This is a genomic window from Citrobacter youngae (genome assembly GCF_003818115.1).
Classification (GTDB): domain Bacteria; phylum Pseudomonadota; class Gammaproteobacteria; order Enterobacterales; family Enterobacteriaceae; genus Citrobacter; species Citrobacter youngae.
The window spans coordinates 1-57,421 of sequence record NZ_RPOI01000031.1; the positions used below are offsets into that span (position 1 = coordinate 1).

The window sequence follows — 57,421 nt, forward strand, 5'->3', positions numbered from 1 at the left end:
ATATTATCGTCATTTTTGCGACTTAACTCATGGGTGTTCGGTTCCATTAAATATAAAACAAGGGAAATAGAATAAAATCTATCGCATTGATTACCATGATTATTTTAATTTCAAGTTAATTTATTATCATGCGAAGTAATCTTTGTTTTCTTTCCTTAATATTAATTACTATTAAAAAATTTACATAAGTTTTCCTTTTGGGCGCTAAAATGCCCATGTCTAAATGTTCATACAGGAAAGGAAACCGTGATGATCAGAAGAACGCAGGAAATAGATGTAATTTTAATCGAACTTAACAAATCAATTGATGCTCATTATAAGTGGCTAGTGAAAATGTTCCGCTGTGTGGTGTCATCAGACGTTACTCAGCCTGATATTTCGGGCGATGACTCTCACGCTGTTTGTCAATTTGGGCAGTGGCTCAAAGACCATCCACAGCACGATGATGATGAATGCAGTTATGTCAGCAATATTCACGCGACACATGAGAAAATGCATTTGTTAGGCAAGGAATTGCTATTGGCAATCGTGGAAGAGCGTAGCCATTCATGGCATTTCGACAGTTTCCAGGATGCGTTACTGGGATTTACGTCTGCGGTCATGGACTACAAAATATATTTACTGACTATCCGCAGTAATATTGATGTGTTAACAGGTTTGCCTGGCAGAAGAATGCTTGATGAGTCGTTTGACCAGCAGTTACTCGATGCTGAGCCGCTTAACCTGTACATATTGTTGCTGGATATCGACCGTTTTAAACATGTTAATGATACCTACGGACATCTGGTTGGTGACATGGTGTTGCGCAGTCTGGCGTCAAATTTATTAGCATGGACTCGATACGATGAGGTTGCTTATCGCTATGGTGGTGAGGAGTTTATTGTCATCATCCGAACCAAAACGGACGAGCAGGCATGCCAGGCAGGGTTGCGTCTTTGTCATCTGATTGGCCAGAAAAAAATCCCTTATCCAGAAGGCGAAATCGGCATAACGGTAACGGCTGGCATTACCAGAGTTCAACAGGGTGAAACACTGGACAACGGTCTTGGACGTGCTGACAGAGCCATGTATGAAGGGAAACAGACCGGCAGGAATCGCTGCATGTTTATGGATGAAAAAGAGAAAATCACGCTAGTTGGCACTAATGATCAACTGACACCGCGCGTCAGAGCGTGAATTTTATCAGTGTAGACCGGCTGTAGTTACGTTTCGTTTAACTTCCATTGCGGTTGTCGATGATATGTTAGCCGACTATTCGTTATCTTCGCAGGGAATTGCCAGATAACGTATAAAGCAAAACACAAATCTATCCATGCAAGCATTTACCGCTGGTTTTTCCGGCGGTTTTTTTTATCTGTAATTCTGAGAAATGATTCAGGGAAGGGAAGCAGGTAAAAAATGGCCCCTTGTGCAGTTATGCGACAAGGGGCCGGTTCGGTGCAGGATTATCTCCGTTCATCAATCATCCCATCTGTGGCTAAAATACGCGGCCAGGAAACCGGAAAATAAAATAATTCCCAGAACAGCCATAAAAATATTCATATTACCCAGCATAGTAAATGCTCCTTTATCTATTGAGTTTCCTCTCTTACCTTAATTTCACCTCGTTAATGACTATAGTAGCAATTCGAACTTAAACAAAGAGTGAACTGTGTGAATATTTCGTCTGAAATGTAAGGTTTTGGCTTTTTCTCGTCGAAGAAAATAAATAATCGTGACGAAACAGGAGCACCCATCTGCAAATAATCATAATTTTATCTTGTAATCCGCTGCAGCTACCGGGTTGTCCGGACACAAGATGTTGCACGTTTATAATGCAACACTGTGTCATGGTGGTTCAATTCTTCTCTCTTGCCGTCATGGCGACGCATTCTTTTTATCTGCATTTCATTGATGGTATTTATAATTTATTGAATTATATGCCTTTTTCATATCTGGCACTGTTTTTGCCTTATTCCTTCTGAACACCCTTAATTTGCACCGTTTTGCCTTTCCGGCTGCACCGGAGCTTTCAGCAAGTCTACTTTCAGGAGTGAAACTATGCAGCGTCGTACATTATTAAAAGCCTTTGCTCTTTCGGCCTCTGTTGTGGTTATGGGGATGAGTTTTAGCGTTCAGGCTGCCGACACCATTAAAGTTGGCATCATGCATTCGTTGTCCGGGACAATGGCTATTTCTGAAACACCGCTGAAGGATGTGGCGTTGATGACCATTGATGAGATCAACGCCAAAGGCGGTGTACTGGGAAAAAAACTGGAGCCGGTAGTGGTTGATCCGGCGTCAAACTGGCCGCTGTTTGCCGAAAAAGCCCGTCAGTTGCTAAGCCAGGACAAAGTGGCGGTGGTTTTTGGTTGCTGGACATCGGTTTCGCGCAAATCTGTACTGCCGGTATTTGAAGAGTTAAACGGCCTGTTGTTTTATCCCGTGCAATATGAAGGTGAAGAGATGTCACCTAACGTTTTCTATACCGGCGCTGCGCCCAATCAGCAGGCCATTCCGGCGGTTGAGTATCTGATGAGTGAAGACGGTGGCAGTGCAAAACGTTTCTTCCTGCTGGGCACCGATTACGTCTATCCGCGAACAACTAACAAAATTCTCCGTGCCTGGCTGCATTCAAAAGGCATTGCGGATAAAGACATTGAAGAGGTTTATACCCCGTTTGGTCACAGCGATTACCAGACCATCGTCGCCAGCATCAAAAAATTCTCCGCCGGGGGAAAAACGGCGGTGGTATCAACCATTAATGGCGACTCTAACGTTCCGTTCTATAAAGAGCTGGCAAACCAGGGTCTGAAAGCGACCGATGTTCCGGTTGTTGCGTTCTCTGTTGGAGAAGAGGAGTTGCGCGGTATTGATACCAAACCCCTGGTAGGCAATCTTGCGGCCTGGAACTATTTTGAATCCGTTGATAATGCCACCAATAAGCAATTTATCGCTGATTACCGCGCCTATGCGAAAGCGCACAAACTGCCGAATGCTGATTCTGTGGTCACGAACGATCCGATGGAAGCCACGTATGTTGGCCTGCACATGTGGGCGCAGGCGGTTGAAAAAGCCGGAACGACGGATGTCGATAAAGTCCGTGCGGCCATGGCGGGGCAATCATTCTCTGCACCTTCTGGCTTTACGCTGACAATGGATGCAACGAACCATCACCTGCATAAACCCGTCATGATTGGCGAAATTGAAAGTAACGGTCAGTTTAACGTGGTATGGCAAACGGATGCCCCGGTCCGTGCCCAACCGTGGAGTCCGTATATCGCCGGGAATGATAAAAAATCTGAGCAGCCCGTCAAAACCGCCAGCAACTGATCTTACGCCCTCCTGTGGGAGGGCCCAATTTTGGAGAACGCTATCATGAAAGCCATGCGCTTTATTCGTGGCGTGTTGTTGCTGACGTGGCTTTTGCCGTGGATAGCGCAGGCAACAGATGCCGATACCTTCGCCGCGGCCAGTCGGACACAGCAGGCGACATTACTGGAACAATGGGCGATTAACCCCGATGTTCAGCGTTTACCTTTGCTTAATGCCCTGAGTGGCGAAAACCTGCTGACCGATGACGTTAAAAATGCATTCACGATGAACGGTTCGCGTGTGCAATCTCTGGGGGCGGCCAGCACACCCAGTGGTGAATTAAAAAAAATCCGCCTGACTAACCGCCTGCGTAACCTGGTGGCTGGCACATTGTCTGTTCATCAGTTATTAAGTGACAATGTCACTTTTAGAATGGCTGCTGCCCGAACATTACAACGTGAAGCACTGCCAGTGATGCTGCCATTTTTGCAGCAAAGGCTGCTGCAGGAGACGGATGCTGGCGTGAAATCCACCCTGGCGGCTGCTCTGGCAAACCTGCAACTGAACAGTAGTTCGCCCGATGTCAGGCGCCGGGCCATCGAATTGCTGGGCGCATCCAATGATCCTGAAACACAAGCGCGATTACAGCCTTTCACCCAACTGGAACATGAACCCGATGCGCGTGTACGCGCTGCCGCCAGCGAAAGCCTGAATACCATTGAACATCGAATGAAGGTTGGAGAGTTGCTTGGCCAGGCGTTTATGGGATTATCGCTCGGGTCTATTTTATTGTTGGCGGCGCTGGGGCTGGCCATCACCTACGGGTTACTCGGCGTCATTAATATGGCGCACGGTGAAATGCTGATGCTTGGTGCTTATTGTACCTGGATAGTGCAACAGCTGATGAGCCAGTTTTTCCCGCAGTGGTTAGCCTTTTATCCGCTGATTGCGCTGCCGGTTGCCTTCCTGCTGACCGCCGCTATGGGAATGCTGCTGGAACGCACAGTGATCCGCCATTTGTACGGACGCCCACTTGAAACGCTACTGGCAACCTGGGGGATTAGCCTGATGCTGATCCAGTTGGTGCGCATGACCTTTGGTGCGCAAAACCTTGAGGTAGCTAACCCGGCATGGCTGTCGGGCGGTATTCAGGTCTATGCCAATCTGATTTTGCCGTGGAACCGGATTGTGGTGCTGGGATTTGCCATTCTGGTGCTGTCCTTCACCTGGTTGTTGCTGAATAAAACCCGTCTGGGTATGCGCGTGCGTGCAGTGACACAAAACCGCAGCATGGCAGATTGCTGCGGCGTTCCCACGGGGCGCGTGGATATGTTGGCATTTGGTCTCGGCTCCGGCATTGCCGGACTTGGGGGCGTGGCGCTATCGCAGTTGGGCAACGTTGGGCCAGAACTGGGGCAAAGCTACATCATTGATTCATTTTTGGTGGTGGTGCTGGGAGGCGTTGGACAGCTTGCCGGGAGCGTCGCGGCGGCGTTTGGTTTGGGGATTTTCAACAAGATTCTCGAACCGCAGGTTGGGGCCGTCCTCGGCAAAATTATGATTCTGGTGCTGATTATTCTGTTTATTCAAAAACGTCCGCAGGGGCTGTTTGCGCTAAAAGGGAGGGTCATTGACTGATGACGATGCCAATGACATTAACGCTGGCGCGCAAAGCGCCGCGTATTACCTGTGTGCTGGGGCTGGCTTTACTGCTGGCACTGATTATTCTGCCATTTCTCGCGCTGCTGCCTACGGATCATCCGCTGGCGATATCTGTCTGGACACTGACACTGGTTGGGAAAATTCTCTGTTATGCCATTGTGGCAGTTGCCCTGGATCTGGTGTGGGGATATGCCGGAATGCTGTCGCTGGGCCACGGTATTTTCTTTGCGCTGGGCGGTTATGCGATGGGGATGTACCTGATGCGCCAGGCATCTGGTGAAGGGGTGCCAGCTTTTATGTCGTTCCTGTCGTGGACTGAACTTCCGTGGTTCTGGTGGGGAACGCAGCATTTTCTTTGGGCGATGATATTGGTTGTTATGGTGCCTGGCTTGCTGGCGTTGGTGTTTGGCTGGTTTGCCTTCCGTTCAAAAATCAAAGGGGTCTATTTCTCCATCATGACGCAGGCGCTGACCTTTGCCGGCATGCTGTTGTTCTTCCGTAACGAAACCGGGTTTGGCGGCAATAACGGATTTACCGGTTTTACCACCATTCTGGGATTTTCGGTGACGGCGACCACGACACGTATCGCGTTGTTCCTGGCGACCGTTGTGCTGCTGATTCTGGCGCTGTGGCTCGGATGGGCGCTGGCTCGCAGTAAATTTGGCCGTATTTTGACAGCCGTTCGCGACGCTGAAAATCGGTTGATGTTCTGCGGGTATGACCCAAAGGGTTTCAAACTACTGGTATGGACACTCTCTGCCGTCCTGTGCGGGCTGGCGGGGGCGCTGTATGTTCCGCAGGTGGGGATCATTAACCCCAGTGAAATGTCACCCACCAACTCAATTGAAGCCGCGATTTGGGTCGCACTGGGTGGGCGCGGTACGTTGATTGGCCCGGTGTTTGGCGCGGTGCTCGTGAACGGCGCTAAAAGTTGGTTTACCGTCATCATGCCTGAATACTGGCAACTGTTTCTCGGCCTGATTTTTATTGGCGTTACGCTGTTTTTGCCTCGAGGCGTAATTGGTCTGTTTCGCAAGGGAGACAAATAATGCAGCCAGATGAAGGGCTTTTTACCCGCCAGATGCCGGGCGATCGTTTTCGCAATCAAACAGATCCGGTGCTCCAACTGGAAAAAATAAACGTTAACTTTGATGGTTTCCAGGCGCTAACGGATTTGACGCTCAATATTGGGGTTGGCGAGTTACGCTGCGTTATTGGACCCAATGGCGCGGGAAAAACCACGTTGATGGATGTCATCACCGGTAAAACGAAGCCGCAAAGTGGGCGGGCGATTTACGATCAATCCATTGATTTAACATCACTCGACGCCATCGCCATTGCTCGCCAGGGCATTGGTCGCAAATTTCAGAAACCGACCGTTTTTGAAGCGTTGACGGTGGAAGAGAACCTCGAGTTGGCGATGAAAAATGATAAATCCGTTTGGGGGTCATTACGGGCGTGTTTATCGGGAGAACAGCGGGATCGCATCGATGACATGTTGACGCTGTTGCGACTGAGTAACGAACGCGCCCGTCGTGCCGGACGCCTTTCCCATGGGCAGAAACAATTTCTGGAGATTGGTATGTTGCTGGTGCAGGAGCCGCATTTGTTGCTACTGGATGAGCCAGCTGCCGGGATGACGGATGCTGAGACGGAATACACCGCTGAACTGTTTCGCCAGCTTGCCGGAAAACATTCTCTGATGGTGGTTGAGCACGATATGGGGTTTGTTGAGAGCATTGCTGATCACGTCACGGTATTGCACCAGGGGCGGGTACTGGCCGAGGGGAGCCTGCGCGATGTTCAGGCCAATGAGCAGGTGATTGAAGTGTATCTCGGACGCTAAGGAGTGCTGATGCTACAGGTAAATGAACTAAATCAATACTATGGCGGCAGCCATATCCTGCGTGGCGTGAGTTTTGAGGCGCGTATAGGTGAAGTAACATGTCTGCTGGGGCGTAATGGGGTTGGCAAAACGACACTGCTGAAGTGCCTGATGGGTCTGATTCCAACCCGCAGCGGCAGTGTTATCTGGCAGGGTAAAAACATTACTCTCCGTAAGCCACATCAGCGGGTGCTGGCGGGGGTAGCGTATGTGCCGCAGGGACGCGATATTTTTCCTCGCCTGACGGTTGAAGAGAATCTGTTGCTGGGACTCTCCCGGTTTTCAGCGCAAGAGGCAAAACGTGTACCGGATGAAATTTATGCGTTGTTTCCGGTATTACAGGAGATGAAATACCGGCGGGGCGGTGATTTGTCGGGCGGGCAACAGCAACAGTTAGCTATTGGCCGGGCGCTGGCCAGTCGCCCGCAGTTGTTGATCCTCGATGAACCAACAGAGGGGATCCAGCCTTCGGTGATTAAGGAGATTGGCCTGGTTATTAGCCAACTGGCCCATCGTGGTGATATGGCTATATTGCTGGTGGAGCAGTTTTATGACTTTGCCGAACAGCTTGCAGACAAATACCTGTTAATGTCGCGAGGCAGCATTATTCAACGTGGATCAGGTGAAAATATGGCAGCAGAAGGTGTGCGTGGGTTGGTTGCCATCTAAATCAGGCGACAGTGCCGTTTTGGCACTGTCGCAGTAATTTTCAGCAGACTGCCGGCTGGCTCCAGGGTTTGGCGCGTATGCCTTTTATCATTAACGCCCAGGCCAGGACAATCGCCACCATTAGTGCGACAAACAGCGACCATGGGGGCAGTGTGGTCAGGATGACCCCGCTGACTAATGGGTTTACCGCCGCGCCAAGCCAGCCCAGTGACTGGGCGGAAAAGTAACTGGCTTTCATACCTGCCGGTGCGATGTTGTCGATCAGCATGTATTCACCCGGCGCGTAGATGATCTCGCCAATGGTGAAAAAGGCGGCTGAAATCCCCCAGAACAGCAGGCTGTTGCCAGAGAAGGTAAAACCGACCAGACCGATAACAAAAAAAAGTGTACCCGCAGCCATCAGCGGGCGGATGTTTGCAGACGTCAGTCTGCGTCCGACAGCATATTGCAGCGATACCACAATTGCTGCGTTGACGGGCAGGACGACCGCCACCACTTTCTCAGCAAAATCACCATCGGCAACCACCATCACGTACTGAGAAATACAGGATGCAAATGCACCACCGACAAACGAGGCCAGAAACGCAGACAACGTAAACCAGCATAATGCTTTATCGCGCAGCAAAACTGAGGGTGACCATACTGTCGCGTTCAAACCTTCAGAGGGGATTGCGGAGCGTTTTACCCATGTCTGGATAAACACCAGCGGGAAGGCTGAACATATGGCCGCCAACCAGAACGGCAGGTTAATGCTTTGCATGACCAGTAGCGTGCCTAACGGCGGGCCAACGGTCCAGCCGATGTTCAGCACGGTGTAGTTAAGTGAGAAAATCTTTGTTTTAGTGGTGGCTGAGAGGTTATCGGCAAACCAGGCTTTCAGCACGGTGGCAAACACGGAGTAGGCACAGTTGATCAGCGCGAAGAGCAGAACCACCACCACCACGTTATGCACCAGAGGAATCGCTATAAAGCCGCAAGCAAAGCCCGCGATCGCCAGTAGCATAAAGCGTTTTTTTTCAAATTTATCGGCCAGGATGCCGAATCCAAGACTGAAAACGACGCCAATAGTCAGTGCTACTGTCATTGCATAACCGATCAGATCGACACCCAGGCCATACTGACGACTGAGGTAAATCGTCATGAATGGTAGCGTGGCTCCGCGTCCAATGGTTAATAACAAAGATGACGCGAGTAACGCGAGAGTGGACCTTCTCAGTGAGATATTCATTTTTCTGCCCGACAATGCATGTTGTTATGTTTTTTTTAGATATCAGAAACAAATAGCATGCTAAAAGTGTGATGTACACTCAATAAGTTGTCTGAAAATGCCCTGTGTGGCCTACCTGAATTAATGATCTGTTACGGTACAACGATTTCCGTTACCTTAACTTGTTTACAAAAATTTAATATTTGCAGGGGCGGTGGTATGTCGCGTAAAGATGGGTTGCTGGCGTTACTGGTTGTCGTAGTTTGGGGGCTGAACTTTGTTGTCATTAAGGTGGGACTACACAATATGCCGCCGTTGATGCTGGCAGGCTTGCGCTTTTTACTGGTGGTGTTTCCCGCAATCTTTTTTGTTGCCCGCCCGAAGATCCCGCTCTCGCTGTTACTTGGCTATGGCCTGACCATCAGCTTCGGTCAGTTCGCTTTTCTGTTTAGCGCCATCAAGTTTGGGATGCCTGCCGGTCTGGCATCGCTGGTTTTACAGGCGCAAGCGTTTTTCACTATCGTGCTGGGCGCGTTCGCCTTTGGCGAGCGTTTGCAGGGGAAGCAACTGGTCGGTATCGCGCTGGCGGTGTTCGGTGTGCTGGTATTGATTGAGGCGAGTCTCAATGGACAACATGTTGGTATGCTTGGCTTTATGCTGACGCTGGCGGCGGCACTGAGCTGGGCCTGCGGTAATATCTTTAACAAGAAAATTATGCAGCATACTTCGCGTCCAGCGGTCATGTCGCTGGTGGTGTGGAGCGCATTAATTCCTGTCGTACCGTTTTTTCTGGCATCGGCATTGCTTGATGGCCCAGCGCAAATCGTGCAGAGCCTTGTGGCGATCGATATGACCACCATCCTGTCCCTGGTGTATCTGGCCTTTGTGGCGACCATTGTGGGCTATGGCATTTGGGGTTCTCTGCTGGGGCGCTATGAAACCTGGCGTGTTGCGCCATTGTCGTTGCTGGTACCCGTGGTAGGGTTGGCCAGTGCCGCAGTGCTGCTGGATGAAACGTTAACCGGGCTGCAACTGCTTGGTGCGTTGTTGATCATGGCGGGGTTGTATATCAACGTGTTCGGTTTTCGCTTGCGCAAGATTGTGCAGGTGAAGGGTTAAAAAAAAAGCCCCGCAGTGACGGGGCTAAATAATTACAGGCTGTGCATATTGTAATAAGGCACGCCTAACTCATCGGATTTATCGCTGCCGGCACCCATATGATTAAAATCGAACGGGGACTGATCGTGCGCAGGGGGCATAATCATCGCGTCGCGATTATTTTGCGTTGTCGGTTGCGGGGTCTGTTCCGCCATGCTCTGGCCCGACGCAACAAGCAGCAGGGCCAGCATCGCATAAGACAGAAGTTTCATGATTTCCTCGGTTACGTCGTTAACTGGCGATTAGCAATTGCATTGATTGAGCGGGAGCAAATACCGGGATTCGCCATGCATATTCGTCACCCGATATTTATGCGGCGGTACATCAAAATAGTTCTTGAAGGTCCGGGTCAGCGTTTGCTGAGACTCAAAACCGTAACGCTCTGCAAGATAGAGGATCGGTTCGTTACTCTCTTTCAATTTTTGCGCTATTTCAGTCATTTTGCGGCTACGGATGTATTGACCTAATGAATGACCGGTTTCTTTTTTGAACATCCGCTGCAGGTGCCATTTGGAGTAACCTGAACGCTCAGACACTTTTTCCAGCGAGAGTGGCGATTCAAGGTTATTTTCGATCCAGTCCAAAATGCTATGAATAGTGATTGTGTCAGTATTGCGTCTGGACATCGTCATACCTCTTTCTGTTTACGGCAGGATCCTCTTAAGCAAATGCTCAAGTGTTGCTACTTCTTCCGCCGTTAAGTTTTTTGTTAGTTCCTGGTGCAGGTCTTGCCCTACTAATTGATGACACTGCTCGCAAATTGCTGCGCCGTGCTCGGTGAGTTTCACCAGTACACCGCGCTTGTCATGTGGATTCGGAAGCCTTTCTATCCAGCCTTTACAGGCCAGTCTGTCCAGCATCCGCGTCAGGGCGCCAAGATCGACAGACAGCACTTTTTTCAATTCGACAGGGGTAATGCACACCGCACAACGGATGGAGCAGAGCACCTTAAACTGCGATGCCGTGATATCCAGCGGTGACAAATAGTCGTTTAATAAACGATCTTTTTTCTGATTAACCATGTAGATCAAACGACCCAGTGGGATGATTTCATTGAACAGATCACTGGTGCTTTTCACAATGGTTGCCCTGGCAAGTAGTTAGTCACGGCTGATATTATTGCTTAGGCAAATATAAGTCAAATGAATGAGTGGCCGCATGCCACGTTTTGCTAAAACATCAGGAACGCGCTACGCATAGCGCGTTTTTAACGTTCTGATCCGTAGGGTTTATGCGTAAAGAGAACTAATGAATCCTTACATCGACAACATGGCTTAACCCTGGAGTTTGCCCTTATACTTGCCGTTGACGAAAAACGCACAGGAAAGATGACATTATGATGGACTTGTTTAAAGCAATAGGACTGGGGCTGGTAGTCCTGTTACCGCTGGCAAACCCGTTAACCACCGTGGCGCTGTTTCTCGGCCTTGCTGGCAACATGAACAGCGCAGAGCGTAACCGTCAGTCATTAATGGCGTCTGTCTATGTATTTGCCATTATGATGGTCGCGTACTACGCCGGGCAGGTGGTAATGAATACGTTTGGGATTTCGATTCCCGGGTTGCGTATTGCGGGCGGGTTAATCGTTGCGTTTATCGGCTTTCGTATGCTGTTCCCTCAGCAGAAAGCGCATGATTCTCCGGAAGCGAGAAGCAAATCCGAAGAACTGGAGGACGAACCGACGGCCAATATTGCCTTTGTTCCGCTGGCCATGCCGAGTACTGCCGGCCCGGGGACGATTGCAATGATCATCAGTTCGGCCTCTACCGTGCGGCACGGTTCCGAATTCCCGGACTGGGTGATCATGGTTGCGCCGCCCATTATTTTTGCCGTCGTCGGGATTATCTTGTGGGGATGTCTGCGCAGTTCTGGCGGAATTATGCGGCTGGTGGGGAAAGGCGGGATCGAAGCTATTTCCCGTCTGATGGGCTTCCTGCTGGTGTGTATGGGTGTGCAGTTTATTATTAACGGCGTGCTGGAAATCATCCAAACCTACCATTAAACAACGGGCCCGGTATATCTACCGGGCCTTTTTCTTATTGCTGCTGTGGTTGCTCTTCCAGCGTTACCGGCCATTTGCGGAAGATAATCACTGACCAGATCAGCGCGGCAACGGCAGGAAGTGCACCGACGTAACCAATCGTCGACATCGACCAGTGCAGACTTACCTGATTTCCCACCAGCGCTCCCGCGCCAATACCAATATTAAAAATACCGGAGAACAGCGCCATTGCGACGTCAGTGGCATCCGGAGCCAGTGCCAGTACTTTCACCTGCATTCCCAGGCCGATCACCATAATGGCAATACCCCAGAAAATACTCAGGACAGCCAGGTGCATTTCGCTATCAGCAGCAGGCAATAGCAGCACCAGGCACAGGGTCAACAGGGCAATAGCCGCGCTTATCAACACCGAGGCATACTGATTACCAAGCTTGCCAAAAATTACGCTGCCAATAATACCCGCGCCACCGAGAACCAGAAGCAGCACAGTGGCAAAGTTAGCGCTCAGCCCGGCGACGGTCTGCACAAAGGGTTCGATATAGCTATAAGCCGTATAATGCGCGGTGACCACAATCACCGTCAGCAGATACAGGCTCATTAACGCCGGACGGCGGAATAACACCGGCAGGCTTTTTAATGAACCGGAATGCTCACTGGGTAATTTGGGCAGAAGCTTAATCAGGCAAAGCAGGGTAATTAGCGCGCCCATACCGATGGCGAAGAAGGTAGTGCGCCAGCCAAAATACTGGCCGACGATGCGTCCGATAGGCAGGCCTAATACCATCGCCAGCGCGGTGCCGGTCGCAATCAGGCTGAGTGCCTGCGCGCGTTTCCCGGCCGGAGCAAGGCGTATCGCCAGCGATGCAGTGATCGACCAGAAAATGGCGTGTGCGAAAGCAATACCAATACGGCTAATCACCAGCACGGTAAAATTCCATGCCAGGAAAGAGAGTACGTGGCTGGCGATAAATACGACAAACAGGCAGATCAGCAGCTTGCGGCGTTCTACCTGGCTGGTGAGCAGCATGAAGGGCAGCGACATCAGGGCCACCACCCAGGCGTAGATCGTCAACATGATCCCAACCTGCGCGGTCTGCATATTAAAACTTTGCGCAATGTCGGACAGCAACCCGACCGGGACAAACTCAGTGGTATTGAAAATAAAACCGGCAATAGCAAGCGTAACTACCCGTAGCCACGCGACCTTGCGGGAAACAGTGTTTGTTGTCATATGTATAAATCGGGTTAGCTGCAAAAAGGAGAGGTGGCGATCTTAAAACGTTTACTGGTGAAAATACAATCATTTCGTGATTAAGATCACGCTGTTTTGCGGATGATAATGCGGTGCATTACGAGAGAAAATAAAGCCGGTCAGTACTACTGACTGACCGGAGAATACCGTTACCTGAGCGAGTTTAGTGCAGCTGCGCTTCTTTCATGCACAACGCTTCATGCTCACTGTCGATGATTGGCTCAACTTTACCCATCAAAAACAGATAGTTCAAAATTCCCAGAACCACCAGTGCGGCAGAGAACACCAGCGCCCAGGTAAAGGAGCCAGTGGCTGCAACAATGGCTCCGGTAATAATTGGTCCTACCGCGCCTCCCATATTGGAGACAGTATTCTGTAACCCTGCAACAATCGATACGCTGTTTTTAGGCGCAACGTCACCCGGTAGTGCCCAGACCTGCGAGGCGGCAACCGTGGTGCCTGATTTCGCCACACACAGTAAAAACACGGTCATAAACACGGAATCAGTAAAAGGAGCAAAACCAATACATAAAGCCATTAACAGACCGATTGTCAGGAATAATTTTCTTGTAGCAGTCAGCGACAGGATCCGCTTATGTACCATACGGTCAGAGGCCCAGCCGGCAAAGACTTCGATCACCATCCCACATAATAATGGCAGGGCGGCAACCATCCCCATTTTGATAAAATCCATTCCTTTGTCTTTTACCAGATAAGTGGGTAGCCAGGTAATAAAGAAATAGGATGTATAGTTGATGGTAAAGAAACCGATACACATTGCCCAAATGTTACGGTAGCGCAACAGTTTATACCAACGCATCGGTAATACGGATTTGTCGCCGTGTTTTTGCTTTTGCCCTTCGCGAATATGTTTAATTTCGCTTGTACTGATCCTTTTGTGGTCCTCCGGGTTTTCTGTATAAATAAAATACCAGGCAATGACCCAAAAAATGCCTACACCACCAATAATCAGAAATGTCATCCGCCAGTCAAACTGGTAGATCATCCAGACAATAAGCGGCATCGCGACGGCACCACCAAATTTAGAGGCACTGTCAAACAATCCTGAGACGGTGGCCCGCTCCCGATCCGGGAACCAGCGCGCAGCGATCCCTGCATTGCTTGGATAGGCGGCGGCTTCACCGACGCCCAGAGCGAGTCTCAATGCGAGTAGAGATTTAAATCCAGTGGCTAAACCCATCATTGAGGTGGCGATTGACCACCACGCGACGGCAAAACCCAGACCTTTTTTCTGACCAAAACGGTCTGCAAACCAACCTGCCGGTATTTGCAGTAAAGAATATGACCAGAAGAACGCCGCCATGATAAACCCCATCATTTCAGGATCGAGTTTTAGCTCATCAATGAGGTGAGGTGCAGCAGCAGATAATACCGTCCGGTCAATATAGTTAATTGCAATAGCAAGCCACATTAATCCCGCAATCCACCAACGAATTCGGGATTTTTCTGCAAAATTATTCATATATCTGGCCCATGGTAGATGTTCATTTTTATTATTGTGGAAAGGGTAGGGTTATCTCCACAATGTTATAATCCGTTCATTATATTTTTAGGCTTACGCTGATGAATGACATGTTCAATGATGTTATAAACACATTGCTCGCCTATATTGCTGATCGCACCCTCGGTATATCCTGCAATATGTGCCGTAGGGATGAAATTATCGAGCGCAAATAAGGGGTGTGAATTGCACGGCTCTTGTAAAAAGACATCGGCGGCAGCGCCCTTAATGACACCCTGCGTGAGAGCCAGAAAGAGATCCTCTTCATTAACGACACCACCGCGTGAAACGTTTATGAGATAACTAGTGCTCTTCATTTTTTTCATCTGCGCTAAATCAAAGAGATTTTTGGTTTCAGGCGTCAGCGGAGTGTGTAACGTGATGAAATCACTTTGTTCTGTTAGTTCATCGAGCGAAACGTATTCAATGTGATTATCTGCGGCGAACTGTGCATCCTGCCATGCGTCGTGAGCCAGCACGCGCATATTAAAGCCGCGGGCTCGCAGTGCAACCTGTTTACCGATGTTACCTAACCCAATAATGCCAATCGTTTTTCCATATACATCGGAGGCGAAGATCCGTGGCCAGTTTCCCGCGCGGGTTTGTTCAATCGCGTAGGGGAGTTGACGCGCACAGTTAAGGATCAGGGAAAACGCAAAGTCTGCGACGGCATGCTTATTGGCATCCGGCACATTGGTAACAAAAATACCTTTTTCACGCGTGGCATTGAGGTCGATATTATCGACGCCCACGCCGTGTTTGCAGACGATTTTCAGATTCGGTGCCGCAGCTATTAGTCCGGCATTAACATCGGTAAAAGCGACGATCATTGCCACTGTCTGTTCCAGATGAGGTGCAAGCGCTTCTAAACCGGCATCTGCAGGTAGCATGATTAACTCAAGTCCGGCGTCGTTAAGCAGTTTGATCGGTTGCTGATCGTATTTGGCAAATGAAGGTGATGTACAGATGACTTTCATAATACAATCCTGTTAGTTAAGCGGCGTTGCCGCCGCTGTAAAAGTGTCTATCGTAAATAGTTATTGATAATTTGCTGGATCTGGCGTTCCTGATGAGCATCAAACGTGACAGCGTAACGGCTTGCGCCTACCTCGTGCCCCATGATTTGCAATGCTTTTTTGACTGCGGCGGGCGAGAACGCAACTTTATAGAGCTCGGTTCGCAAACCTGTGACGCTTTCCTGTGCTTCATGCGATCCGACAACATCACCGGCCTTGAATCGCGCCCAGATAGCGTTAATTTCTTTTGGCGCTACGTTCGCCAAACCGGAAATACAGGCTGAACAGCCATCAACAAATCCCTGATGAATGAGTGAATCTGGACCATTCAGCACATCAAATCCCTCGATATCTTTAACTGCATCCAGGAAGCTGCTAAGACTTTCATAACTGCCGGCACTGTCTTTGATCCCGATAATGTTCGGGTGTGCCGCCAGCACTCTGGCTGTTTCCGGTTCAATGGTATTTCCCGTACGTGCCGGAATGTTGTAGAGAAATACCGGTACCGATAGCGCGTCGGCAATCGCGGTATAGTGAGCTATCAGTTCCTGCTGTTTGAGCGGAACAAAATACGGGGTAATCACCGATACGGCATCGACGCCCAGTTTTTCTATCTGCTTGCCCAGACGAATGGTTTCACGGGTAGAGATTTCACCAATATGCGCCACTACGTTCGCCCGCCCAGCAACTTCCTCAACGCAGGTGCGGGTCACTGCTATTTTTTCTTCCTCGTTGAGCACAAAAAACTCACCGTTTGTGCCGCCGCAGAAAATACCGTTTCCGGCATTTAACTGGCGGTTTACCTGGTTTCTCAGTTCTTTAAGGTTAAGCCCGCCGTCGTGGTCGAACGGGGTAACGATTGCCGTCAGTACACCACAGATTTTCTTACTCATGATTCACTCCTTTGGTATTCAGTTCTGGAAACAGAGTTTGATAAATGGCCTGAATATCCTTATGACTCACCTCGCAGGGAGCATTATTCATCAGGCGTTTTACGTTCAGTGCGGCATCGGCCAGTGCGGGAATATCAGTAGACGGTACACCAAGCGTTGCCAGGTTATCGGGCAGGTTCAGTCGTTTCACGAGTGTGGCGAAGTACTCCACCAGGGCGCGGGATTTTTCTTCGGCACTGAGTGTTGAGTCAGCGTCAGGCAGCAGATCCCACACCAGGGCAAACTTGTCGACCACAAATGGGCGAATCACTTTCATGCAGGGTGCTAACAGAATGGCGTTAGCGACGCCATGTGGGAGATGGTATCGACCGCCGAGCGGGTAAGAGAGCGCGTGGACCAGGTGAGTACCAGCATGATTAATCGCCACACCGCCGTAATACGATGCCCACAGCATCTCCAGTTTGGCCAGCAGATTTTCCGGCTCATTGACGGAGATTTCGATATGGTTGAGTAGCTTACGCAGGCCAATGAGCGAAGCGTTATCACTTACCGGATTGGCGACGGTAGCGGTAAAGCATTCGATCAGATGACATAGCGCGTCGATGCCAGTGGACGAGGCAATATGCGCCGGCATGCTGGTGGTGAGTTCTGGCAACAGGGCCACGTAATCCGGTAATAGCACCGGAGAAATGATGCCGACTTTGGTGTTTTGTTCCGGGATCGCCAGAATCGCATTGGGAGTCGCTTCAGAACCCGTACCTGCTGTGGCGGGGATCAGCACAGAAGCAACGCGTTGCAGCGGTTTTTCTCCCGCCAGCATGGCGTCAAGCGTCGGAGATTCAGGATGGCATAAGACGGAGAGCAGTTTCGCCACATCCAGTACGCTACCACCGCCGATACCGATCACCATTTCTACGTTGAGACCTTGTACGTTTTTTAATAGTGCGCTGACATCGTGATGCCCGGGTTCTGCAGGCACATTGTCAATCAGAGCCACATGACGTCCATCGTTGGTCAGTAAGTTGCGGATCTGTGTTACCGCGCCCAGTCCGACAATATTGCTATCCGTCACCAGTAACAGCTGGCGTTTACCTGCCAGTAACGGCTCCAGTGCGGGGATAGCATTCGAACCGCTAATGACGGTGCTATTGATTGTTGCCACAGCATTCTCCTGTTGTTCGAGTGATTGAATTCGCTCACTGAGATTCAGGAACGATTGCATCATGGGCTAAATTTATAATTTATCTCGGAGATGAATAACTTGAGCTTGCTCACATTTAATCAAATGTGATTGAATATAATCATTATCAACATACAACAACCCGGAGCATGGATGAGTAGACATGTTGTAAGACCCCAGATCCTTGTCATTGCTGATGACTTTACGGGGGGAAATGATGCGGGGGTGAGTCTGGCGCTGACGGGAATGACGGTAAATGTCGCTTTCACATTGCCCTGTGCCGATGATGCAGATGTGCTGGTCATCAACACGGATAGTCGTGCGCTGGAGGCAGAGCAGGCCGCCGCCAGAGTAAGTGAGCTGGCTCTGACGAGTCAGGCTGGTCCTCAGACGCAGTGGCTGAAGAAAATAGATTCAACATTGCGCGGAAACCCGGGGGCCGAACTGGACGCGTTAATGCGGATTACAGGTAAAAAGCGGGCCATCGTGGCACTGGCTTGTCCCTCAGTCGGGCGAACCACCGAGCAGGGGCAGTGCCTCGTTAACGGTATTCCGGTAACGCAGACCGAATTTGCCAGCGATCCGAAAACACCGGTGATGAGTGCTGATATCTGTGAGGTGATACAGGCACAAACCACCATTGCGTGTCGGGCGATGTCACTGAATGACTACATGCAGCACCTGCGCGAGCCTGCTGTTGAGACGCCGCAGATTTGGGTTGTGGATGCCCGGACTGACGCTGACCTTGATGTGATTGTTACTGATGCGCTGATGCAGGATGAGCTGCCGCTGCTGGTGGGGTCTGCCGGGATCTGTGACGCGCTGGCCCGCCATGTCCGGACACCGTCCTCACAGTGTTTACTGGCGGTAGTGGGTTCAATGAGTGAAATCGCTCAACAGCAGATTGCCGCTGTGTACCAGGACCCGCAGGTGGGGACTGTATTCATTGATATCGAAAATATCTTCAGCGGTAGCTCGACAGAGTACGCGCAGCACATCGTTAGGATCCTCTCCTCTGGTAGGCACTGCATTGTTCACACAAGTCCCGACAGTGAAGCACGCCATCATATTCCGCAGCTGTGCGTGCGTATGGGGATGAATCGCGCTCAGCTCGGTGAAAAAATCTGCCAGTTTCTTGGACAGCTTATCCGGCAGGTTTTGCAGGAGGTATCGCCAGGCGCGCTGTATCTCTCTGGTGGTGATGTGGCGATGGCGGTTGCAGACGCCCTTAAGGCAACAGGATTTCGTATTACTGACCGTGTGGCCCAGTGTGTGCCGTACGGTCATTTTGTCGGTGGCGACTGGCAACGCCCGGTTATGACAAAAGCAGGGGGATTCGGTGACGAAACGACGTTGCGTCAGGTTTTAAATTTTATCGAGGAGAACATGAGTGAATAACATTATTGCAGTAACTATGGGCGACCCTGCAGGTATTGGACCTGAGATTATTATTAAATCGCTGGTGGAGGGAGAGCTGTCTGGCGCGCCGGTTGTGGTTGTGGGATGTGCCCAAACGCTGCGTCGTATCCAGTCATTAAATGTCACGCCGCCAGCGGAACTCCGGGTGATCGACAGCGTAACCCAGGCGCAATTCGCCCCCGGTGTTATCAACGTGATTGACGAACCCCTTGCCGATCCTGCGGCGCTTGAACCGGGGGTGGTGCAAGCGCAGGCGGGTGATTTGGCCTATCGCTGTATTAAACGCGCTACAGCACTGGCGCTAAGTGGTGAAGTTAAGGCCATTGCCACTGCGCCGCTGAATAAAGAAGCACTGCACATGGCGGGACATCATTATCCCGGCCATACCGAACTGCTGGCGCAACTGACCAACAGCAAAGACTATGCGATGGTGCTGTATACCGAACAGCTTAAAGTGATTCATGTCACCACGCATATTGCACTACGTAAATTCCTTGATACGCTCAGTGAACAGCGTGTAAAAACAGTCATTCAGGTCGCAGATGATTTCCTGCGTCGTGTCGGGTTTGATAATCCACGTATTGCGGTCGCAGGCGTCAACCCCCATGCCGGCGAAAATGGCCTGTTTGGCGAGGAAGAGATAACGATTGTCGGACCCGCGGTGCAGGCAATGCAAGCGAAAGGGTTAAATGTTACGGGACCATGTCCACCAGATACTGTCTTTATGCAGTGCCACGAAGGTATGTATGACATGGTGGTGGCAATGTATCACGATCAGGGCCATATTCCGCTAAAATTGCTGGGATTCTATGATGGGGTGAATATCACCGCCGGATTGCCATTTATTCGCACTTCTGCAGACCATGGCACGGCGTTTGATATTGCCTGGACAGGTAAAGCCAAGTCTGAGAGCATGGCCGTGTCCATCCAGTTAGCAATGCAAATTACGCGGGATTAAAATGAAGGGATATAATCGGTTAGAACAGATTATGGATTATCTGAAAGGGCATAATCTGGCGACAGTTGAACAGCTTGTCGCTGTGACTCAGGCCTCTCCGGCGACCATTCGCCGCGACCTGATTAAACTCGATCAGGAAGGTGTTATCAGCCGTACTCACGGCGGCGTGACGCTTAACCGGTTTATCCCTTCACAACCAACCACACATGAAAAAATGCAGCGCAGCCTGATGGAAAAACAGGCTATTGCCTGCGCGGCGGCAAGCCTGGTGAAAGCCGGGGACGCCATTATCCTGGATGCGGGAACGACGATGATTGAACTGGCGCGCCAGCTTACCCATCTGCCGTTGCGCGTCATCACCAGCGATCTGCACATTGCGCTATTTCTTTCTGAGTTCAAGCAAATTGAAGTGACGATCATTGGCGGGCGTATTGATGACTCCAGCCAGTCCTGTATCGGCGAGCACGGGCGTAAACTGCTGCAAAACGTGTGGCCGGATATCGCGTTTCTAAGCTGTAACGGCTGGGATCTGACCCGCGGGATCACCGCACCGACGGAAGAAAAGGCCGGTCTGAAGCGCGACCTGATTGCAAACGCCAAACGTCGCGTACTGCTGGCAGACAGTTCAAAATACGGTGCATGGTCACTTTTCAACGTCACACATCTGGATGCGTTGACGGATATCGTGACCGATGCGCGACTCAATGAAGAGGTGCGGCAGCAGCTTGAGCAACTGCCTTGCCATCTGACGTTCGCCAGTTAATCTGCATTTTGCGACAGCTGAGGTTCCAGTACCTCAATAAATGCTTCCAGCTGTCGCGTCATCGCCCCCCGACGCCAGACCAGCCACGTATTTAACCAACGCCAGTTTTCACTCAGCGGCCAGGCATTGACCTGATGGTGGCCTGGCATGCTTTCCAGCATAGAACGTGGAATCAGCGCGATTCCCGCGCCGGCAATCACACAGGCCAGCATGCCGTGGTAGGACTCCATTTCATGGATCGTGCCTGGCATGGCACGATCGGCGTGAAACCAGCTTTCAAAGTGGCGACGATAGGAACAGTTGGCGCGAAAGGCATAGATATTGTAACCATTCACATCGCTGGCCCGTTTGATGGGGGGGTGGCCATGTGGGGTGACAATCATCATCTCTTCACGGTACACCGGCATTCCTTCAAGACCTGGATGGGTAATAGGGCCATCAGCAAAAGCGGCGTTCAGCGTACCGTCGAGCACACCGTCCAGCATGGTACCGGACGGTCCTGTTGCCAGTGCAAACTGGATTTTAGGGTAGCGCTGATTATATTCGGCAAGTGTGGCCGGAATACGCACGGCGGCTGTACTTTCCAGCGATCCCAGAGAGAACAATCCCTGTGGTTCATCACCTGCGACCACCATCCTCGCTTCTTCTACCAGCGCCAGGATCCGCTGGCTGTAACGCAAAAAATTGTGCCCGGAGGGAGAAAGCCGCAGACGTTGATTTTCACGAATAAACAGATCGACGCCAAGGTCCGCTTCAAGCTGGCGAATACGCGTGGTGAGATTGGACGGCACGCGATGCACCTTCGCCGCAGCCTGCGTGATGCTGCCGGTCTCTGCGACGGCATTGAACATTTCAAGTTGCGTCAGGTCCATAATTTTCTCTGTTCGTGAATGGTATGGTTAATATTATTCATTTTTCAGAAAGAGTAAACCTGCGCATGATATAACCATACCTTGCGAGAAAGAGAGGCACTTATGACCATCACAGCAGCAACACATGCTATTTCCGTTGACCCGACCTGTGGCGAAATGCTGACGGCAATGCCGTGGGCCAGCGCCGATGAGATTACCCACGCGCTGAATCTGGCGGCGACGGGATTCAACGCATGGAAACACACGACCGTCACCCATCGCGCACAGATGTTGCGCCGGGTCGGACAAGCGCTGCGTGAACGCGCCGAAGAGATGGCGCAGTGTATCTCGCGTGAAATGGGTAAGCCCGTCAGGCAGGCACGTGCGGAAGTGGCAAAGTCTGCGGCATTATGTGACTGGTACGCCGAACATGGGCCAGCGATGCTCAGTACTGAGGCCACGCAGGTTGAGAATCACCAGGCCGTGATTGAGTACCGTCCCCTGGGGACTATTCTGGCGATCATGCCGTGGAACTTTCCGCTCTGGCAGGTTATGCGCGGCGCCGTGCCGATTTTGCTGGCCGGAAATGGCTATCTGTTAAAGCATGCACCGAATGTCACTGGTTGTGCCGCGATTATCGCCCAGGTCTTTACCGATGCGGAAATACCCGCTGGGGTATATGGCTGGGTGAATGCCGATAACGCCGGGGTGAGTCAGATGATCAATGACCCGCGTATCGCGGCGGTAACGGTGACGGGCAGCGTTCGTGCTGGTGCTGCGATTGGCGCTCAGGCTGGTGCAGCGCTGAAGAAATGCGTGCTTGAGTTAGGCGGTTCCGATCCGTTTATCGTGCTTAATGATGCAGACCTTGATTTAGCGGTTAAAGCCGCAGTGGCAGGGCGTTATCAGAATACCGGGCAGGTTTGTGCCGCAGCGAAACGCTTTATTATTGAAGAAGGGATTGCGGCAGAATTCACCCACCGTTTTGTTGCGGCAGCCAGTGCACTGAAAATGGGCGATCCGCTAAATGAAGAGAACGATCTCGGCCCAATGGCACGTTTTGATCTGCGGGATGAACTGCATCAGCAGGTTGAAGATTCACTGGCTCAAGGGGCGCGCTTACTCCTCGGTGGGGAAAAAATAGCTGGTCAGGGTAATTACTATGCCGTGACGGTACTGGGTGATGTTACGCCGGAAATGACTGCGTTTCGTCAGGAGCTGTTTGGCCCGGTTGCGGCGATTACCGTCGCGAAGGATGCTGAGCACGCATTAGCACTGGCTAATGACAGTGAGTTCGGCTTGTCGGCGACGTTGTTTACCGCGGATGAGGCACTGGCGCAAACTATGGCGGCCCGCCTGGAGTGTGGTGGCGTGTTTATTAATGGTTACAGTGCCAGTGATGCTCGCGTTGCTTTTGGCGGCGTGAAGAAAAGCGGTTTTGGTCGTGAGCTTTCTCACTTTGGTCTGCATGAGTTTTGCAATGTGCAAACCGTCTGGAAAAACCGTCTCTGATAGCCCGGGTGCCTCTGCAGGGGCACCCGTCTTATTTCTGCAATAAATTTGTCATTTACTCTGCGTACACTCGCGCCTAACGCTTTGATACAGAAGAGTAATATGAACATAACGCAAATTTTTCGTCGCCTGACTCCCCGTCAGTTTGGTCTGTTAACCGGTATCATTTGTATTATTGCACTGTTCTCTGTTTTGCAGATTGCATCCTCGCTTATGCTCTCAGCCTCTGTCAGGGACGCGCAGATTAATGAACAGCATAATCAGCAGGTGCTTTTGCAACAGTCGAAGATCGATGAAGCAAGGGTGGCGTTGTTATCTGCCAGCGACTTACTTAATCGTGCTGGCGTTTACTTTATGCAGGATGCGGCTACCGGCTCGGAAGGGAGCTGGCGCCCGTTAATGGAAGAGGCCCAGCATGCGTTAACGCAGTCAAAAACGGCATGGGATGCCTGGCTTGCAATGGATCCGCATCAGCCTCCCGACTTGATGGAGAGCTATCAGCGTTTTTATAGCGGTATTCAGGAGCAGGCCGATGGATTAATGCAATCCAATAGCATTGATGCGTTTTTTGCCGTGCCTGTTCAGGCGTTTCAGACAGACTTTAATGAAAATTATGCACGTTTTCAGCAAGACAGTTTCCAGCAGACGGAAAAAGGGCGAGAGCAGCTGTTGACCAGTCTTGAACGTTTACAGCACCTCTTTTTATTTATTCCTCTTGTGCTGGTGGTGATTGCGGTACTGGTCTGGCGCAGTATGTCCCGCTGGGTAATCGCGCCACTGAGACGACTGATCGATCATATTGATGTGTTAGCGGCTGGCGATCTTTCCCGTCCAGCCCCCCAGGTGAGCCAGTTTAATCGTGAAGTGACACAACTGAGCTCACGTATCGACGCGATGCAGCAGGGGCTACGGATGCTGGTGCAACAGGTGAATGACGCTACGACCTCAATGGTGGGAAATATCACTCAGCTTACGCAAAGCAATAAACAGTTATATCAGCAATCCGCGAAACAGAGCGATGAGCTAAATACGGTGACATCACATATTTCGTTTCTGGAAACACATGTTGAGGATAACAGTGGGTTTGCTCAACTGGCGAATCAACGCGCCGTGCAGGCGCGGGATATTGCTGCGGGTGGCAACCGGATGATGGCAACGGTAAATGCGTCGATGCAGGCAATTGTTGCCCGTTCATCAGAGATGCGCGGGATCATCTCACTGATTGACAGCATCGCGTTTCAGACCAATATTCTGGCGTTAAATGCGGCGATTGAAGCTGCGCATGCTGGTGAACAAGGGCGTGGATTTGCGGTTGTTGCAAAAGAAGTTGGGTTGTTGGCGAGAAAAAGCAGTCAGTCCACGCAGAATATTCAGGCGCTGATTCATCATTCCTTAGCGGGTATTGACGAAGGATTTCATGCGGTGAACGGACTGGATGACAACTTACAGCAGATTATATCGCTGGTGGAAAATCTTGGCGCCTTACTGAATGATATTTCTGCTGCGACGATGAATCAAGGAACCCGTATTCACGAGTTGACCAGTCAGCTTCAGGCTCTGAATAACGAAGCCCGACAGACCAGCGATCTGGTGAATGCTGCGTCTGATTCCTCCTTACAGTTACATCATGAATCTCATCAGCTTATGCAGGCCGTTGCCAGATTCCGTCTTCCGGCCTGACGCTGTGTATTCAGCTCTGTTATACTCGCAGGCCTTTCATACCTGCGAGCAAGGAGCATGTTGTGGCCAGGGCCATGGACAATTCAATTTTAGAGACCATTGTGCAGCAGGTTCGTCCGCTGATTGGTCAGGGAAAAGTTGCCGATTATATTCCTGCATTAGCCTCCGTCGATGGCTCAAAACTGGGTATTGCCATTTGCACCGTTGATGGTCAGCACTATCAGGCGGGGGATGCGCAAGAACGTTTTTCTATTCAGTCGATTTCAAAGGTGCTTAGCCTGGTTGTCGCAATGCGTCATTACCAGGAAGACGAGATCTGGCAACGTGTTGGCAAAGATCCTTCCGGTCACCCGTTTAACTCGCTGGTGCAGCTGGAAATGGAGCAGGGTATACCGCGTAATCCCTTTATCAATGCCGGGGCATTGGTGGTTTGCGATATGCTGCAAGGTCGCCTGAGTGCGCCACGGCAACGAATGCTGGAAGTGGTACGTGCATTAAGTGGCGTTTCAGATATTGCTTATGATACGACGGTGGCACGCTCTGAGTTTGAGCACTCAGCCCGCAACGCGGCAATTGCCTGGCTGATGAAGTCCTTTGGTAATTTTCATCACGATGTGACGACCGTTCTGCAAAATTATTTTCACTACTGCGCGCTGAAAATGAGCTGTGTGGAGCTGGCGCGCACGTTCGTCTTTCTGGCGAATCAGGGGCATGCCTTTCATCTTGCGGAGCCCGTGGTCACGCCGATGCAGGCGCGGCAGATTAACGCGCTAATGGCGACCAGCGGTATGTATCAAAATGCCGGGGAGTTTGCCTGGCGGGTAGGTTTGCCGGCGAAATCGGGTGTCGGTGGTGGTATTGTGGCGATCGTGCCGCATGAGATGGCGATTGCGGTCTGGAGTCCGGAACTGGATCCCGCAGGGAACTCGCTGGCGGGTATTGCGGTACTGGAACAATTAACTCAACAGTTAGGGCGCTCGGTTTACTGATGAACACGCTCGACTCGCTTTTTGCCCGACTGGCGAAATCGACTTTTCGATCGCGGTTTCGTCTCGGTCAGAAAGAAAGACAATATTGTCTGGAAAAAGGTGCGCCGGTCATTGAACAACATGCGGCCGATTTTATTGCTAAGCGCCTGGCTCCCGCGCTCCCGACCAATGACGGAAAGCAAACGCCGATGCGTGGACATCCGGTGTTTATCGCTCAACATGCCACGGCGACCTGCTGTAGGGGATGTCTGGCCAAATGGCATGATATACCTCAGGGGCAACCGTTGAGCGAGCAACAGCAACGTTACGTTGTCACTGTTATCTACCACTGGTTAGTGCTGCAAATGAATAAGCCATAGATAACATAATCCTATGATTCGACTCCTTGTGTTATGTAATTGTTAATTGCAGTATGAAGGGGTCAATCTAAGGAGACTAAATGGCTACCCACACCCCCTGCTTTATACTGAGCGCGGAACAGATCCTGTCGAGAATCGACGAGCTTAGTGATGTCCTTGAACAGTGCGTGAACGATGGCGCATCTGTCAGTTTTATGCTCCCTTTTAACCGCGATAAGTCGCGGCCTTTTTGGACGCGTGTTGCACAAAGTGTCTCTTGTGGAGAACGCATTGTTCTGGGGGCTGAAAATGCGCAAGGGACCCTTGTTGGGACCGTTCAGCTCATTATTGATCAACCCGAAAACCAGCCTCATCGTGCAGACGTTGCCAAACTCCTGGTTCATACCTCTGCACGGCGGTGCGGGATAGCCCGGGAATTGATGAATACACTGGAAATTTGCGCCCATCATGAAGGGAAAACCCTCCTGGTTCTTGATACGTCTACAGGCAGCGCCGCCGAGTTGTTCTACCACAATTGTGGATGGCAAAAAGCAGGGGTAATCCCTGACTATGCAAAAATGCCTGATGGAACAGTGGCCGGAACCACACTTTTTTATAAAACGCTCTAATTTGTCATCGGGGATTGATCAAAACAGGGTTTCATTGTATTAAAGTTTGCTAACCTATTAGACCAATTCAATCAGGTTGTATGACTAATCAAAAAGGGAACCCATTGTGCAAACACTAAATCGTCGCGATTTTCCCGGTGCTCACTATCCTGAACGCATTATTCAGTTTGGTGAAGGAAACTTCCTGCGCGCCTTTGTTGACTGGCAAGTTGATCTGCTGAATGAACATACCGATCTGAACGCTGGTGTGGTCATTGTTCGTCCTATCGAAAGTACTTTTCCGCCGTCACTGAGTACCCAGGATGGTCTCTATACCACCATCATTCGTGGTTTGAATGAAAAGGGCGAGGCCGTCAGCGATGCCCGTTTAATTCGTTCGGTTAACCGCGAAATCAGCGTCTATAGCGAATACGATGAGTTCCTGAAGCTGGCGCATAATCCTGAAATGCGTTTTGTTTTCTCTAACACCACGGAAGCGGGTATTAGCTACCACGCGGGTGATAAGTTTGATGATGCGCCGGCTGTGAGTTATCCGGCGAAACTGACCCGACTGCTGTTCGAACGCTATAGCCATTTCAACGGTGCGCTTGATAAAGGCTGGATTATCATTCCTTGCGAGCTGATTGATTACAATGGTGAAGCGCTGCATGAACTGGTTTTGCGTTATGCTCAGGAATGGGCGTTGCCGGAAGCATTCGTACAGTGGCTGGACCAGGCAAACGCATTTTGTTCTACGCTGGTGGACCGTATTGTTACCGGTTACCCACGTGACGAAGTTGCGAAGCTTGAAGCTGAACTGGGTTATCATGATGCGTTTCTTGATACCGCAGAACACTTTTATCTGTTTGTTATTCAGGGGCCAAAATCATTAGCCACTGAACTTCGCCTCGATAAATACCCGCTGAATGTTCTGATTGTTGATGACATCAAGCCGTATAAAGAGCGTAAAGTCGCCATTCTCAACGGTGCGCACACAGCCCTGGTACCGGTCGCCTGGCAGGCAGGGCTTGATACCGTGGGTGAGGCAATGAATGATGCTGAGATTCGCGCCTTCGTTGAGAAAGCTATCTATGAAGAGATTATTCCGGTGCTGGATCTGCCGCGTGATGAATTGGCTTCATTTGCCAGCGCGGTGACCGGCCGATTCTGCAACCCGTACATTAAGCATCAACTATTGTCGATTGCGCTTAATGGCATGACCAAATTCCGCACCCGTATTCTGCCGCAGTTGTTGGCAGGGCAGAAGGCCAGCGGCCAACTGCCGCTGCGCCTGACATTTGCCCTGGCAGCCTTGATTGCTTTCTACCGTGGTGAGCGTAACGGTGAATCTTATCCGGTTCAGGATGATGCGCATTGGATGGAGCGTTTCCAGGTGTTGTGGGCTCAGCATCGTGACCGCCAGATTACTACCGAAGCGCTGGTCAACGCGGTATTGGCCGTAAAAGATCACTGGGAACAGGATCTGACACAGGTTCCCGGGCTGGTCGAACAGGTTTCTGCCGACCTGGATTCTATCCTGGCGAAAGGCATGCGCGAAGCGGTTAAGCCACTGTGCTAATACGTTAACCCGGTTCAGACCGGGTTTTTTTATCGTCCTTATTTAGTTACAACATACAATATAACTTCTAAAAATGGAGCACAGCTGAAGCTTCAATGCCCACTATGGTCAGCAGGAAAAGATGTTTAGATAATGTTGCTATAAGCTTGCAACATTGATCGCGATCACGTTTAATGTCCCGGCTTTCACATTTTCCGAAGATAACCATGATCGTTCGCCCCCAACAACACTGGCTACGCCTGATATTCGTCTGGCATGGCTCAGTATTATCCAAAATCTTTTCACGCTTGCTGCTGAATTTCCTGCTCTCCATTGCCGTTATCATCATGCTGCCATGGTATACGATGCTGGGTATCAAATTTACTTTGGCACCGTTCAGCATTCTTGGTGTCGCAATTGCAATCTTCTTAGGCTTTCGTAACAACGCCTGTTATTCGCGCTATGTTGAAGCCCGACATTTATGGGGGCAGTTGATGATTGCTTCCCGTTCGCTTCTGCGTGAGGTGAAAACGACCTTACCAGACGATGCTGAACTGGGACAGTTCGTTCGTTTGCAAATCGCATTTGCCCATTGCCTGCGTATGACTTTACGTCGACAACCGCAGGCGGAACCCCTGGCGAAATATCTCAGCGAGAGCGATTTACAGACCGTTTTTGCGGCTCAATCACCGGCCAACCGCATTCTGCTGATGATGGGGGAGTGGCTGGCCGTTCGCAGACGAAATGGGCAGCTATCTGATATATTATTTCACAGTTTAAACAACAGGTTAAATGATATGTCAGCAGTGCTGGCAGGTTGTGAGCGTATCGCGAACACACCCGTTCCGTTTGCTTACACCTTAATCCTGCATCGCACGGTATATCTGTTTTGCATCATGCTGCCGTTCGCGTTAGTGGTGGATTTACACTATATGACACCGTTCATCTCGGTGCTTATTTCCTATACTTTTATCTCGCTCGATACGCTTGCCGAAGAACTCGAAGATCCGTTTGGTACAGAGAATAATGATCTGCCACTCGATGCGATTTGTAATGCGATTGAAATCGATTTGCTGCAGATGAATGATGAAACCGTTGTGCCGGCGAAACATATGCCAGATAAGCATTACCAGCTGACATAGCATCCGGTAGAGCTGGTAACACGACCAGCTCTTATTGTTTCACGGAAGGAATAGGTAAGACTTGATGCGCCGGTGAGTGCGGTTTTAGCCGAATTCTCTTTGCCACCACGCAGGCTGCATATCGGTAAATGAATGAAACTCGGGGGCCAGATCTTCATCATTGGGATCATCAAAAACGCCCGCTAATAGCGCTATTACCGGAGCATCATCAATGGCACCAACTGAACTTCCGCATTGAGGGCAAAAAGCGCGACTGGATGTTTCTGAAGAACGCCAGGTAGTCGGTTTACCCGCTTTTCCCGTCCATTCTACATTTTCAGCATTAAATTCAATCCAGACGACGGTTGGTGCACCGGTATGCTTGCGGCAAATATCGCACGAGCAGGTATGCGAATTATTAGGGCTCGTCGCGGTAAAGCGAACAGAGCCACACAGACAACCGCCAATGTAGATTTTAGACATGACAACCCCCCGTCAGTAAACGTTCTCAGACACTAGCAGATGACTGGCTTCATCACTAGATCCTCATCGTAAAAAGGCGAGGGCGCGCATGGGGAATTCACAATAATTATCAGCCCCTGGTATAAAGAGGCTGATACCAGGAGGTCAGTGCTTAAGAATTGTGTTTAGCAACGATAAACAACCGCGGAAACGCCAGCAGTATTTTCCCATTCTCTTGCAGTGGATATTGCTCCTGCAGCAATGCATGATAACGCGCCAGATAGCGATGTTGTTCGCTTTCACTCAGGTCCTGCAACCAGGGACGCAACCCCGTCGAACTCACCCAGTCGATAATTGACTGGTGTGAATCCATAACGTGATAGTAGGTTGTACGCCAGATATCAACATCGCAATCGCAACCCATGTCAGTCAAAATATCATAGTACGCATGCACTCCGGGAAGAGGCGCACGGCCGCGATCGGGGTAACCCAGTTCATAGGCAACTTCACGCATCAGAACATGTGTTGGCTCCAGCCAGTTATCCGGCATTTGTACAGCCAATACGCCATCTTTCCCCAGCAGAGAGACCAGGTGGGGGAACAGCTGATAGTGATCGGGAACCCATTGCAAAGATGCGTTTGCATACAACAGATCTACGGGCTCTTCTGTCTGAAATGCGCTAATATCCGCTTCGATAAAATGACAGCCAGGCAACGCGTTACGCGCTTCGCTCAGCATTGCCGGCGAAGAATCCACGCCTGATATTTGCGCTGATGGCCAACGTTGATGTAGCAATGCGGTGCTGTTACCCGGGCCGCAGCCGAGATCGACGACTGAGCGGACATTCTCCAGCGCGACTCTGCTGAGTAATTCAGCTGCGGGTCGCGAACGTTCGGTTTCATATTGCAGATAGAGCGAAGGGTTCCAGTCAGCCATGTTTCTGTATCCTGTATGCGATGAAATAGTATGATTCTGAGCCAGCAATTTCCATCACGCCCTCAGAATCAATGATTCTTGTTCCTTCCCAGCATAGTAAGTGTAGCTTTAAAGGGTAAAAATAGGACAAATCGCATTACAAAAGATAATAATTCATAATCTTTCTTATACTTCTTTTGCTTTCTCTTCAGGATCGCGATCTCTCTTTGGGCATTCAAAAAACTCCTGACATAACATTCACCATTATTATGGTTGTCGATAAAGTCATCACCGTAGTTGCTCTCATAGAGGCTTATGCAGTATTTTATTTTTTCCTTAATAGACTCAATGTCATCAAATTGAATCCAATATTCAGATAATAAATATGCTATCAACTTCTCCTGGAAAGCAGACATGGTACTGTGTGTATCATTCAAAAATATCGCATCGAAATCTTCTAAGACTTCAATTTTATGTGTGGCTTCGTACCATTCGCTTCGCCCAAAGCAATAAACTGGTTTACCGAAAATCAAGGCTTCAATGCTTGTACCAGAATTACATGCGATAACGGCAGAACTCCCTTCAATTAATTCGTGGATATTAGCATCAACAGACAAAACATTCTCGTTGGTTGCTAATAGATACGCAATCTTGGCATCAACACCTCTGGATTTACACATCGGGTGGCGTTTGATTACCAACTTTCGATTTGTCTTTTTAGCCAATGCTGCAACATAGTCTAATGCCTCCATGGCGCTGATGTTCTCATGATCGGTAACCGAATCAGAGTTGACCTGCATGGGGAAAAAAAGGTAATTCGAGGGGAGATCAACGTGGTTATGTGGTTGTTGATGCTTGGAGAGTTTTGTCTCCCTGAAAAAATCCCGCTTCTCGCCAATGATATTTTTGGCACTGTCGTGATCTATTTCATTTATTTTATCGATATATGAACTGAAGTTAACACAAATATCTGCCCACCCCGAATATCCATTTTTATCTACAGAGTACAGTCCATATATAGGTGATTCTTTTATCGAGAAAACATTTTTGTCATTATTATATGAGTGAAAGGAGAATGTAATAGATTCTTTAATTGCCAGTCTTTTAAGACCATAACAGGGAAAACTAACTGGATTCAGTACTACTTGTAATTGTTCATCATGGAGACAAGATATAAAGTTACCAATAAATTGTCGATGAATTCCTTCACTCTTACCTAGCCATTGTGGTAAGTCAAAGTAAAAACGATTTAAATCATTCATCATAACTCCACATGATTAATGTAAATAAAACTTTAGGTTAGGCTAATCTTTATTTGGCAGTCGGCTGTCCGCTAAACAGTAACGATTATCATTAAAAATATGTAGGTATTATATTATTTTCATAGGATCAATACAATCCGGTACTCTTGAATAGAAGTGGAGACAGAAGGGGGATATCGATATGACATAGGCCCTACTGGTGCCGATGTCATATTCAGAAACAAGTATGCTGATTAATATATTTCCCCACATCAACAACTTTATTTGTATCGGGGTCAACATTGAATACTATAAACCGCATTTGTGGGCAGAACAGTTCCAGGCTTTTTTTACTGCATTCCGTTTGTAACCATTTATGACTGCCACTTTCGGTTTGTACCTGATTGAGGTTTGCATCCTTACTGCACACAAAACCATCCACGATTGCTTTTTGCCTTGCAGCATCCAGATTCAAGCCAATAACATTTAGCTCATCGACGTCTTTGTCATGTGAGCTGGCAGAGACGCGGGTCAACGCACAACCGGTCAGTGTGAATGAAAGAACCAATAGAAACGCGACGCGTAAGATAGCGTTGTCATTTTGATGAACATGGATAGTTCTTTGCATTGTGCTGTAGGGTCCGTTGCTGTGAAATTCCAGGGCACAGGTTTGTGTCGTACCTTGTGGTTGTACGCGAAAAGGACTGAGTGAGCAATTGCAACGTCAGCGATTTGACGTATGCGTAAAGTATATGGTTTGAATGGTAGTCGGTGAACAGCCTGAATCCAGGAACAACGCTGTCAGGCGTTATCAATGACCAGCACAATGATGAACCCAGTATGGCAGATTTCACTTCTCTCTATCCAAGTGCGCATAATGTATATTATGTTAAATCAAATCAATACGTACCTGACTCATAACCCTCTACGGGTTCCCCCCATTACAAAATACTCATAGAAGGCCCGGCCTTGTCATCAATGGCATGCACCATGATGGCCTTGATACCCACTTGATCAGCTAAGTTAGAAATGCGCAATACAACATCATTAAGCAGCCATTTTCCAAAACTATGACCTTGCGTATAGACATCATTAGCCTGGCCGCCGGGAATAGTCACTTCGCCCTTCTCTTTCGCCTGTTTCAAGTACTGCGCGCACATTGCTGGCCTGGTACTCATTCACCGTGCTATGCCAGTTTATACCATTGCTGGTCGCCTTGCTTTCTTGTAACCTTGCGCTCGTGCAACTGACAAAATCTGGAACCACCGAACTGGACTTCATATGAATGCTCACATTTCTAAAGACCCCTTACATGGCGTGACGCTTGAAATGCAGGTCAATGCCCTGGTTAATCGTTATGGTTGGGCTGAACTTGGCCAACGGATAAACATTAACTGTTTTAAAAATGAACCGAGCGTTAAATCCAGTTTGAAGTTTCTGCGTCGTACGCCGTGGGCGCGAGCAGAAGTTGAAGCACTGTATCTTGATTCTCTGTATGACGTTGCACCAGAACCCACTGCTCCTGCTATTGATCCCTGGGCTAACAGCCGCAACAAGAAAAAATAAGAGCAAAATTCGATGTCAGCATCCGGTTTTTTTTCAGGTCATTATCAGAAAAAACTGGCGACTCTGCTCGCCCGTTCCCGCAACTCGCTACCGCTAACCAACGTGAAATGGTTCGCTGCACTGGTTGGCAGTATGCTGTTACTTGGCAGTTGCTCTTCACAACCGCCAGGGCCGAAGGTTAGCCCTCACCCCCCGGTCACAACGCCGCAACAGAGCAAAGAACCGGTTCGTGGTATCTGGCTGGCAACGGTTTCCCGTCTGGACTGGCCGCCAGTCTCATCCGTAAACATCAGTTCGCCCGCCATCCGCATCAGCCAGCAGCAAAAAGCGCTGACGGATAAGCTGGATAATCTGAAACGTCTTGGGATCAATACCGTTTTTTTCCAGGTGAAACCGGACGGCACTGCGCTGTGGCAATCCAAAATTCTCCCCTGGTCAGACACTCTGACCGGCACCATCGGCCAGGATCCTGGTTACGATCCGTTGCAATTTATGCTCGATGAGGCGCACAAACGCGGGATGAAAGTTCATGCCTGGTTTAACCCCTACCGTGTCTCCGTCAATACGAAGCCTTCAACGGTCGCAGAATTAAACCGCACGCTGTCGCAGAACCCGTCCAGCGTTTATGTTCTGCATCGGGACTGGATCCGTACATCGGGTGACCGTTTTGTACTGGACCCGGGTATTCCTGACGTGCGCGACTGGATAACCAGCATCGTGGCGGAAGTCGTTGAGAATTATCCGGTGGATGGCGTGCAGTTTGACGACTACTTCTATACCGAATCGCCGGGTTCGGCGCTTAACGACAGCCAGACTTTCAGACGGTATGGCCAGGGTTTTGATTCAAAAGCGGACTGGCGACGTCATAACACGCAACGGCTGATCGAACAGGTTTCACAGACCATCAAAAAGCTTAAGCCTGACGTGGAGTTTGGCGTCAGTCCTGCAGGCGTGTGGCGTAATCGCTCCCACGATCCGGCAGGCTCCGACACCCGTGGTGCGGCAGCGTATGATGAATCGTATGCCGATACCCGGCGCTGGGTGCAATTAGGTCTGTTGGATTACATCGCACCACAGCTGTACTGGCCTTTCGCCCGTGATGCGGCGCGTTATGATGTACTGGCAAAATGGTGGGCTGGCGTGGTGAAATCCACCAATACCCGCCTGTATATTGGCGTGGCGCTGTATAAAGTGGGTGAGCCGTCGCGAAAAGAACCGGACTGGACGATACAAGGCGGTGTGCCGGAGCTTAAAAAACAACTCGATCTGAACGAGTCTGAACCGAATATTAATGGCACTATCTTGTTTCGAGAGGACTATCTTAACCAACCGCAAACCCAGGAAGCCGTGACCTATATTCGTGACCGTTGGGGACGCTAAGTATTGCCGGGGGCTGGTGACCGGAGATAAACGCTGACGTAGCGGATAAATTTCCCGATAAACACCCCGGCGAGCACGCCACCGGTAATAATTGCCAACGCGCTCATTACCGGCTGGCGTAAAATATCGGGAGCGATAGCATTCAATACACCTTGTACATATTTGATGCCAAAGGCCAACATCATGAACGGTAATGCAGAGTAATCTGCCGGGCGATGAATGCTGCGTGGTGCGCTACTGCGTGCCAGACGACTGGGGTTTATCAACATATAGCCCACTATCGCGCCGCTAATAATACCAACCATCCACTGCAGATACGTACTGATGGACTGATCGCGGTAAGTGGCTAAATCGTAAATATCCCAAAAAAGAAAGAGCGCCGGGATCAGTGCCAGCTTTTCCAGCGTAACGGTAGCGGGTATCCTGGCTTTAATCCCACGAAATAACAGGAAGACCAACAAGACATACACCCACACCGGTGTGTGCACCAGCATCGCTACGACAAACTCAGCCATACTCCGGCTCCCGACGTGTTAACTACGTTAAGTGTAGCCTGGAGTTATCCGGGTGCAGACGATGCCCCCGGATACTTTACGTGGGGATCAGGCCGCTGAAGGCTCCGGCAATTTGAAGGAGGAAACCAGTAACGCTAATTGTTCCGCCTCTTCTTTCAGTACCTGGGTTCGCGTGGCGGCATCATCAATCAACGATGCGTTTTGCTGCACGGTGCTGTCCATTTCGGTGACGGCGAGCGTCACTTCGGAAACGCCCTTACGTTGCTCGTCACCCGCGACACGGATTTCCCCCATCAGTTGGCTAACCTGACGCACGTTGTTGACCAGCTCTTCCAGGCGCTCACCTGCATTGTGGATTTGCTGGCTGCTGCTGCCAACATGCGAAACGGACTCATCAATCAACGCTTTGATTTCCTGGGCTGCAGTGGCACTGCGCTGTGCCAGGGTACGAACTTCAGAGGCAACAACCGCAAATCCTCTGCCTGCATCCCCTGCTCTGGCGGCTTCAACGGCGGCATTCAGCGCCAGGATATTGGTCTGGAATGCAATACTGTCGATGACCGCTACAATTTCCACCATTCTACCGGACGAGGCACTGACGTTATCCATTGTCGAGATCACACCTTGCATCACGTCGCCACAGCGATTCGCCGTTTGCGCAGTGTTGTCGGAAAGTTCATCTGCCAGTTGCGTGTTGCTCGCATTTTGATGAACGGTCGCATTTAATTGTTCCATCGCGGCCGAGCTCTCTTCCAGCGCAGCCGCCTGCTGAGTTACCCGTGAAGAAAGCTCCATGTTACTGTCGGCCAGGCTGACGGCGTTATTGGCTACCACCACGCTACTGCTTCTGACGGTGATCAGAATGGCAGAAATTTTATCGACGAACAGGTTAAAGGCTTCCGCGATATCTGAAATCTCATCTTTACCTCGAACATCCAGACGTCGGGTAAGATCGCCTTCACCCTGTGCGATATCATCGAGTGCGCGACGTGTATCATCGAGACGAGAGATCAAGCGACGCACCACCAGCCATGATCCTACCAGCAACACGGTCATAATCGGGATCAGCACTTCCAGCACATCCTGCATCATGACTTTGGCGAGGCCAACGATGCGCGTTTCCGGTGTCACCAGCCCTACGACCCAGCCAGTATCAGCCATCGGGAACAACATTACGCGTGACGGAGCATTCAGTACGTTATCGCTTTCCAGCGTGATGGTTTTCACGCCATCAGTCGCGCGCGGCGATTTCAGCCCGGCTTCTACCGGAGCCAGCCAGTGTGCGCTTTGCGCCAGATCGCTAAAGGTTTTGTATTTTGTCTGATCGGCCTGGGGGAAATAGAGGATCTGCCCCTGTTTATCAACCACAAATGCGTAGCCGCCGGTGCTGTTGCCTTGCTGCTGCATAAAGGTCGCTACGTTATCCAGACGAATATCGGTGGTGGCCACACCGGCAAACTTGCCGGCTAATTGATACGGAATACTGCACGTCACCATGTTCACGCCGGAACTGGCATCCTGGTAAACATCAGACCACAGGCAACTATTCTGTGAGTGACCTTTGGCATGCTGATACCAACTTTCATTGTGATAACCGGCAGATCCTTCGGCATTATAATCATTCGAAAAATCAAGCTTGCCCTCAGCATTGCGCGCCCAGAAAAAGCTACGTTTATCTACTCCCGGGGTAAACGCGTTTGGCTCTGGCCAGATCCCGCCGCCGGTAATAATTGAGTGGCTGTCTTCGCCAATCAGGTGTGGAACCACGCTTTGATACAAAGACTCATCATTAGGCAGTACTTCGGCCAGTCGTGACAGACTGACGGTTTCGCCCTCGATTCGGGATAGCACAGTACTCAGTTGACGGGTTAAACCTTGCCCTGTTTCTTCTATCAGAGCGGTATTGATTTCGACGACGCGTGGCTGACCACGCCAGAGCATAATTGCAACAATAACAAGGGTGGTCACCGCAAGCAGCAGGATGCCGCCAATGGTTAACCGCGTTGAAATACGAGTAGGATACCAGGCCATACAAACTCCTTCTGCAAAAGGCTAACTTTTACCCAGTATCGGCACAGGAGTTTATATCTTTATAACGTTTTCTTAAGTCTTACGAAATAAATAAGTGACGTTGTCACATATAGCAAAACCCAGCACTCAGGCTGGGTTTTAATACATGGATAATCTTATTTAGATAATTCTTTTTTGATTTCTTCTTTTATTTTACTTAATTCACTTTGCGGATGTTTTTTGCAAAGTTCAACGGTCAGAGGCACAGCTGTAGTGATGGTTTCGTTATAGTCAACGAAGTCGCCGCCTTTGAAGTCTTCATCTTCATTCAGCACCCAGAAAGCAACCGGAGCCATAGTTTGCGGGTTCAAATCAATAAACTCCTGGCAGCTCATGCCTTTCGGAGTGACTTCAGTTTTAGCGTTATCAGTTGCTGCATTGACGCTTACACTGGTTAACAGCGCTGCGACCAGGATGCCTGCTGTAGAAAGGGAGAATTTATTCATTGTAGTACTCCATTTATAATCCAGATAATATCTACACTTGCGCTTTAAACCGTTAATGTAGTTCGCAAAAAATAATACTCCCACCGTCAGAAGAATAAATATTACGGCCATCGATATGGCTGAAATTTATATTTCACATTACTGATTCTGATGTCTGATAAGAAATGTTGCACACAATGTGATCGTTACGACGAAATCAGCAGATTCATCCCTCACTTACCCTACCTTTGCACCAAAACTGAACTACGCTGCACAAATGTTGATCATTGGTTAATGAAAATTGATGTTTTTTAACAAAGAACCCCGACGCAGCGCTGTCGCCGACCTGGCACGCGTCCTGCATTGTTAATCCGGTAACAGTGACGCGGTATCTGACAAACAACTAACAGCGAGATGGTAATGACATCAAAACCTGAGTTATTTGCCCGCATAGAAAGGACCTTTAGCCAGCTAACGCCCAGTGAAAAGCGCGTTGCCGGTTGGTTGTTAGCGCACGCTGCACAGATCCCTTTTGAAACGGCAGACGGCATCGCGAAAGCAGCAGGAACCAGTGGCATTACCGTCGGGCGCTACCTGCGTAAACTCGGGTTTCGTAACCTGGAAGATGCGAAAGCCAGCCTGCGTGAAATACCGGCTATTCCCTATCAGCCCTGGGGAATGAACGAGCGCCTGGACTCCTGGCACCAGCAGCAAAATCTACCTGACCGCGCACAACAGTCGCTGTTGCTGGAGATTGACGCTATCACCCACGTCTACCAACTGGCGCAAAGCGAGACATTTTTACGTATTGCGCAGCAATTGGCGCAGGCAGAAGCCGTTTATATCCTTGGGATCCAGTCCACCCGCGGGATCGCTAACGCCTTTTTTAGCCATCTGGAATATCTGCGCCCGAAAGTGAGTTACTCCGAAGGGCTTTCCGGTAGCTGGGTTGAGTCGCTGAACTCGGGATTTAATCAACCTTATGTCGTGATCACCGATACGCGCGCTTACTCGGCGACATCCCGACAATATTGCCGCGTTGCCAGTGAGCGCGGCATTCCTCTCGCGTTAATCACGGATGTATGGTGCCCCTGGGCCAGAGACTATGCCATTGATTTACTTCAGGTGAAAACGGATACCGGGCACTTCTGGGATTCACTTGCTCCGGTAAGTTGCCTGTTCAACTTATTACTCTCCGCGGTGGTGGCGCAACTGGGCGACTCCCTCGCAGGACGCCTGCAAACTAACCGCCAGTTACAACAACAATTTGGTCAATTCGAACAATAAACAGGAAACGTGCTATGTCAGATACCCCAGAACTGGTCGATTTGTCGGTGATTTTCCCGTCACTGCATATCGACCTGAAATACGCTACAGCCGATAACATTACCGGTGCGCCCATCTACCAGGAAGCGCGCTGCCTGCTGCATTCCGAGGCCGTCACTGCACTGGCTAAAAGCATCAGCATCGCGCAGTTGGCGGGTTTGTCATTGGTGGTGTATGACGCCTACCGCCCACAACAGGCGCAGGCGATACTGTGGAATGCCTGTCCGGATCCGCAGTATGTGGTGGATGTTGCGATCGGTTCGAATCACAGCCGGGGTACGGCCATTGACGTCACGCTGATGGATGCTCGCGGTAATGTGCTCGATATGGGGGCTGGTTTTGATGAAATGCATGACCGTTCCCATGCCTGGCACCCTTCAGTTCCTCCGGCTGCGCAGCGTAATCGACTGCTGCTCAATGCCATCATGTTCGGCGGCGGTTTTGTCGGCATCAACAGCGAGTGGTGGCATTTCGAACTGCCAAATGCCGCGCGTTACCCGCTGCTTGACGATCAAATAACTTGTTACACTGTCACGTCTATAACAACACAACATCCCCTTTAATTCTGGAGCCTGGTTATGAAGACTACACCTGCGTTAACCTCGTTTTTTCGCCCCGCTCTGTTAGCCGTTGCGCTGGCGGTCGCTTTGCCTGCCGCACAGGCCGCCGTCCCTAAAGATATGCTGGTTATCGGTAAAGCCGCCGATCCACAAACGCTCGACCCCGCTGTAACAATCGATAACAACGACTGGACGGTGACCTATCCCTCATATCAGCGTTTGGTTCAGTACAAAACAGAGGGCGGCAAAGGTTCCACGGAAGTTGAAGGTGATTTGGCCAGCGGCTGGAAAGCGTCTGATGACCAAAAAGAATGGATCTTTACCCTGAAAAGCGATGCAAAATTCGCCGACGGCACGCCAGTGACCGCTGATGCAGTAAAACAATCTTTTGAGCGCTTGCTCAAGATCGGTCAAGGGCCGGCTGAGGCATTTCCGAAAGATCTGAAAGTTGATGCCATCGACAGCAACACGGTGAAATTTACCCTTAGCCAACCATTCGCGCCGTTCTTATATACGCTGGCAAATGACGGTGCCTCAATTATCAACCCGGCGATTTTAAAAGAGCATGCCGCTGATGATGCCCGTGGATTTCTGGCACAAAATACGGCCGGGTCTGGTCCCTTCATGTTGAAGATCTGGCAAAAAGGACAACAACTGGTACTGGTACCCAACCCACATTATTCCGGCCCTAAACCCACGTTTAAACGCGTATCGGTCAAGATCATCGGAGAAAGCGCTTCCCGTCGTTTGCAACTGTCCCGAGGCGATATCGACATTGCCGATGCGCTTCCTGTTGACCAGCTTGCTGCTCTCAAACAGGAAGGCAAAGTGAACGTGGCGGATTATCCCTCGTTGCGCGTCACCTATCTGTATCTGAATAACAGTAAAGCGCCGCTCAATCAGGTGGATTTGCGCCGCGCCATCTCGTGGGCCACCGATTATAAAGGCATGGTAAATGGGATCCTCAGCGGTAACGGCAAGCAGATGCGTGGCCCTATTCCTGAGGGGATGTGGGGTTTTGATGACAAGGCCATGCAGTACAGCTTTGATGAAGCGAAAGCAAAAGAAGCAATAGGTAACGTTGCCAACAAACCCGAAACCCTGGGCTTCCTGTATTCCGATAACGATCCTAACTGGGAGCCAATTGCGCTCTCCACTCAGGCCAGCCTCGGCAAGTTAGGTATTAAGGTGAAACTGGAAAAACTGGCGAATGCCACCATGCGCGATCGCGTCGGTAAAGGTGACTATGACATTGCCATCGGTAACTGGAGCCCGGACTTTGCTGACCCGTACATGTTCATGAACTACTGGTTCGAGTCGGATAAGAAAGGCTTGCCGGGTAACCGTTCATTCTATGAAAACAGTGAGGTCGATAAGTTGCTGCGCAGCGCGCTGGCCACCACCGACCAGGTCGCCAGAACCAATGATTACCAGCAGGCGCAAACCATCGTCATTGATGAAGCGGCTTACGTCTATTTATTCCAGAAAAACTACCAGCTGGCGATGAATAAAGACGTCAAAGGTTTTGTCTTCAACCCCATGCTGGAACAGGTCTTCAATATCTCCACCATGAGTAAATAAACCACATTAATGCGGAGCCGATTTGGCTCCGCAAGGGGAAGCCAATGACCTTCTGGAGTATTTTACGCCAGCGATGCTGGGGACTTATCCTGGTGGTTGCCGGTGTCTGTGTAATCACTTTTATTATTTCACACCTGATCCCGGGCGACCCTGCACGGCTGCTGGCCGGCGATCGCGCCAGTGATGAAATTGTCGAAAATATTCGCCAACAGCTGGGACTGAATCAGCCGCTGTATATTCAGTTTTTCCGTTACGTCAGCGATATTTTTCAGGGTGATTTAGGCACATCCATTCGCACCGGCCGTCCGGTGCTGGATGAACTGCGCGTATTCTTCCCTGCCACTCTTGAATTGGCCTTCTGCTCTCTGCTGCTGGCGCTGATCATCGGTATCCCGCTGGGTATTTTGTCTGCTGTCTGGCGCAACCGTTGGCTCGACCACCTCGTCCGCCTGATGGCGATCACCGGTATTTCGACCCCGGCATTCTGGTTGGGCCTCGGCGTTATCGTGCTGTTTTATGGCCATTTGCAGATTTTACCCGGCGGCGGACGGCTTGATGACTGGCTCGATCCCCCCACGCACGTCACCGGTTTCTATCTGGTTGATGCGCTACTGGAAGGCAACGCCGAGGTCTTTTTCAATGCGCTGCAGCACCTGATCCTGCCGTCGCTGACGCTGGCCTTTGTGCACTTAGGGATCGTTGCCCGACAGATTCGCTCCGCCATGCTGGAACAACTGGGCGAAGATTATATCCGCACCGCGCGTGCCAGTGGTTTACCGGGTTGGTACATCATTTTGTGTTATGCACTGCCGAATGCGTTGATTCCGTCAATAACCGTGCTGGGTCTGGCCCTGGGCGATCTGCTCTATGGCGCGGTACTGACCGAAACGGTCTTTGCCTGGCCGGGCATGGGCGCCTGGGTTGTGACCTCTATTCAGGCGCTTGATTTCCCGGCCGTGATGGGATTTGCCGTGGTGGTCTCCTTCGCCTATGTGCTGGTTAACCTGGTGGTGGATTTGCTCTATCTGTGGGTAGATCCTCGAATTGGACGTGGAGGCGCACAATGATGCTCACACAAGAAACGCCAGCGGCCCCGCAGACCGCCCGCCGTCGCACGGACTGGGCCAAATTGTTCTGGATGATGAAAAGCAGTCCGCTGACGGTGATTGGCGGCGTTATTATTGTACTGATGCTACTGTTAATGGTGCTCTCTCCGTGGATCACCCCTTACGATCCTAACGCCATCGATCTGACCGCTCGCCTGTTGCCACCGTCGGCCAGCCACTGGTTTGGCACCGATGAAGTGGGTCGTGATCTGTTCAGCCGCGTCCTGGTCGGAAGTCAGCAGTCAATTGTCGCCGGTCTGGTGGTGGTGGGTATCGCTGGCGGGCTGGGCTCGCTGTTGGGATGCCTGTCTGGCGTGATGGGCGGACGTGCCGATGCGATCATCATGCGTATGATGGATGTTATGCTGTCCATTCCTTCGCTGGTACTGACAATGGCACTGGCCGCTGCATTAGGGCCAAGCCTGTTCAACGCCATGCTGGCGATTGCGATTGTGCGTATTCCTTTCTATGTACGCCTCGCCCGCGGTCAAACGTTGGTCGTTCGTCAGTTTACTTATGTACAGGCCGCGCGAACCTATGGCGCATCACGCTGGCATCTGATCAGCTGGCATATTTTACGCAATTCACTTCCCCCGCTGATTGTGCAGGCATCACTGGATATTGGCAGTGCGATCCTGATGGCCGCCACGCTCGGATTTATTGGCCTCGGCGCCCAACAACCCAGCGCTGAATGGGGCGCAATGGTGGCGATTGGTAGAAACTACGTGCTTGACCAGTGGTGGTATTGCGCATTTCCTGGTGCCGCCATTCTGATTACCGCCGTGGGCTTTAATCTCTTTGGTGATGGTATTCGCGATCTGCTGGATCCGAAAGCCGGAGGAAAACACTCATGACACAACCTGTCCTGGAGATCGAGAATTTACATCTGAGCTTCCCCGGTTATAAAGCGGATGTGCATGCGCTGAATCATGTGTCGCTGCATATCAACCGGGGTGAAATTGTCGGCGTGGTTGGTGAGTCTGGCTCAGGGAAATCCGTCACGGCCATGCTCGCCATGCGTCTGTTACCCGAAGGAAGCTATCGTATCCATCAGGGGCGCGTTACGCTGTTGGGTGAAGATGTTTTAACTGCCAGCGAAAAACAAATGCGCCAGTGGCGCGGCCAGCGCGTGGCGATGATTTTCCAGGAGCCGATGACGGCGTTGAATCCAACACGACGAATCGGCCAGCAAATGGTGGAGGTCATCCGTCACCATCAGGCATTGAGCCGCACGGATGCCCGGCAGAAAGCCATTGCGTTACTGGAAGAAATGCAAATCCCGGATGCCCCGGAAGTAATGTCCCGCTTCCCGTTTGAGCTTTCTGGGGGGATGCGTCAGCGCGTGATGATTGCGCTCGCGTTTTCCTGTGAGCCAGACCTGATCATTGCCGATGAACCCACCACCGCGCTGGATGTCACGGTACAGCTTCAGGTGCTGCGCTTACTGAAGCGTAAAGCGCGGGCCAGCGGTACCGCCGTGTTGTTTATCAGCCATGATATGGCCGTCGTCTCGCAATTGTGTGACCGGTTATACGTTATGTATGCCGGGAGCGTGATTGAAAGCGGCCCGACGCAAACCGTTATTCAGCACCCCACACATCCCTACTCTATTGGCCTCCTGAAGTGTGCGCCTGAGCACGGTGAACCGCGTGCTTTGCTCCCCGCGATTCCGGGTACCGTACCGAATTTAACCTGTTTACCCGTCGGATGTGCGTTCCGCGATCGCTGCTTTGCCGCGGGGCCTCGCTGTGAAGAAACACCTGATTTATGCAGCCAGGGCGGTGCGGATCAACAATCCGCCTGCTGGTACCCACAACTGGAGACGACACATGTCTGATATTTTACTGGACCTGCAGGATGTTCATATTAACTTCCCCGCGCGAAAAAACTGGCTCGGCAAAGTAACAGAGCGGGTGCATGCACTCAACGGTCTGGATTTACAAATCCGCCAGGGGGAAACGCTGGGGATTGTTGGCGAATCCGGCTGCGGTAAAAGTACGCTGGCACAACTGCTGATGGGGATGCTCAAACCGAGCCAGGGGCACTATTCTTGCGGCGGTGGCAAGCAACACAACGGTATGCAAATGGTCTTTCAGGACCCGCTTTCATCCCTGGACCCGCGCTTGCCGGTATGGCGAATAATCACTGAACCGGTATGGATCCAAAAGCGTAGCCCTGAACGCGAACGCCGCGCCCTGGCTGAGGATTTGGCTCGACAGGTAGGGATTCGTCCGGAATACCTCGATCGCCTGCCGCATGCCTTTTCTGGCGGACAGCGCCAGCGTATTGCCATCGCCCGCGCGCTGTCATCGGAGCCGGATGTGATCGTCCTTGATGAGCCGACGTCGGCACTGGATATTTCGGTACAGGCGCAAATCCTCAATCTGCTGGTTGCATTGCAGGCACGCCGGAATCTGACTTTTGTGCTGATATCGCATAACGTATCGGTCGTACGGCATATGAGCGACCGCGTGGCGGTGATGTACCTTGGGCAAATTGTTGAGCTGGGCGATGCGCAACAGGTTCTCTCGCATCCGGCGCATCCTTACACCCGTCTGTTGCTGGATTCGGTGCCTAAAACGGGTACGCCGCTGGCTGAAGACCTGGTCCTGCGTAAAACCGAACTCCCCGGCAACAGGACGCTACCGCAAGGCTGTTTTTTCCGCGACAGATGCCCGCTGGCAACCCACGGATGTGAAAAAAAACAGACATTACTGAAAAATGAAGCCGGACGCGAAGTTCGTTGTTGGCGGGCCATTGACATCTGCTGACTACGCATTTTCAGGCGAGATACGCCTTTTTCAGCGCGTCCACCAGCATTCCCGACGCGGTTGATAATTTATGGTGTGCCGAACGCAGCACCCCGATCCGCCGCTGGATCACGGGACCGTCAAGCTCTATACAGGTTGCGCCAAGTTCCGTCATTTGTGTTCGACACAGTGCGGGGACTGCGCTGCCGCCTAATCCGCTTGCCACCATACGGCCAACGGTCACCAGTTGATGGCTTTCCAGCGCCACGTCCAGCGTATGTCCGCTTTGCACCAGTTGTTCTTCCAGCATCAGGCGCACGGCAGATGGGCGTTGCAGCGTAATAAAATCCAGCGTCAGCAGTTCGCGCCACGCAATACGCTCTCGCCCCGCCAGCCTGGATGTTGGCGGGACGATCGCCACAAAACGATCGACACCGAGCGGCGTGAAGTGCAGTTGCCCTGAATAATCAGGCTCGAAGGCGATCCCCATCTCCACCCGCCCTTCACTCACCATTTCAATGACCTGTTCGTTGATCACATCGTGAACCGTCACGTTAATACCGGAATAGCAATCCCGAAAGGTTTTCAGTACCTGTGGCAGGACGTTAGCCGCAAACGAAGGCATGGCAGCAATGGAGATTTTACCGCGTTGCAGTGTAAAGCGCTGGCGCATTGCTTCTTCCGTATTCTCCCAGTCCGCCAGCAGTTGTCGCCCCATATTCAGCAGCGTTTCTCCTTCCTGCGTCAGGGTCACTTTGCGGGTGGTTCTCAACAGTAACGCCCCGCCCAGCGAGTCCTCAAGCCCTTTAATCGCCAGGCTTAATGCGGGCTGCGACATATTCAGTCTTTCACTGGCATGAGCAAAATTCAGAGTGTGAGCTACCGCTAAAAACGCGCGTAACTGTTTGATGCTCATTCCCATTTCGCATTCCTTTAACTTATTGAATACCTTTAATTAACATTAAATTGATAAAAAAACCCAATGAGTGAGTCACAAATTTAAAATTAACAAATCATTTTTCACCCCCAATGATGTCGGCAAGGACAACTGGAGGGACAAGTGTATGGCTGGACTGGATAAACGTGTCGCCACGTATCAAGAGGCGCTGGCAGGGCTGACCGACAATATGACGCTGCTGGCGGGCGGTTTTGGCTTATGCGGCATTCCTGAAAACCTGATTGCCGAAGTACGCCGTCGGGAGGTTCAGGGACTGACCGTCGTTTCAAACAACTGCGGCGTGGATGGTTTTGGCCTCGGTGTGCTGCTGGAAACACGTCAGGTACGTAAAGTGGTAGCGTCCTATGTTGGCGAAAATGCGCTGTTTGAAAAGCAGGTACTGAGCGGTGAACTGGAAGCCATTCTGACCCCACAGGGCACGCTGGCTGAGCAGTTACGTGCCGGCGGCGCAGGGATCCCGGCGTTTTTCACCGCCACAGGATACGGTACACCCGTCGCCGAAGGCAAAGAGGTACGTGAATTTGACGGCCGTCCTTACATTATGGAACAGGCGATTACCGGTGATTTTGCGCTGGTCAAAGGCTGGAAAGCCGACTGGTACGGCAACGTTATTTATCGCCACACCGCACAGAATTTTAATCCACTGATGGCCGCCGCCGGGCGTATTACCGTCGTGGAAGTCGAAGAAATTGTCCCTCCCGGCGAGCTGGATCCCGCCGCAATTCATACCCCGGGAATTTTCGTAAACCGCATCATTCAGGGGCAGTTTGAAAAACGCATTGAACAACGCACCCTGCGCCAGAAAGGAGCCTGACATGTTAACACGTGAACAAATGGCGATGCGTGTCGCCCGGGAACTGCGCGACGGTTATTACGTCAACCTTGGGATCGGTATTCCAACTTTAGTGGCCAATTATATTCCCGATGGGATGGACGTGATGCTCCAGTCGGAGAACGGTCTGCTGGGGATGGGCCCGTTTCCGATCGAAGACGAAATTGATGCTGACATGATCAACGCCGGTAAACAGACCGTGACGGCGCGCAAAGGCGCGGCGATCTTCGACTCGGCGCAATCTTTCGCCATGATCCGCGGCGGTCACGTTGACCTGACGGTACTCGGCGCGTTTGAAGTGGATGTTAACGGCAATATCGCCTCATGGATGATCCCCGGAAAAATGGTGAAAGGCATGGGTGGCGCGATGGACCTGGTGGCCGGGGCTGAAAACATCATTGTGGTGATGACGCATGCGTCCAAAAACGGTGAGTCCAAGCTGCTCCCCGCCTGCACCCTGCCACTAACCGGCGTGGCCTGCATTAAACGCGTGCTTACCGACCTGGCGTTACTGGAGATCGCCGATGGCGCGTTCATTCTGCGCGAACGTGCGCCGGGCATCAGCGTGGATGAGATTGTCGCCAGAACAGCCGGCAAGCTGATCGTTCCCGAAAACGTCCCCGAAATGCAATTTAGCTGAGGAGCTGACCATGCAGGATGTTGTTATTGTCGCCGCAACGCGTACACCCATTGGCAGTTTCCACGGGGCGCTGGCACCGCTCAGTGCCGTGGAACTGGGGGCAGTGGTGATCCGCTCTCTGTTGGAAAAAACCGCCGTCGCGCCGGAGCAAATTGACGAGGTGATCCTGGGGCAGGTTCTGACGGCGGGCAGCGGCCAGAATCCGGCCAGACAGACAGCATTACGGGCTGGCTTGCCGGTGACGGTCCCTGCGCTAACCATCAATCTGGTATGTGGTTCAGGTCTGAAAGCGGTGCAACAGGCGGTGCAGGCTATCCGCTGCGGTGATGCGGACATCATCATTGCCGGAGGCCAGGAAAGCATGAGCAATGCGCCCTATTTTCTCGACGGCGCACGCTCGGGTCTGCGTCTGGGGCATGCCAGTCTGAAAGACAGCGTGGTACACGACGGGTTGTGGGATGCGTTTAACGACTACCACATGGGTATTACTGCAGAAAATCTGGCAGATAAGTTTGTTATCAGTCGCGAACAACAGGATGCCTTTGCGCTGCAGTCTCAGCAGAAAGCCGCGGCGGCAATTGAAGCCGGTCGATTCAATGCAGAAATCACGCCGGTCAGTGTTCCACAAGGGAAAAAACCACCACGTTTGGTTGAGCGTGATGAACAATCGCGCCCGGATACTCAGGCGGAGAAACTGGCACAACTGAAACCGGCTTTTCGTCCTGGTAATGGCACAGTGACCGCCGGGAACGCCTCATCAATCAACGACGGCGCGGCGGCGGTGATGCTGATGAGCGCCGCCAAAGCAACAGAACTTAAGCTGCCGGTTCTTGCCCGGGTGGCGGGTTACGCCGTTTCCGGTGTCGACCCGGCCATTATGGGCATTGGGCCGGTAGAGGCGTCACTCCAGTGTCTGAAGCGAGCGGGCTGGACGTTGAATGATGTCGATCTCATTGAAGCCAACGAAGCCTTCGCCGCACAGGCGCTGGCGGTTGGCGAATCCCTGAACTGGGACAGCGACCGGGTGAACGTAAACGGCGGTGCGATTGCGCTGGGTCATCCGATTGGCGCCTCTGGCTGCCGCATTCTGGTGACCCTGTTACATGAAATGGCGCGCAGTAACGCGACCAAAGGGCTGGCTACGCTGTGCGTAGGCGGCGGTCAGGGCGTCGCGCTGGCGGTAGAGCGTTCAACAGGAGAACAGCATGCAAAATAATCACTTTAGCGTCCTGGGCGCGGGTTTAATGGGCGTCGGCATTGCCACCCATTTTGCCCGTTTTGGCCATAATATCTGGCTATTTGATACCGATAGCGACCGGATTGCTGAAATTAACGCCGTTGCCGGGAGCATTCTCGATGAGCTGATCGCGACTGACCAGTTTCACGCAGAGGAAAAAGCGTCGGTTCTGAGTCGCTTGCACGGTACGACTTCGCTGCAGGATATCGCCACCGCGCAATTACTGATTGAAGCGATCCCGGAACGACTCGAGCTCAAACACGCACTGTATGCACAACTGGAAGCATTAATCGCCCCAGATGCGGTGATCGCCAGTAATACCAGTGGCCTGCCGCCGGATGCGCTGGCAGAAAAACTCACCCACCCCGAACGGTTGCTGATCGCCCATTTCTGGCATCCCCCCCACTTTATTCCGCTGGTTGAAATTGTGCCGGGTTCAGCAACGAAACCGGAATATCTCAGCGAGTTGCAACGTCTGTTGCTCTCGATGCAACTGGAAGCGGTGGTGCTCGATCGCGCCGCACCGGGGTTTGTCGGTAACCGTTTGCAATTCGCACTGCTGCGTGAAGCGCTACATATCGTTAAAAGCGGGATCGCCAGCGCGGAAGTGGTGGATCAGGTGATGCGCGCCTCCCTCGGGCGTCGCTATGCGATGGTTGGTCCGCTGGAAGCGGCAGATATGACCGGGCTGTCTACGGTGCAGGATATTTGCCGGCATCTGCTCCCGGAGCTGGCCACCGGCAGCGACATGATGTCACTTGTTGCTGACAAGGTTGCCAACGGCGACACCGGCTTGCGCAGTGGTCAGGGGTTTTATCGCTGGGATGATTCGCGCAAGGAATACATCCAGCAACGCCGTGAACATCAACTGCGCTTTGCCCTGAAGCCATAACGTCTCTTTCTGTACCCCACTATAATAATAAGGAGTCATGATGAGTGTATTAATCGCCCTGGCAGCGCTGGGCTTGCTGATGCTGGCAGCCTATCGCGGATACAGCGTTATCCTGTTTGCCCCCATTGCGGCATTAGGTGCTGTTCTGCTTACGGAACCGAGCGCCGTCGGCCCCGCCTTCACCGGTCTGTTTATGGAAAAAATGGTCGGTTTTGTAAAGCTTTACTTCCCGGTGTTCCTGCTGGGAGCGGTGTTTGGCAAGTTAATCGAGTTATCCGGTTTTTCCCGTTCAATCGTTGCTGCTGCCATCAACATTCTCGGACGTCGTCACGCCATTCCGGTGATTGTGCTGGTATGTGCTCTCCTGACCTACGGCGGTGTGTCGCTGTTCGTAGTGGCCTTTGCGGTGTATCCGTTCGCGGCTGAACTGTTCCGTCAAAGTAATATTCCGAAGCGCCTGATCCCGGCAACCGTGGCGCTGGGGGCATTCTCTTTCACGATGGATGCCCTGCCGGGGACGCCGCAGATCCAGAACATCATTCCAACCAGCTTCTTTGGGACTAACGCCTGGGCCGCGCCGTGGCTGGGGCTGATTGGCTCGCTCTTTATTATCTTTGTTGGCCTGATGTACCTCGAGCGCCAGCGTCGAAAAGCGCAGGCTAAAAATGAAGGCTATGGCACTGAGCTGTTAAACGAGCCGGAGACGCCGGATAACATTAACCTGCCAAACCCGATTATTGCTATTTCTCCGCTGATCCTGGTGGGTGTGTTTAACCTGCTGTTTACCCGCTGGATCCCGCAGTGGTATGGCGCAACGCATCAATTGGAACTCCCGGGGCTTGCCAAACCTATTACCACTGAAGTGGGGAAAATTACGGCTATTTGGGCGGTAGAAGCGGCATTGATATCGGGGATCCTGCTGGTGGTGGTGTTCGGCTATCGCAATATCAAAGGTCGCCTGGCGGAAGGCAGCCGAACGGCGGTTGGCGGCGCTATCCTGGCCGCGATGAATACCGCATCAGAATACGGTTTTGGCGCGGTTATCGCCGCCCTGCCGGGATTTCTGGTGTTGTCAAAAGCGCTGGCTGCGATTCCCGATCCGTTGCTCAATGAAGCGATCAGCATTACCACGCTTGCCGGGATCACCGGCTCGGCATCCGGCGGGATGAGTATTGCGCTCGCGGCGATGTCTGATACGTTCATTGCTGCCGCCCATGCCGCCAATATTCCACTTGAAGTCTTCCACCGCGTCGCATCGATGGCAAGCGGCGGCATGGACACTCTGCCACATAACGGCGCGGTCATTACCCTGCTGGCGATTACCGGCCTCAGCCATCGTCAGGCGTACGGCGGGATTTTTGCCATCACCGTAATCAAAAGCCTGGCCGTGCTGTTTGTGATCGGCGTTTTCTACACCACCGGAATTGTTTAAGGAGAATCATCATGAACTTAACGGGAAAAGTTGCCCTGGTTACCGGCTCTACCAGCGGTATCGGATTAGGCATCGCGCAGGTACTGGCGCAGGCGGGCGCGACGCTGATCCTTAACGGATTTGGTGATGTCGATGCCGCCAAAGATGCCGTTGCGCAATGTGGCAAAACGCCAGGCTATCATGGCGCGGACTTAAGCGATGAAGCGCAAATTGCCGACATGATGCGTTATGCCGAAAGCGAATTCGGTGGTGTGGATATTCTGGTCAACAACGCCGGGATCCAGCACGTTTCACCGGTAGAGACTTTTCCGGTTGATAAGTGGAACGCGATTATCGCCATTAACCTCTCTTCTGTTTTTCATACCACGCGCCTGGCGCTTCCCGGCATGCGTACGCGTAACTGGGGACGCATCATCAATATCGCCTCTGTTCACGGTCTGGTGGCCTCAAAAGACAAATCTGCTTATGTGGCAGCGAAGCATGGCGTGGTGGGTTTAACCAAAACCATTGCGCTTGAAACCACGCAGACGGGAATCACCTGCAATGCACTGTGTCCCGGCTGGGTGTTGACCCCGCTGGTCCAACAGCAGATCGATAAGCGTATTGCCGACGGGGCTGAACCCGCTGCGGCGCGTGACGCTCTGCTGGCGGAAAAGCAGCCGTCACGCGAATTTGTCACGCCGGAACAGTTGGGTGAGCTGGCGCTATTTCTGTGCTCAGACGGCGCAGCGCAGGTGCGCGGCGTAGCGTGGAATATGGATGGCGGCTGGGTGGCGCAGTAATACCCTCGGGTGCCGGATAAGACGTGGTCGCATCCGGCACGCCATTACTAAGATTTCAATTGATAATCCAGCGTAATTTCCGCTTTCAGAACCTGCGACACCGGGCATCCGGCTTTCGCTTTCTGAATAATGCCGTCAAACGTAGCGGCGTCTATCCCCGGAACGCTCACCTGGCTGTGTAACGCCACTTTGGTGATAGCAAAACCGGCATCCACCTTATCCAGAGAAACATCGGCAGTCGTATCAATGGCATCTGGCGTAAAACCTGCTTCGCCCAGCATCAACGACAGTGCCATCGAGAAGCAGGCAGCATGTGCTGCGCCAATCAACTCTTCAGGGTTAGTGCCTTTGACGCCTTCAAAACGTGTATTAAATCCATACGGTTGCTGGTTAAGTACGCCACTTTCGGTCGACACGGTCCCTTTACCGCGTTTAATGTCGCCTTCCCAGTGGGCCTGACCTTTCTTATGGATAGTCATTACCGCTCTCCTGTGTTGTCATCGGAGTAACAAGTATAGGCCTCATGGGAAAATGCATGACCATAATGGAAAGTTCTGCATTTTCTGCTTAAGCATTGACCTTTCAGATAAAATGACCGACCATCCAGAGAGCCGTTAGTTTACTCATCGGCTTTTTGTCAGGTTGTATTTCGTCCGTTCTTACGCGGGCTCGCCCTTGAAACCAGTAACAGGATTAAGGAGTTAAAATGAAATCGAACCGTCAGGCCCGTCATATTCTTGGACTGGACCACAAAATCTCCAATCAACGTAAAGTCGTGACCGAAGGCGACAAATCCAGCGTGGTCAACAATCCTACCGGAAGAAAACGCCGCGCTGACAGCAAATAGTTTCCCGCACGACATACTGATTAAAGAGATAAACACCATTGCAACCGCAGTGGTGTTTTTGCTTATAAAACCCCTTAACCCATTCACAATGCTTTATACTTCGCCCGTTTCCCTGGCGGACAGGCCCTATACGATCATAAAGAGTGCCAGGGACGGTTATTCAAAAAAGAGTGAGTGACATGGAAAACGAAACTAAAAAACTGCGTTCCCTTTACATCCCTTACGCTGGCCCGGTACTGCTGGAATTCCCTTTACTGAATAAAGGGAGCGCTTTCAGTGTGGAAGAACGCCGTAACTTCAACCTGCTGGGGTTACTGCCGGAAGTGGTCGAGACGATTGAAGAACAGGCTGAACGTGCCTGGATCCAATATCAGGGATTCAAAACCGAAATCGATAAACATATTTACCTGCGCAACATCCAGGATACCAACGAAACCCTGTTCTATCGACTGGTGCATAATCATCTTGATGAGATGATGCCGGTTATCTACACCCCAACGGTAGGCGCGGCCTGTGAGCGTTTCTCTGAGATCTATCGTCGCGCCCGCGGCGTGTTTATCTCGTATCAGAACCGTCACAACATGGACGATATTCTGCAAAACGTCCCGAACCACAATATCAAGGTTATCGTCGTCACCGACGGTGAACGCATCCTTGGTCTTGGCGATCAGGGGATCGGCGGGATGGGTATTCCAATCGGTAAGCTGTCGCTGTATACCGCGTGTGGCGGGATTAGTCCGGCTTACACCCTGCCGGTGGTACTTGACGTCGGGACCAACAACCAGCAATTGCTGAACGATCCGCTGTACATGGGGTGGCGTAATCCGCGCATTACTGATGATGAATACTACGAATTTGTTGATGAATTCATCCAGGCCGTGAAGCATCGCTGGCCTGATGTGCTGTTGCAGTTTGAAGATTTCGCGCAGAAAAACGCCATGCCGCTCCTGACCCGTTATCGCGATGAAATTTGCTCATTCAACGACGATATTCAGGGCACCGCAGCGGTTACCGTCGGTACGCTGATTGCGGCCAGCCGTGCAGCCGGCAGCCAGTTGAGCGAGCAGAACATTGTTTTCCTTGGGGCGGGTTCCGCCGGTTGCGGGATTGCCGAGCAGATCATCGCGCAAATCCAGCGTGAAGGTTTAAGCGAAGAAGCCGCGCGTCAACGCGTGTTCATGGTCGATCGCTTCGGCCTGTTAACCGATAAAATGCCCAACCTGCTCTCTTTCCAGACCAAACTGGTGCAAAAACGCGAAAATCTTCAGCACTGGGATACACAAGAAGATGTGCTGTCGTTGCTTGACGTGGTCCGCAACGTTAAACCTGACATCCTGATCGGGGTTTCCGGACAGGTTGGCCTGTTTACTGAAGAGATCATTCGCGAAATGCACAAGCATTGTCCGCGTCCGATCGTTATGCCGCTGTCTAACCCGACCTCGCGCGTTGAAGCCACGCCACAGGATATTATCGCCTGGACCGAAGGTAACGCGCTGGTTGCCACCGGCAGCCCGTTCGCCCCGGTCGCCTGGAAAGATAAAATCTACCCGATTGCCCAGTGTAATAACGCGTACATCTTCCCGGGTATCGGCCTTGGCGTGATAGCCTCTGGCGCCAAACGCATCACCGATGAAATGCTGATGTCGGCCAGCGAAACGCTGGCGCAGTACTCACCGCTGGTGCTGAACGGTGAAGGACTGGTGTTACCGGAACTGAAAGATATTCAGACGGTTTCTCGTGCCATTGCCTTTGCCGTCGGTAAAATGGCCCAGCAGCAGGGTGTGGCGGTGAAAACCTCCGCTGAAGCGCTGCAACAGGCAATCGACGAGAATTTCTGGCAGGCGGAATATCGCGACTACCGTCGTACTTCTATTTGACGGTTTGCCCGGCGGCACGTTGCTGCCGGGCAATTTTCATTATTCAATTAACAAACACGTTATATCGATTATTGCTCTGAAAGTTCAAGTTCTGCAATAACCGGCAAGTGATCGCTCGCCGTAGACCGAGTAAATTCGGGTGAGTTATGCGGGATGTCCAGATTTTTGATGTTCCACTTCTGACCTTTAAACGTAAAAATATGGTCTATATCTATCGCAGGGTTAACGGCTGGTTAACTGCGCGTATCAACTCCTTCTTTCATCACTTCATTGAAAAAGTAACGTATTTCTTTAAGTGGCTGCTCATCCCAGGTCGAATTGAAGTCCCCTGCCAGGATCTTAATTGAGGATGCGATATCCTGGAAATCTGATGCAGCGTCGCCAAGGTTAATATCTAACAGATAGCGGGCTTGTTCAGTACGCATGGTGGGTTCTTTTTGCCAGTCGAGATGAGTCACCGTAATGATAGGGGCAGAATCAACCCCAGGAACGTCAACCTGCGCCAGTAATGCCACGCGTTATCGACGGTAATATGCCTGACGGAATAGAACTACTCTTTACCGGATACGTTCTCCACCACACATTTGAGCATGGTAACTGCATCATGTACTAAAGACGGCGCGTTGATTTCGGTTAAGGTATGATGGAATATTAATTAACCACAGAAACTAAATGGATTTTCTATGAGCACAGTCGATAAGACAGCACCGGAAGATAGTGGCTATTATCAGTATGAAATTATCGGGGACAGCACCCATAAGACCAGCATTCACTGTAGCTTTAAAACCGTCTGGTGCCGGCAGGTGCCGGTCAGGGGGATCACGCTGACTGTGGGGGTATTCTTTGACGGTACGGGAAATAACCGGGCGAACTCAGACGATCTGCGCCTGGCGTATGCCTACTGCGCCAGTCTGGTCGGCGAGGAGCGTGCCCGGGCATGCGCGAAGTATGAAGAGCACGCCAGAGCCGGGCTGGGTAACGGTAGCTGGCAGGGCGGCATCACCAATATTTCACGGCTCAATGAACTTTACAAATCGGATACTGTCCTTGGCGAAGAGCAGATGGAGGCGCAGGTGAAAGCTTACGTCGGCGGTATCGGGACAGCGGACGGTGAAAGCGATTCTATGCTGGGTAAAGCGCTGGGCAGCAGCCTTATCCGGCAGTTTGAAGGGGTGGTGACGAAGACCGAGGAAGTTCTTGAGGAAATTGCTTCAGCACTGAACGTTTTCATCGGTCGTAACCGTGACAAAGTGGCAATCGCGAAGGTGCAGTTTGACGTGTTCGGGTTTAGCCGCGGTGCGGCGGCGGCGCGGCATTTTGCCAACCGGGTGATGAATGAAGACCCGGCGATAGCGGCAGCAATAGAGAACGGGCTGGATATGGCGGGACACCATGGAAAACCTGCGGGTGAGGTGCGCTTCCTGGGGCTGTTTGACACGGTCGCAGCCATCGGGAGTCTGCTGAACTTCTACGACATTAACGGGCGCAGCAACCCCGGAGTGAATCTCGAACTGCGCCCCCCGGTGGCGCAGAAGGTGTTTCAGATAAGCGCGATGCACGAGTGCCGGTACAACTTCAGTCTGAACAGCATCGCGGGGATGTGGCCGGAGCTGGCGCTGCCAGGGGCGCACTCGGACATTGGCGGGGGCTATAACGCGGGAGAGGATGAAATCTCCCTGCTGACGATGCCGGACTTTGAGGTGACTCGCGACAGCGCGGATGAAATGCAGACGGCAGTTTACCGTCAGGCGGAGAAGATGCGCCAGGCGTTGTATTCGCTGCCGGCGCTGAAATACCTGATGCCGTACGGCGAGGTGGAGACGAAAATGATTTCGTGGCCGCTGGTTAACCGGGACAAGGCGCGGGCGTCTATTTTTGAGAAGAAAGTAGGCGCGGCGGTGTTTATGACGCGCAGGACGGTGCCGAACGACTGGGAAAAAGTGTGCATGCGGGTGATGCTCGATGCGGCACAGGACGCCGGGGTTATGTTTACACCGATACTCAGCAGCAACAAAGAGCTGGTACTACCGTCAGAACTGCTTCCTCTGTGTAACAAAGCTATAGCGCAGGGGCGCGCGGTCCGGCGTGGCGCGGAGCCGGAGGGATTCACGGCAGAGGAGATGCGAACCATCGGGCGTTACCTGCACTGTTCGGCGAACTGGAACATCGACTCGGATCTGAGTCTGTGGGTGAGTCCGTCCTCGGGAGAGGTTTTTCTGCGACACCACTATGCGCCGGCGGACGAGCGCTCGTTCGTGTGGCCGATGGCCCCGGGCAAAGGGTGGGTGCGGACGGTGTGGCGGATGGACGACCAGCAGCAGTGGGAAGACCGGGCGCGGGTGAACGCGGACGCGCTGGACGGACTGTTCTGAGGAGGCAGGGATGAGACGATTATCGCTGATGGTTGCCGTGCTGAGCGTTATGCTGACTGCTAGCTGTCATGACCGCCGGGCAGGCGTGAAGACGCTGCTGGGAGATGGCGTGGAGCA

The 57,421-nt window shown here is 51.5% G+C and carries 58 protein-coding genes and 2 pseudogenes (1 of these 60 cut by a window edge); 37 read left to right on the top strand and 23 right to left on the bottom strand.

Annotated features, from left to right (window positions below; translation table 11 throughout):
• Positions 1–249 precede the first annotated feature (249 nt).
• Positions 250–1,176 carry a diguanylate cyclase gene (locus EHN13_RS21550; RefSeq protein ID WP_061067879.1) on the top strand — a complete coding sequence of 309 codons (927 nt, stop codon included), beginning with the start codon at positions 250–252 and terminating at the stop codon, positions 1,174–1,176.
• A 238-nt stretch (positions 1,177–1,414) separates the two neighbouring features.
• On the opposite strand, the gene EHN13_RS24615 is transcribed toward EHN13_RS21550, so the two are convergent.
• Entirely contained in the window at positions 1,415–1,459 is a 45-nt protein-coding gene (locus tag EHN13_RS24615) for a hypothetical protein (RefSeq protein ID WP_420889184.1), read from the bottom strand.
• On the bottom strand, positions 1,459–1,554 hold the full coding sequence (gene mgtS, locus EHN13_RS21560) for a protein MgtS (RefSeq protein WP_003032406.1): 96 nt from the start codon (positions 1,552–1,554) through the stop codon (positions 1,459–1,461). Before mgtS ends, EHN13_RS24615 begins: the two co-directional genes overlap by 1 nt.
• Positions 1,555–2,040: 486 nt before the next feature.
• Here mgtS and urtA point away from each other — a divergent pair, with 486 nt between their 5' ends.
• Genes urtA through urtE form a run of 5 tightly spaced genes read left to right on the top strand, consistent with a single transcriptional unit; the run spans position 2,041 to position 7,510 of the window.
• Positions 2,041–3,312, top strand: a complete 1,272-nt coding sequence (gene urtA, locus EHN13_RS21565; protein ID WP_124022065.1) for an urea ABC transporter substrate-binding protein — start codon at positions 2,041–2,043, stop codon at positions 3,310–3,312.
• A gap of 45 nt (positions 3,313–3,357) precedes the next feature.
• Positions 3,358–4,932: an urea ABC transporter permease subunit UrtB gene (urtB, locus tag EHN13_RS21570; protein ID WP_048211700.1), complete on the top strand. Its 1,575-nt coding sequence runs from the start codon at positions 3,358–3,360 to the stop codon at positions 4,930–4,932.
• Positions 4,932–6,005: an urea ABC transporter permease subunit UrtC gene (urtC, locus tag EHN13_RS21575; RefSeq protein ID WP_124022066.1), complete on the top strand. Its 1,074-nt coding sequence runs from the start codon at positions 4,932–4,934 to the stop codon at positions 6,003–6,005. The genes urtB and urtC overlap by 1 nt, the downstream gene beginning before the upstream one ends.
• Entirely contained in the window at positions 6,005–6,802 is a 798-nt protein-coding gene (gene urtD, locus EHN13_RS21580; protein ID WP_040231114.1) for an urea ABC transporter ATP-binding protein UrtD, read from the top strand. The genes urtC and urtD overlap by 1 nt, the downstream gene beginning before the upstream one ends.
• A gap of 9 nt (positions 6,803–6,811) precedes the next feature.
• Positions 6,812–7,510 (top strand): urea ABC transporter ATP-binding subunit UrtE, encoded by a 699-nt coding sequence (urtE, locus tag EHN13_RS21585; protein WP_061067881.1) that lies wholly within the window; start codon positions 6,812–6,814, stop codon positions 7,508–7,510.
• A 40-nt stretch (positions 7,511–7,550) separates the two neighbouring features.
• Here the strand turns inward: urtE and ydeE are convergent, their stop codons facing one another.
• A complete protein-coding gene (gene ydeE / locus EHN13_RS21590) occupies positions 7,551–8,738 on the bottom strand; it encodes an efflux MFS transporter YdeE (RefSeq protein ID WP_124022067.1) in 1,188 nt (395 codons plus the stop codon).
• A 198-nt stretch (positions 8,739–8,936) separates the two neighbouring features.
• Between ydeE and eamA the strand changes: the two genes are divergently transcribed.
• Positions 8,937–9,836, top strand: a complete 900-nt coding sequence (eamA, locus tag EHN13_RS21595) for an O-acetylserine/cysteine exporter (RefSeq protein WP_124022068.1) — start codon at positions 8,937–8,939, stop codon at positions 9,834–9,836.
• 32 nt (positions 9,837–9,868) lie between these two features.
• Here the strand turns inward: eamA and marB are convergent, their stop codons facing one another.
• The 3 genes from marB to marR are packed head-to-tail and all read right to left on the bottom strand — an operon-like array spanning position 9,869 to position 10,954.
• On the bottom strand, positions 9,869–10,087 hold the full coding sequence (gene marB / locus EHN13_RS21600) for a multiple antibiotic resistance protein MarB (protein ID WP_048211695.1): 219 nt from the start codon (positions 10,085–10,087) through the stop codon (positions 9,869–9,871).
• Positions 10,088–10,117: 30 nt separating this feature from the next.
• The gene (marA, locus tag EHN13_RS21605; RefSeq protein ID WP_140168326.1) at positions 10,118–10,501 is read right to left on the bottom strand and encodes an MDR efflux pump AcrAB transcriptional activator MarA; all 384 of its coding nucleotides are present in this window, start codon (positions 10,499–10,501) and stop codon (positions 10,118–10,120) included.
• Between the two features lie 18 nt (positions 10,502–10,519).
• A complete protein-coding gene (gene marR / locus EHN13_RS21610) occupies positions 10,520–10,954 on the bottom strand; it encodes a multiple antibiotic resistance transcriptional regulator MarR (RefSeq protein ID WP_048211693.1) in 435 nt (144 codons plus the stop codon).
• 257 nt (positions 10,955–11,211) lie between these two features.
• Between marR and EHN13_RS21615 the strand changes: the two genes are divergently transcribed.
• Positions 11,212–11,877 (top strand): MarC family NAAT transporter, encoded by a 666-nt coding sequence (locus EHN13_RS21615; RefSeq protein ID WP_048211692.1) that lies wholly within the window; start codon positions 11,212–11,214, stop codon positions 11,875–11,877.
• Positions 11,878–11,911: 34 nt separating this feature from the next.
• Here EHN13_RS21615 and EHN13_RS21620 read toward each other — a convergent pair whose 3' ends face one another.
• The 5 genes from EHN13_RS21620 to EHN13_RS21640 form a co-directional block, all read right to left on the bottom strand.
• Entirely contained in the window at positions 11,912–13,108 is a 1,197-nt protein-coding gene (locus EHN13_RS21620; protein WP_048211691.1) for a sugar transporter, read from the bottom strand.
• Between the two features lie 184 nt (positions 13,109–13,292).
• A complete protein-coding gene (locus tag EHN13_RS21625; RefSeq protein ID WP_048211690.1) occupies positions 13,293–14,612 on the bottom strand; it encodes an MFS transporter in 1,320 nt (439 codons plus the stop codon).
• Positions 14,613–14,677: 65 nt separating this feature from the next.
• The gene (locus EHN13_RS21630) at positions 14,678–15,628 is read right to left on the bottom strand and encodes a phosphoglycerate dehydrogenase (protein WP_048211689.1); all 951 of its coding nucleotides are present in this window, start codon (positions 15,626–15,628) and stop codon (positions 14,678–14,680) included.
• 47 nt (positions 15,629–15,675) lie between these two features.
• Complete coding sequence (locus EHN13_RS21635) at positions 15,676–16,560, bottom strand: dihydrodipicolinate synthase family protein (protein ID WP_061067885.1); 885 nt, start codon at positions 16,558–16,560, stop codon at positions 15,676–15,678.
• Positions 16,553–17,722: an iron-containing alcohol dehydrogenase gene (locus EHN13_RS21640; RefSeq protein ID WP_124022069.1), complete on the bottom strand. Its 1,170-nt coding sequence runs from the start codon at positions 17,720–17,722 to the stop codon at positions 16,553–16,555. The genes EHN13_RS21635 and EHN13_RS21640 overlap by 8 nt, the downstream gene beginning before the upstream one ends.
• A gap of 171 nt (positions 17,723–17,893) precedes the next feature.
• Between EHN13_RS21640 and dtnK the strand changes: the two genes are divergently transcribed.
• The 3 genes from dtnK to EHN13_RS21655 are packed head-to-tail and all read left to right on the top strand — an operon-like array spanning position 17,894 to position 20,880.
• Entirely contained in the window at positions 17,894–19,138 is a 1,245-nt protein-coding gene (gene dtnK, locus EHN13_RS21645) for a D-threonate kinase (RefSeq protein WP_048211686.1), read from the top strand.
• The gene (locus EHN13_RS21650; protein WP_061067886.1) at positions 19,131–20,117 is read left to right on the top strand and encodes a D-threonate 4-phosphate dehydrogenase; all 987 of its coding nucleotides are present in this window, start codon (positions 19,131–19,133) and stop codon (positions 20,115–20,117) included. The genes dtnK and EHN13_RS21650 overlap by 8 nt, the downstream gene beginning before the upstream one ends.
• A 1-nt stretch (position 20,118) precedes the next feature.
• Positions 20,119–20,880 carry a DeoR/GlpR family DNA-binding transcription regulator gene (locus EHN13_RS21655; protein ID WP_048211684.1) on the top strand — a complete coding sequence of 254 codons (762 nt, stop codon included), beginning with the start codon at positions 20,119–20,121 and terminating at the stop codon, positions 20,878–20,880.
• On the opposite strand, the gene ptrR is transcribed toward EHN13_RS21655, so the two are convergent.
• Positions 20,877–21,752, bottom strand: coding sequence for a putrescine utilization regulator PtrR (gene ptrR, locus EHN13_RS21660; protein ID WP_061067887.1), 876 nt, complete (start codon positions 21,750–21,752; stop codon positions 20,877–20,879). The genes EHN13_RS21655 and ptrR overlap by 4 nt on opposite strands.
• Positions 21,753–21,854: 102 nt before the next feature.
• Between ptrR and sad the strand changes: the two genes are divergently transcribed.
• The 7 genes from sad (at position 21,855) to EHN13_RS21695 (ending at position 29,558) form a co-directional block, all read left to right on the top strand.
• Complete coding sequence (sad, locus tag EHN13_RS21665; protein WP_115643406.1) at positions 21,855–23,243, top strand: succinate-semialdehyde dehydrogenase; 1,389 nt, start codon at positions 21,855–21,857, stop codon at positions 23,241–23,243.
• Between the two features lie 102 nt (positions 23,244–23,345).
• Positions 23,346–24,923, top strand: a complete 1,578-nt coding sequence (locus EHN13_RS21670; protein ID WP_124022070.1) for a methyl-accepting chemotaxis protein — start codon at positions 23,346–23,348, stop codon at positions 24,921–24,923.
• 62 nt (positions 24,924–24,985) lie between these two features.
• Positions 24,986–25,912: a glutaminase B gene (gene glsB / locus EHN13_RS21675; RefSeq protein ID WP_048211680.1), complete on the top strand. Its 927-nt coding sequence runs from the start codon at positions 24,986–24,988 to the stop codon at positions 25,910–25,912.
• Positions 25,912–26,271: a DUF4186 domain-containing protein gene (locus tag EHN13_RS21680; protein ID WP_048211679.1), complete on the top strand. Its 360-nt coding sequence runs from the start codon at positions 25,912–25,914 to the stop codon at positions 26,269–26,271. Before glsB ends, EHN13_RS21680 begins: the two co-directional genes overlap by 1 nt.
• Before the next feature lie 80 nt (positions 26,272–26,351).
• Positions 26,352–26,879: a GNAT family N-acetyltransferase gene (locus EHN13_RS21685; RefSeq protein WP_061067890.1), complete on the top strand. Its 528-nt coding sequence runs from the start codon at positions 26,352–26,354 to the stop codon at positions 26,877–26,879.
• Positions 26,880–26,985: 106 nt separating this feature from the next.
• Positions 26,986–28,437, top strand: a complete 1,452-nt coding sequence (locus EHN13_RS21690; protein WP_048211677.1) for a tagaturonate reductase — start codon at positions 26,986–26,988, stop codon at positions 28,435–28,437.
• A gap of 206 nt (positions 28,438–28,643) precedes the next feature.
• A complete protein-coding gene (locus EHN13_RS21695; RefSeq protein WP_061067892.1) occupies positions 28,644–29,558 on the top strand; it encodes a bestrophin family protein in 915 nt (304 codons plus the stop codon).
• Between the two features lie 84 nt (positions 29,559–29,642).
• Here the strand turns inward: EHN13_RS21695 and EHN13_RS21700 are convergent, their stop codons facing one another.
• The 5 genes and pseudogenes from EHN13_RS21700 to EHN13_RS21720 form a co-directional block, all read right to left on the bottom strand.
• The gene (locus tag EHN13_RS21700) at positions 29,643–30,020 is read right to left on the bottom strand and encodes a GFA family protein (RefSeq protein ID WP_048211675.1); all 378 of its coding nucleotides are present in this window, start codon (positions 30,018–30,020) and stop codon (positions 29,643–29,645) included.
• 151 nt (positions 30,021–30,171) lie between these two features.
• Positions 30,172–30,936, bottom strand: coding sequence for a trans-aconitate 2-methyltransferase (gene tam / locus EHN13_RS21705; protein WP_124022071.1), 765 nt, complete (start codon positions 30,934–30,936; stop codon positions 30,172–30,174).
• A 68-nt stretch (positions 30,937–31,004) separates the two neighbouring features.
• On the bottom strand, positions 31,005–32,180 hold the full coding sequence (locus EHN13_RS21710; protein ID WP_124022072.1) for a capsular polysaccharide export protein, LipB/KpsS family: 1,176 nt from the start codon (positions 32,178–32,180) through the stop codon (positions 31,005–31,007).
• Between the two features lie 211 nt (positions 32,181–32,391).
• On the bottom strand, positions 32,392–32,784 hold the full coding sequence (locus tag EHN13_RS21715; protein WP_116360092.1) for a hypothetical protein: 393 nt from the start codon (positions 32,782–32,784) through the stop codon (positions 32,392–32,394).
• A gap of 287 nt (positions 32,785–33,071) precedes the next feature.
• A pseudogene (locus EHN13_RS21720) lies at positions 33,072–33,256 on the bottom strand (hypothetical protein); the annotation flags it as partial.
• A gap of 181 nt (positions 33,257–33,437) precedes the next feature.
• On the opposite strand from EHN13_RS21720, the gene EHN13_RS21725 reads away from it, so the two are divergent.
• Together EHN13_RS21725 and EHN13_RS21730 are read left to right on the top strand one after the other, a co-directional pair.
• Positions 33,438–33,722, top strand: coding sequence for a VF530 family protein (locus tag EHN13_RS21725; RefSeq protein WP_048211670.1), 285 nt, complete (start codon positions 33,438–33,440; stop codon positions 33,720–33,722).
• A 12-nt stretch (positions 33,723–33,734) separates the two neighbouring features.
• Positions 33,735–35,102, top strand: a complete 1,368-nt coding sequence (locus EHN13_RS21730; protein ID WP_124022073.1) for a glycoside hydrolase family 10-like protein — start codon at positions 33,735–33,737, stop codon at positions 35,100–35,102.
• On the opposite strand, the gene EHN13_RS21735 is transcribed toward EHN13_RS21730, so the two are convergent.
• From EHN13_RS21735 to hdeB, 3 genes are all read right to left on the bottom strand, one after another.
• Positions 35,099–35,617, bottom strand: a complete 519-nt coding sequence (locus EHN13_RS21735) for a hypothetical protein (protein WP_101742195.1) — start codon at positions 35,615–35,617, stop codon at positions 35,099–35,101. The two genes, EHN13_RS21730 and EHN13_RS21735, sit on opposite strands and share 4 nt — an antisense overlap.
• 87 nt (positions 35,618–35,704) lie before the next feature.
• Positions 35,705–37,648, bottom strand: coding sequence for a methyl-accepting chemotaxis protein (locus tag EHN13_RS21740; RefSeq protein ID WP_124022074.1), 1,944 nt, complete (start codon positions 37,646–37,648; stop codon positions 35,705–35,707).
• Positions 37,649–37,803: 155 nt separating this feature from the next.
• The gene (gene hdeB / locus EHN13_RS21745) at positions 37,804–38,133 is read right to left on the bottom strand and encodes an acid-activated periplasmic chaperone HdeB (protein WP_005122660.1); all 330 of its coding nucleotides are present in this window, start codon (positions 38,131–38,133) and stop codon (positions 37,804–37,806) included.
• Between the two features lie 399 nt (positions 38,134–38,532).
• Between hdeB and EHN13_RS21750 the strand changes: the two genes are divergently transcribed.
• From EHN13_RS21750 to EHN13_RS21780, 7 genes are read left to right on the top strand one after another with little or no spacing between them, the layout of a single operon-like run.
• Complete coding sequence (locus EHN13_RS21750; RefSeq protein ID WP_048211666.1) at positions 38,533–39,399, top strand: MurR/RpiR family transcriptional regulator; 867 nt, start codon at positions 38,533–38,535, stop codon at positions 39,397–39,399.
• Between the two features lie 14 nt (positions 39,400–39,413).
• Positions 39,414–40,001, top strand: a complete 588-nt coding sequence (gene ddpX / locus EHN13_RS21755; protein WP_124022075.1) for a D-alanyl-D-alanine dipeptidase — start codon at positions 39,414–39,416, stop codon at positions 39,999–40,001.
• 15 nt (positions 40,002–40,016) lie between these two features.
• Complete coding sequence (locus EHN13_RS21760) at positions 40,017–41,579, top strand: ABC transporter substrate-binding protein (protein WP_124022076.1); 1,563 nt, start codon at positions 40,017–40,019, stop codon at positions 41,577–41,579.
• Between the two features lie 44 nt (positions 41,580–41,623).
• A complete protein-coding gene (locus tag EHN13_RS21765; protein WP_061067898.1) occupies positions 41,624–42,646 on the top strand; it encodes an ABC transporter permease in 1,023 nt (340 codons plus the stop codon).
• A complete protein-coding gene (gene ddpC / locus EHN13_RS21770; protein WP_101742192.1) occupies positions 42,643–43,539 on the top strand; it encodes a D,D-dipeptide ABC transporter permease in 897 nt (298 codons plus the stop codon). Before EHN13_RS21765 ends, ddpC begins: the two co-directional genes overlap by 4 nt.
• A complete protein-coding gene (locus EHN13_RS21775; RefSeq protein WP_048211661.1) occupies positions 43,536–44,522 on the top strand; it encodes an ABC transporter ATP-binding protein in 987 nt (328 codons plus the stop codon). Before ddpC ends, EHN13_RS21775 begins: the two co-directional genes overlap by 4 nt.
• Complete coding sequence (locus EHN13_RS21780) at positions 44,515–45,456, top strand: ABC transporter ATP-binding protein (RefSeq protein WP_048211660.1); 942 nt, start codon at positions 44,515–44,517, stop codon at positions 45,454–45,456. The genes EHN13_RS21775 and EHN13_RS21780 overlap by 8 nt, the downstream gene beginning before the upstream one ends.
• 10 nt (positions 45,457–45,466) lie before the next feature.
• Here the strand turns inward: EHN13_RS21780 and EHN13_RS21785 are convergent, their stop codons facing one another.
• Positions 45,467–46,357, bottom strand: a complete 891-nt coding sequence (locus EHN13_RS21785; protein WP_115602047.1) for a LysR family transcriptional regulator — start codon at positions 46,355–46,357, stop codon at positions 45,467–45,469.
• A 142-nt stretch (positions 46,358–46,499) separates the two neighbouring features.
• Between EHN13_RS21785 and EHN13_RS21790 the strand changes: the two genes are divergently transcribed.
• Genes EHN13_RS21790 through EHN13_RS21815 form a run of 6 tightly spaced genes read left to right on the top strand, consistent with a single transcriptional unit; the run spans position 46,500 to position 52,208 of the window.
• A complete protein-coding gene (locus EHN13_RS21790) occupies positions 46,500–47,207 on the top strand; it encodes a CoA transferase subunit A (RefSeq protein WP_048211658.1) in 708 nt (235 codons plus the stop codon).
• A gap of 1 nt (position 47,208) precedes the next feature.
• Positions 47,209–47,865, top strand: a complete 657-nt coding sequence (locus tag EHN13_RS21795) for a CoA transferase subunit B (protein ID WP_048211657.1) — start codon at positions 47,209–47,211, stop codon at positions 47,863–47,865.
• A 10-nt stretch (positions 47,866–47,875) separates the two neighbouring features.
• Positions 47,876–49,081 (top strand): acetyl-CoA C-acetyltransferase, encoded by a 1,206-nt coding sequence (locus EHN13_RS21800; protein ID WP_048211656.1) that lies wholly within the window; start codon positions 47,876–47,878, stop codon positions 49,079–49,081.
• Positions 49,071–49,994 (top strand): 3-hydroxyacyl-CoA dehydrogenase family protein, encoded by a 924-nt coding sequence (locus EHN13_RS21805; protein ID WP_061067904.1) that lies wholly within the window; start codon positions 49,071–49,073, stop codon positions 49,992–49,994. Before EHN13_RS21800 ends, EHN13_RS21805 begins: the two co-directional genes overlap by 11 nt.
• A 37-nt stretch (positions 49,995–50,031) precedes the next feature.
• Entirely contained in the window at positions 50,032–51,426 is a 1,395-nt protein-coding gene (locus EHN13_RS21810) for a GntP family permease (protein WP_197081310.1), read from the top strand.
• 11 nt (positions 51,427–51,437) lie between these two features.
• Positions 51,438–52,208, top strand: a complete 771-nt coding sequence (locus EHN13_RS21815) for a 3-hydroxybutyrate dehydrogenase (protein ID WP_124022077.1) — start codon at positions 51,438–51,440, stop codon at positions 52,206–52,208.
• Positions 52,209–52,255: 47 nt separating this feature from the next.
• Here the strand turns inward: EHN13_RS21815 and osmC are convergent, their stop codons facing one another.
• Positions 52,256–52,687 (bottom strand): peroxiredoxin OsmC, encoded by a 432-nt coding sequence (osmC, locus tag EHN13_RS21820; RefSeq protein WP_048211652.1) that lies wholly within the window; start codon positions 52,685–52,687, stop codon positions 52,256–52,258.
• 227 nt (positions 52,688–52,914) lie between these two features.
• On the opposite strand from osmC, the gene sra reads away from it, so the two are divergent.
• Positions 52,915–53,055, top strand: a complete 141-nt coding sequence (sra, locus tag EHN13_RS21825; protein WP_005126806.1) for a stationary-phase-induced ribosome-associated protein — start codon at positions 52,915–52,917, stop codon at positions 53,053–53,055.
• 179 nt (positions 53,056–53,234) lie between these two features.
• Positions 53,235–54,932: a malate dehydrogenase gene (maeA, locus tag EHN13_RS21830; protein WP_048211651.1), complete on the top strand. Its 1,698-nt coding sequence runs from the start codon at positions 53,235–53,237 to the stop codon at positions 54,930–54,932.
• A gap of 68 nt (positions 54,933–55,000) precedes the next feature.
• Here the strand turns inward: maeA and EHN13_RS21835 are convergent.
• Positions 55,001–55,450, bottom strand: a pseudogene (locus EHN13_RS21835) (endonuclease/exonuclease/phosphatase family protein); the annotation flags it as partial.
• A gap of 165 nt (positions 55,451–55,615) precedes the next feature.
• Between EHN13_RS21835 and EHN13_RS21840 the strand changes: the two are divergent.
• Positions 55,616–57,304 (top strand): T6SS phospholipase effector Tle1-like catalytic domain-containing protein, encoded by a 1,689-nt coding sequence (locus EHN13_RS21840; RefSeq protein WP_124022078.1) that lies wholly within the window; start codon positions 55,616–55,618, stop codon positions 57,302–57,304.
• Between the two features lie 10 nt (positions 57,305–57,314).
• Positions 57,315–57,421, top strand: the start of a protein-coding gene (locus EHN13_RS21845) for a DUF2931 family protein (RefSeq protein ID WP_124022079.1). It continues 595 nt past the right edge of the window; only the first 107 of its 702 coding nucleotides appear in the window; it begins with the start codon at positions 57,315–57,317; its stop codon lies beyond the right edge, outside the window.

Bases quoted from the DNA above. Each gene is read 5' to 3' on its own strand.
- EHN13_RS21550 (WP_061067879.1), top strand. From the start codon at position 250: ATGATCAGAAGAACGCAGGAAATAGATGTAATTTTAATCGAACTTAAC.
- mgtS (WP_003032406.1), bottom strand. From the start codon at position 1,554: ATGCTGGGTAATATGAATATTTTTATGGCTGTTCTGGGAATTATTTTA.
- urtA (WP_124022065.1), top strand. From the start codon at position 2,041: ATGCAGCGTCGTACATTATTAAAAGCCTTTGCTCTTTCGGCCTCTGTT.
- urtB (WP_048211700.1), top strand. From the start codon at position 3,358: ATGAAAGCCATGCGCTTTATTCGTGGCGTGTTGTTGCTGACGTGGCTT.
- urtC (WP_124022066.1), top strand. From the start codon at position 4,932: ATGACGATGCCAATGACATTAACGCTGGCGCGCAAAGCGCCGCGTATT.
- urtD (WP_040231114.1), top strand. From the start codon at position 6,005: ATGCAGCCAGATGAAGGGCTTTTTACCCGCCAGATGCCGGGCGATCGT.
- urtE (WP_061067881.1), top strand. From the start codon at position 6,812: ATGCTACAGGTAAATGAACTAAATCAATACTATGGCGGCAGCCATATC.
- ydeE (WP_124022067.1), bottom strand. From the start codon at position 8,738: ATGAATATCTCACTGAGAAGGTCCACTCTCGCGTTACTCGCGTCATCT.
- eamA (WP_124022068.1), top strand. From the start codon at position 8,937: ATGTCGCGTAAAGATGGGTTGCTGGCGTTACTGGTTGTCGTAGTTTGG.
- marB (WP_048211695.1), bottom strand. From the start codon at position 10,087: ATGAAACTTCTGTCTTATGCGATGCTGGCCCTGCTGCTTGTTGCGTCG.
- marA (WP_140168326.1), bottom strand. From the start codon at position 10,501: ATGTCCAGACGCAATACTGACACAATCACTATTCATAGCATTTTGGAC.
- EHN13_RS21615 (WP_048211692.1), top strand. From the start codon at position 11,212: ATGATGGACTTGTTTAAAGCAATAGGACTGGGGCTGGTAGTCCTGTTA.
- EHN13_RS21620 (WP_048211691.1), bottom strand. From the start codon at position 13,108: ATGACAACAAACACTGTTTCCCGCAAGGTCGCGTGGCTACGGGTAGTT.
- EHN13_RS21625 (WP_048211690.1), bottom strand. From the start codon at position 14,612: ATGAATAATTTTGCAGAAAAATCCCGAATTCGTTGGTGGATTGCGGGA.
- EHN13_RS21630 (WP_048211689.1), bottom strand. From the start codon at position 15,628: ATGAAAGTCATCTGTACATCACCTTCATTTGCCAAATACGATCAGCAA.
- EHN13_RS21635 (WP_061067885.1), bottom strand. From the start codon at position 16,560: ATGAGTAAGAAAATCTGTGGTGTACTGACGGCAATCGTTACCCCGTTC.
- dtnK (WP_048211686.1), top strand. From the start codon at position 17,894: ATGAGTAGACATGTTGTAAGACCCCAGATCCTTGTCATTGCTGATGAC.
- EHN13_RS21655 (WP_048211684.1), top strand. From the start codon at position 20,119: ATGAAGGGATATAATCGGTTAGAACAGATTATGGATTATCTGAAAGGG.
- ptrR (WP_061067887.1), bottom strand. From the start codon at position 21,752: ATGGACCTGACGCAACTTGAAATGTTCAATGCCGTCGCAGAGACCGGC.
- sad (WP_115643406.1), top strand. From the start codon at position 21,855: ATGACCATCACAGCAGCAACACATGCTATTTCCGTTGACCCGACCTGT.
- EHN13_RS21670 (WP_124022070.1), top strand. From the start codon at position 23,346: ATGAACATAACGCAAATTTTTCGTCGCCTGACTCCCCGTCAGTTTGGT.
- EHN13_RS21680 (WP_048211679.1), top strand. From the start codon at position 25,912: ATGAACACGCTCGACTCGCTTTTTGCCCGACTGGCGAAATCGACTTTT.
- EHN13_RS21685 (WP_061067890.1), top strand. From the start codon at position 26,352: ATGGCTACCCACACCCCCTGCTTTATACTGAGCGCGGAACAGATCCTG.
- EHN13_RS21695 (WP_061067892.1), top strand. From the start codon at position 28,644: ATGATCGTTCGCCCCCAACAACACTGGCTACGCCTGATATTCGTCTGG.
- EHN13_RS21700 (WP_048211675.1), bottom strand. From the start codon at position 30,020: ATGTCTAAAATCTACATTGGCGGTTGTCTGTGTGGCTCTGTTCGCTTT.
- tam (WP_124022071.1), bottom strand. From the start codon at position 30,936: ATGGCTGACTGGAACCCTTCGCTCTATCTGCAATATGAAACCGAACGT.
- EHN13_RS21710 (WP_124022072.1), bottom strand. From the start codon at position 32,180: ATGATGAATGATTTAAATCGTTTTTACTTTGACTTACCACAATGGCTA.
- EHN13_RS21715 (WP_116360092.1), bottom strand. From the start codon at position 32,784: ATGCAAAGAACTATCCATGTTCATCAAAATGACAACGCTATCTTACGC.
- EHN13_RS21725 (WP_048211670.1), top strand. From the start codon at position 33,438: ATGAATGCTCACATTTCTAAAGACCCCTTACATGGCGTGACGCTTGAA.
- EHN13_RS21730 (WP_124022073.1), top strand. From the start codon at position 33,735: ATGTCAGCATCCGGTTTTTTTTCAGGTCATTATCAGAAAAAACTGGCG.
- EHN13_RS21735 (WP_101742195.1), bottom strand. From the start codon at position 35,617: ATGGCTGAGTTTGTCGTAGCGATGCTGGTGCACACACCGGTGTGGGTG.
- EHN13_RS21740 (WP_124022074.1), bottom strand. From the start codon at position 37,648: ATGGCCTGGTATCCTACTCGTATTTCAACGCGGTTAACCATTGGCGGC.
- hdeB (WP_005122660.1), bottom strand. From the start codon at position 38,133: ATGAATAAATTCTCCCTTTCTACAGCAGGCATCCTGGTCGCAGCGCTG.
- EHN13_RS21750 (WP_048211666.1), top strand. From the start codon at position 38,533: ATGACATCAAAACCTGAGTTATTTGCCCGCATAGAAAGGACCTTTAGC.
- ddpX (WP_124022075.1), top strand. From the start codon at position 39,414: ATGTCAGATACCCCAGAACTGGTCGATTTGTCGGTGATTTTCCCGTCA.
- EHN13_RS21760 (WP_124022076.1), top strand. From the start codon at position 40,017: ATGAAGACTACACCTGCGTTAACCTCGTTTTTTCGCCCCGCTCTGTTA.
- EHN13_RS21765 (WP_061067898.1), top strand. From the start codon at position 41,624: ATGACCTTCTGGAGTATTTTACGCCAGCGATGCTGGGGACTTATCCTG.
- ddpC (WP_101742192.1), top strand. From the start codon at position 42,643: ATGATGCTCACACAAGAAACGCCAGCGGCCCCGCAGACCGCCCGCCGT.
- EHN13_RS21775 (WP_048211661.1), top strand. From the start codon at position 43,536: ATGACACAACCTGTCCTGGAGATCGAGAATTTACATCTGAGCTTCCCC.
- EHN13_RS21780 (WP_048211660.1), top strand. From the start codon at position 44,515: ATGTCTGATATTTTACTGGACCTGCAGGATGTTCATATTAACTTCCCC.
- EHN13_RS21785 (WP_115602047.1), bottom strand. From the start codon at position 46,357: ATGGGAATGAGCATCAAACAGTTACGCGCGTTTTTAGCGGTAGCTCAC.
- EHN13_RS21790 (WP_048211658.1), top strand. From the start codon at position 46,500: ATGGCTGGACTGGATAAACGTGTCGCCACGTATCAAGAGGCGCTGGCA.
- EHN13_RS21795 (WP_048211657.1), top strand. From the start codon at position 47,209: ATGTTAACACGTGAACAAATGGCGATGCGTGTCGCCCGGGAACTGCGC.
- EHN13_RS21800 (WP_048211656.1), top strand. From the start codon at position 47,876: ATGCAGGATGTTGTTATTGTCGCCGCAACGCGTACACCCATTGGCAGT.
- EHN13_RS21805 (WP_061067904.1), top strand. From the start codon at position 49,071: ATGCAAAATAATCACTTTAGCGTCCTGGGCGCGGGTTTAATGGGCGTC.
- EHN13_RS21810 (WP_197081310.1), top strand. From the start codon at position 50,032: ATGATGAGTGTATTAATCGCCCTGGCAGCGCTGGGCTTGCTGATGCTG.
- EHN13_RS21815 (WP_124022077.1), top strand. From the start codon at position 51,438: ATGAACTTAACGGGAAAAGTTGCCCTGGTTACCGGCTCTACCAGCGGT.
- osmC (WP_048211652.1), bottom strand. From the start codon at position 52,687: ATGACTATCCATAAGAAAGGTCAGGCCCACTGGGAAGGCGACATTAAA.
- sra (WP_005126806.1), top strand. From the start codon at position 52,915: ATGAAATCGAACCGTCAGGCCCGTCATATTCTTGGACTGGACCACAAA.
- maeA (WP_048211651.1), top strand. From the start codon at position 53,235: ATGGAAAACGAAACTAAAAAACTGCGTTCCCTTTACATCCCTTACGCT.
- EHN13_RS21840 (WP_124022078.1), top strand. From the start codon at position 55,616: ATGAGCACAGTCGATAAGACAGCACCGGAAGATAGTGGCTATTATCAG.